We start from the raw sequence: 55,296 nt of genomic DNA, 5'->3' as shown, positions 1-55,296 counted from the left end.
GACGCTGGACGATATTGCTCGCGAGCTAAACCCGATGGTTAGGGGGTGGATCGCTTATTATGGGCAATACACGCGCTCAGCGCTTTATCCTTTGGCCCGCTACATCAACCAGACGTTAGCTATTTGGCTGAAGCGAAAGTACAAGCGCTTCCATCACCGTTTAGGACGCGCGCGTCTCTTCCTGGAGAAGATCGCGCGTGAGAAGCGCAGGCTCTTTGTGCATTGGCAACTCGGCGATGGCGGCAAGCTTGCCTGATGGGAGCCGGGTGAGGCGAGAGTCTCGCGCCCGGTTCTGCGAGAGGCCGGAGGTGAAATCCCTCCGGCCTACTCACCCGACGGTGCCGGTGCTGGCCAAGCTTAAGACGGTTACCGGTCGGATCTGGACTTATGTTCGCGATGACCGGCCGTTTGGCGGCACGGATCCGCCGGCGGCCCTGTTCTACTACTCACGCAACCGGGCTGGAGAACATCCGCAAAGCCATCTTGCCGGCTATGTGGGCCTCATGCAGGCCGATGCCTTCGATGGATATAACCAGCTCTACAAGGCCCAAAGGAAGCCAGCTCCGATCCTTGAAGCGGCCTGTTGGAGCCACGGTCGCAGAAAGTTCTTCGACCTGGCGAAATCTGGAGAGGCGCCGATTGCCAGCGAGGCCGTGCGACGCATCGATATCCTGTTCGAGATCGAGCGCACCATCAACGGCAAAACGCCGGAACAGCGGCTTGCGGCACGTCGTGATAAGTCGAGGCCGATCGTCGCCGATCTCGAAATCTGGATGCGCCAGCAGCGAACCTTGCTCTCATCAGGCAACGGTACTGCAAAGGCGATCAACTACCTGCTCAACCGCTGGGCGGCGTTCACCCGCTTCCTGGACGATGGCCGCATCTGCCTCTCGAACAACGCTGCCGAACGAGCGCTACGCGGTGTGGCTATCGGAAGACGAAATTGGACCTTCGCCGGTTCAGATGCTGGCGGCAATCGTGCCGCCGCTGTCTATACCCTGATCGAAACCTGCAAGATGAACGACGTTGATCCGCAAGCCTGGCTCGCTGACGTGTTGGCCAGGCTTCCAGATCACCCCGTCAACAGAGTCGCCGACCTGCTCCCGTGGAATTGGAAGGCGACCCAACAGCCAAAGCGGCCGCTGCCTGAGGCGCCGCGGCAGACCGGCGCGACTAGCCGGGGTGCTGGCCGGATGCGTACGAACGGCTGGCAGCTCTCCACAAACCAAAAACATAGAGATCAGCTAACGTCTCGAACCCGTGTGTTCGGAACAGCGCTTACGTTGATCCGGTCAAATCGCTCTTCTCAAAACAAGCCGACTTCAAATTTGAACTAGGCCAAGTGCTCCCGCCAGGGTGACACGCTTCTTTGGCTTGTGGCGTTTGCGCCATAATACCGCGCTTCTAGCGGTGCCGTTAGTGCTTCGCTTCGATATTGACCTTCAAGAATGAAAATAGATCTTTTCTAGCAGCCAGAAGATCCAGGGCTTACGCGGAGGAATTCTAATCGACTGGAACGGGTCAACAGCTGCCGGTTCCACGGCGCGATATATGCGGCCATTTGTGTTTGGATTACTGTTGTCGCTTGTCGAGAAATAGAGAAAAACCCAATCATCCTTCCGGTAGGAAAACCGACCGTGCCCTATGTCTCCAATTTCGATGTCCGCGCAGTGGGCCGGCCCGAGGGGACGGCCATCCTCGGTCAGTTCAAGTCGCGATTGATGGGGTGCTTCAGCGGTATCGGCTATTGCTCGCGAAACGGATGGCTGGTAGCGCCAAGCGTAGCCGCCATAGTACTCGAACGGGCCATACATTATTGTTGGATCGGTGGGCGGTAGAGTGTCCAGATAGAGCCCGATCGGGATGTATATGACCAGCACCGCGGCGAGCGCGTGCCATTTGTTGATTTTCAGTATCCGCGTCGTCACGTCCTGAAGAGGGGGCACGGGATTTCCAGAGTGGTCCGTAGACGAAAGGCTTTGAATCGTCGGATCAAGTGCCCTGAAAATGGTCTGCCCCGAAGTTCTTCAGGCGTGTTCATGATCCGTGTCGTCATCTGAGTGCTATGCAAGCTGCGCGATAAGCCAAGTCAGATACGTTGCGCCGACCGGCGGGAAGAGCATGGCAGAGCTTTTCAGTAGAACGCCGGTGCATGTTACCCCACTGCACATTTCCCAATTAGAGAATAAAAATTGTCCTGCCGCAAATAATCCAACTCCGAAGGAAAGTGTCGCTCGCTCGTCCGTTCCTATGGTCGCGTCTGAAATGACGTCAATAGTGTCTCGGACACTATGCTCCAGGAACCACCAAGCCGGCCAAAAAAGTACGCACAAGGTCTGGCGTGCACCTAAGCGTCCTTCGTGCTTGCGGTAGAAGTGCCCCGCCGTGGCCAGTATGCCCAGCGCGTAAATAAGGAAAAATGGCGCGAGCAGCTTGAATGAAGGCATTGTTTTCCACCCCTTGAACAACAATAACTTTGGTCTATCAACACCTGCGCCGGTGGTCCCGTATCCGGCCCGGATTGCTCGTAGCACGATGCAACTTAGCGAAGCATCTCCGTGAAATTACGAGAACGGAAAAAATGGCAATTTACTCGCCCCGGTCCCGTTGAGTGGATAGCAGGCGCGGCAGTGGCGCCATCCGGGGGCGCGGCGCTGCAGCTTCCCCGTCTTCCCAAGTCTTCTCCGATCGCTTGTGCCGGGCCGCGGCAATAGACCCTATCAGCACCAGCGCGAGGCCCGCGGCGATCATGAGAGCCGGAACCATCTTCTCCCAATCAAAAAGCGGGGCACTCACTTGATAGCTATTTGGCATCATTTACGGCTTGCGCCCTCGCCTGAAGGCCGAGCAATTGAGCTTGGATCATGCTAATGCGATTGTTGACCTCTGCAATCAATTTGTAGGTTCGGTCCAACTCAATGCTCTGCTGGGCTAGCCGCTGTTGCTCAATTCGACGCAGCTCGAGTGTGGCATCTATCGCTGTCGAGCCCAATTGCCTTCGCTGCACCTCAGACAAGCCAATCGAGATGATATTAATAACGACGGCAGCAGTAACGATAGCTCGCGTAGAAATTGTCATGAACAGTTTCCTTGCCCGAGGCAGAAGATGCGCAATGACGGCAATCGAAGGCAGCAAGGCGATCAGATAGACCACAGCAGCAAAAGCGAACGGTGTGAGCCGGTCGCCACCAGCGCTGTATGACATACCGTGTAATTTTAGCGAACGACACCTCAATCAGGATCTCGCTGTGGGGGAGCCTTATCGAGTGCCCGCCGGGTACCTCCGTAGAGTTGAAACGACTCCGACAAACCCTGCTCGCGGCCCTCGCGAAAGGCAAATCGATATGTCGCCCGGACGCACAGTGCGAGGATCAAAATCGAAATTGCCGCGAGAATGAGCCAAGTCATCATGCAGGCCAGCCAATGGTAAGGCGTCGACTAACGTCGACGGCAGCTCGAACATAATAGCGGTGAAAGAGTTTTTTGAATATAAGGACTCCTATCCCTTGGCGGAGGCGGTCACTACCGTATTTTTACGGTGAATCGGTGAGCGGGAGTAAGCGTATGAGTGGGCGTGCGACTACTCGAAAAGAGTTTTATTATTGGGCATCGCTGTTGTTCAGTTTCTCTCCCCTCTGGATTCTTGTGGGACTTCTTACCTTTTTCAAATGGTGATTTCTATCTAGTCCGCAGACCCGCTGGTATGCGACCGGTGGTCTCGCTGTTGGGGAGCTCAAGTATTCGTCCGCGGTCAACCTTGGAATCCAAGTCTTCGGGTCGGATCTCGGCGGCACGACTCCGTTCGGCGCGTTCAGCTTTCCAATCGGTACGGCGGTGAGTAGCATCGATACCCGAGTCGGTTCGATCGGGCGTCGAGTGCAAGTTCACCCGGAATTGGTCGGCGAAGCTCGAATACGCATTTCGGAAGTAAGACTTACTTCGTCGGAACCGCTGACCAGGCGGACGTCAGCTTTCCACAATCATATTCTGCGTGTCGGCTTCAACTATGCGTTCACTCCAACACCGGTTGTTGCAAATACTGAGCTGCGCAGCGCGAACTCCCTTCGATGCCCGACAATCTTGCCGGGCATTGTTGTTTCTGACCTGGCTCACACCACCTTGGCGTCCCTGAGCTTGGCAATCTCGTCGGAGCTGAAGCCGAACTCTTTCAGCACCTCGTCGGTCTGTTCGCCGAATTCCGGCGGCCGCACCACCATCTTGCTCGGCGTGCGCGACAGCGTCACGGGCTGGCCGACTAGGCGGATGGGGCGGTTTTCATCGTTCGGCACGTCTTGCGCAATGCCGAGATGCTTGACCTGCGCGTCCTCGAACATCTGGTCGATGGCATAGATCGGCCCGCAGGGCACGCCGGCCTCGTTGAGCGCGCGGACCCAGGTCTCGGTCGACTTCGTCAGGGTGCACCTCTCGATCTCGGCGTTGAGCGCGTCGCGGTTTTTTGAGCGGGCAGAGGCCGTCGCGTAGTCGGGATGGCCAAAGAGCTCCGGCGCACCGATCGCCTGCGCGCAACGCTCCCAGATCCGCCCGCCCGTGGTGGCGATGTTGATGTAGCCGTCCAAGGTCTTGAACACGCCGGTCGGGATGCTGGTCGGGTGGTTGTTGCCGGCCTGCTTGGCCACCTCTCTCTCCATCAGCCAGCGTGCGGCCTGGAAGTCGAGCATGAAGATCTGTGCCTGGAGCAGCGAGGTCTGCACCCACTGGCCCTTGCCGGAGACCTCGCGCTCGAGGAGCGCGGTGAGAATGCCCATGGCGCAGAACAGGCCCGCCGTGAGGTCGGCGACGGGAATGCCGACCCGCATCGGTCCGCCGCCGGGCGCGCCGGTCACCGACATCAGGCCGCCCATGCCCTGCGCGATCTGATCGAAGCCCGGCCGCTTGTGATAGGGGCCGTCCTGGCCGAAGCCGGAGATGCTGCCATAGACGATGCGCGGGTTGATCGCGGCGAGGCTCTCATAGTCGATGCCGAGCTTCTTCTTCACGTCGGGGCGGAAATTCTCGACCACGACGTCGGCCTTGGCGGCGAGGCGCTTGAAAACGGCGAGCCCGCGCTCGTCTTTCAGGTTCAGCGTCATGGCCCGCTTGTTGCGGTGCAGATTCTGAAAGTCGGAACCTCGCCGGGGGCCGCCCGGCTGCTCGCCACCGGCATCCTCGGTCAGCGCGTCGATCTTGATGACATTGGCGCCCCAATCCGCGAGCTGCCGCACGCAGGTCGGCCCGGAGCGGACCCGGGTCAGATCGAGCACGGTTAAGCGCGACAGGGCTTCCGAGGCATGCGGAAAGGGCATTGTGAAAGGGCTCCGGGACAGATTGCGGGCCTACCATAGCGCCGAAAGACCCTGCGGCAAGCCTGGGCCAGCGCGGATGCCGCCTGTCGAAATGCAATGGCTGGCGCGGTTTGCTGCGCTGCGTGAAGGGATCAGCGCGACAGGCGCTTCAGTTCCGAGCGCGCCTTCTCGGCCAGCGGGTCATCGCCGTAGCGCGCAATGAAAAGCTCAAAGGCCTCCCGCGTTCCTTTCCGGCGGGCGGCTTCGTATTCCTCGGCCACCGCGGCAGCAGGATCGCGGGCCATTGGCATGGTGGGTGATCGTCCCGCCTTGCCGCTGTCATCCGCATTGGCCTTCTCCACCATGACGGGCAGTCCTCCGAAGGGCGTGTGATTGAATCCGGCGAGCGCCGCAAGGGCGCCAAACAGGCCGGCCGCGAGTGAAGATCGTTTCATGAAACCCTTCAAATTACCGGCGCCGCGGGAACCGAGGTTCTTGCTTGCGCCTCGTATGAGTACGGGGTTTGATAGCTAACAGCGCAATTATGGCAGAGGTCCGGGCGCTCTCGCCGCATTTAAACCAAACGTTCAACTCTCTAGCTAGAATCATCTGTTAACGCCTCGCATCGGATGGGCTTGCTGCTTCGGAGTTTCCCTTTGGCTACCGCTGTCACGGTCACCAAGACCAACGACGCCGACATAGACGGCCTGCTGTCGGGCTACAAATGGTCGGGCCCGATAACCTATAGTTTCCCGGATTCGCCCAGCGACTACGCCAATCCGTACGCTGGCGGCAGCAGCGAGCCGACCACGTCGGGCTTTGCCTCGGCGCCGACCCAAATGCAGGCTGCGATCAACTACGCCATTGGATTGATCAACGGCTACGCCAACGCCAACATCCAATACGCGGGCACGAACGGCGCCGACATCATGATCGCGCAATCGCCGTCGGCTAACCCGACTTCCTACGCCTACTACCCCGGCAATTATGCGTCCGGCGGCGACATCTGGTTCGGGACCCAATACAATTACTCGCTCGCCAAGCTTGGCAACTACTATTTCACGACCGCGCTCCACGAACTCGGCCACGCCGTTGGTCTCAAGCACAGCCAGGAGACCGGCGGAGTTGCCAACGTGGCCGTGCCGAGCGCACATGACGACAGCGAATACACTGTCATGAGCTATCGCAGCTATGTCGGGGCGTCCGCGACGAGCGGCTACACCAATGAGGCCTATGGATATCCGCAGACCTTTATGGCCAACGATATCCTCGCGCTCCAGACGATGTACGGCGCGAACTTCACGACCCAGAGCAGCAACACTGTCTACACCTGGAATCCGACCACGGGGCAGGAGTTCATCAACGGTGTCGGGCAGCTCGCGCCCGGCGGGGGCGTCGGCGGCTCGGCCAACCGGATCTACGAGACTGTGTGGGACGGCGGCGGCGTCGACACCTACGATCTGTCGAACTACACGACGAACCTGAGCATCAACCTCAACCCCGGTGCGTCGTCGGTATTCTCCTCCGTTCAACTGGCCTATCTCGGCGATGGCCATTACGCATCGGGCAACGTCTACAACGCCTATCTCTATAACGGCGACGCGCGTTCCTACATCGACAATGCCAACGGCGGGTCCGGCAACGACATGATCTTGGGCAACGCAATTGGCAACGTCCTGAACGGCGGCTCGGGCAACGATACGATCACCGGCGGCGGCGGCAACGACACCATCTTCGGCGGCTCCGGCACCGACACCGCTGTGTATTTGGGCAACAGGGCGAACTACACAGTTAGCTACAACGCAAGTTCGCAGACCTTCACGATAAGCGACCAGCGCGCCGGTTCACCGGAGGGCATTGATAACGTCACTGGCGTTGAGTATTTCCAGTTTGCCGATCGCACGATCGCGGCCTCCTCGGTGCTCCCGCCGATCGTCATCGAAGCCGCTGGTTCGACCAAACTGGACCAGATCGGCAGCTACTATTTTCTCAATGCCGTCAGCGGCGGTACGGGCCCATCAGTCAAATATGCCGGGACGCCTTTTGATGCATCCACTCAGGTCGGAGCCTGGACGCCGATCGGGGCGGAGCAGACGGCAAACGGATATCAGATTGCGTGGAAGGTGATCGGTTCGGATCAGTACTTGGTCTGGAACGCCGACAGCAACGGCAACTATGTCTCCTCTGCGACCGCGGTTGTCTCAGGAAGCAGTGCAATCCTTGAAGCATTTGAGAGCAGCTTCCATCAGGACCTCAACGCCGACGGCGTGAGCGGCATACCTGCGGCGAGCGTAACCGTGGTCGAAGCCGCTGGTTCGACCAAACTGGACCAGATCGGCAGCTACTATTTTCTCGATGCCGTCAGCGGCGGTACGGGCCCATCAGTCAAATATGCCGGGACGCCTTTTGATGCAGCCACTCAGGTCGGAGCCTGGACGCCGATCGGGGCGGAGCAGACGGCAAACGGATACCAGATTGCGTGGAAGGTGATCGGTTCGGATCAGTACTTGGTCTGGAACGCCGACAGCAACGGCAACTATGTCTCCTCTGCGACCGCGGTTGTCTCAGGAAGCAGTACAATCCTTGAAGCATTTGAGAGCAGCTTCCATCAGGACCTCAACGCCGACGGCGTGAGCGGCATACCTGCGGCGAGCGTAACCGTGGTCGAAGCCGCCGGCTCGACCAAACTGGACCAGATCGGCAGCAACTATTTTCTCGATGCCGTCAGCGGCGGTACGGGCCCATCAGTCAAATATGCCGGGGCGCCTTTTGATGCATCCACTCAGGTCGGAGCCTGGACGCCGACCGGGGCGGAGCAGACGGCAAACGGATATGAAATTGCTTGGAAAGTTTCGGGCGCCGATCGGCATACCGTTTGGAACACGGACAGCAGCGGCAACGCCATCTCGGATACTATTGGTGTTGCTGTAACCGTCCAGACATCGGTGCCTCCATGTCCTGCATCGCAAGGGGCCTGGATCGCAGCTAGCAATGATAGTTTCGTATTTCACCGGGACATCGATGGGGGCGGTGTAGTGAATGCCGGAAGCGCGGAAATTGTCGCACCTGATGGATTTTCTTTGGTTACTACCTGTAAACAGCTGATGGAGCTCTTGCACGAAACGCCGAGCGATCAATCCCACGCCATGTCTGAGTTAGGGAGCGATTTTCATGATGCCGTCATGGGGCGGGATACAACCAACGTACGTATGGCCGACCTGAACACGGGCTACTTCGTTGTCCATTAGGCTGTGTGGACAGTTGCCTTAGCCAGAGCGGAGCGGTAGCGATCGTTAAGATGGCGAAGTAATTTCGAGCGGTTTTTCGTAGCGCGTTGCGACGCGCCTGAACCGCTGCAGTTTTGAGAAGCAGCGTTCGATCACGTGACGCTCGGCATGGAGAGGCTTGTTGAACGGATGTTTGATTGCCCATGAGGGGGTGTTCGCGAGATGACTTGTGTGCCTTTTTGCGCCGATGGTGGATAGCAACGCATCCGAATCGTAGGTCGCATCGCCGTCAGCACATTGGCTGAGAGCCCCTCGATGAGCGGTTGGGCTTGAGGCGCTTCGCCAGCTTGACCTGCCGTTAGGCCGATGGCTGTTCTGCTGCGCGCGCTCGCCGTCAGCGCGCGGCTACGACAATTGGCGTACAGGCGCGTCCTGGGATGCGACCGGGCTCGAACCCGGTCACTTCTCGTTCTATCTCTGCATCATCCGGCAGCCTCTACGGCCTCACGACGGTCCTTGCGCGGCGGTCGAGAGACCTTCGTCACGCGCGCAGGCCCGCCGCGTGATGACGGTGCTCGAGTTGGCGCACGCAGTGAGCCCGGAACGTGCCTGGGTCAGATCGAGCATGGCGAAGCCCGACAGGGCTCCGGATGTGGCGGAAAGGGCATTTAGATACCTCTTATTTGAACGGGCGGCTTTGGGTCTCTGCTTATCTGCTTTAGAATTTAGACAGGCCTTTCCAATTGTTGCTTGAACGACAAGCCAGGCCGGAAACAACCAGCCATGGTTCCGTGAAGATCGGCTCCTGTATTTTGCGGTCCTGGCCTGGCCCCACACCTCCCCGCCGTCTGCGAACCCTCGACAATCACCGCGCCGGCTGCTAGCCCGTCGTCATGCCGAATGGGTTTTGCCCTTACGGAAGAGGCACTTGAGGCGTATCGGAGCGATGGACCGAAAGCGGGCATGGCGGTGAAAAAGGGTCCATCCGATCTGCTCGGTAACTCGGCATGGAACGCGACCGCCTTCGCGGTCGCGGTGCTGCTCAATCTCGCGATCCTGCCGTTCGTGATTTTCCGGCTCGGTCTCGCCGCGTTCGGCGTTGCGGGTCTGGTGACGGCCTGTGTCGCGCCGGCGCTGATGTTCAGCAATGCGCTCGGCCTTTCGACGGCGCGCGAGCTCGCGCAAAGGTTGGAACCGTCCGACCGCGACCTGGCACGGCGATTTTTCGCGACCGCTCTCGCGCTTGCCATCGTCCTTGGCGGCCTGATCGCGGCGTTGCTTGCCTTTGCCGGCGCGCCACTCGCACGACTGGGATTCCACCTCGGCGGCCCGGCCGCCGACGACCTCGGGCTCGCCTTCGCATTGGCCGGCGCCGGTTGGCTGTTCCAGTGCCTGTTCGCCGTCTTCCTCTCGCTGTTCACGGCGCGTCAGGACTATCGGCGGATCGCGTCGATCAGCATCACGGGCACGGTGGTGACGACGATGTCGATGCTGCTGCTGATCCCCTACGCGCCGCGTGCCTCCACCTTCCTTGGCTGTCAGGCCTTGGGCTTTGCAACAAATCTCGTGATGGCTTTTGCCTGGTCGCGCCACGCCATCAGTGACTGGCTGGCACGGCCAGCGCTCGATCGCGGTGCGCTGCGTGCACTGGTCAAGCTTGGCGGTTGGCAGTTCGCAGCACAAAGCGGCGCGCTGTTCGCCGGGCAGGCGGACCGCTATCTGCTCGGAGCGCTGTTGCAGCCGCAATTCGTCGGCTTCTACAGCGTTGCGCAGCGGCTGGAGGAGGCGGTCTATATCGGTGTGCTGAAGATCGGCGAGATCTTGTTCCCGTTCTTCAGCACCCTGCAGAGGGAAGATGATGATCGCAAGGTCGACCTCCTGCTGCGCTCGTCCTGGATTCTCAATGTGCTTGCCGCGAGCGCGCTGGGCGGCCTGATCCCGGTCGCAGGCGCATTGCTGCATCGATGGACCGGCGCCGAGGTCGCCGCCGAGGCCCAGCTGGTGCTGGTGGTACTCGCGATCAGCGGAATATTGGGGTCCAGCGCCAATGTGTTTGCGTTCTATCTGCTGTCGCAGGGGCGCTCCAGTTCCAACGCGCTGATCTCGCTCGTCACGGGCATCTTCACGCTGGTGACCAGCGCCGTCGCGCTGCCATATTTCGGCTGGGAGGCGGCCGGTTGGAGCTCCTGTGTCGGGATGGTCGCCCAGATGGTGATCACCGTGCTGTTGCTGCGGCGAACCTTCCGCCTTTCAGGTATGTGGTCACGGATGTTGCATTTCGTATTGATTCCGCTCGGCACGGGAGTAGCCATCGCGCTGGCGCTGCGTTCGCAGCTCGGCCACGCGTCATTCGACTACGCGCCGTCATGGTGGTATGTGGTGTCGCTCTACGGAGTGTCGGCGGGGGCGATCTTTGTCGCCGCCGTTGCCGCCTCGCAGCTCGGTCCCTATCGCGCCGTGTGCTGGCGGGATCTTCGCGTCATCAGCAGTCGCTTCCTGCCCTTCAAGGCCATCTAGACATGTGCGGCATCGCAGGCATCGTCAATCTGCGCGGCGCTTCCGTGGAGCCGGCCGACATCTCGCGGCTCACCAATTTGATCGCGCATCGCGGTCCGTTCGGCGAGGGCACCTGGTTCAATGCCAAGCGAAACGTCGCCTTCGGCCATCGCCGGCTCGCCATCATTGATCCCGGTGAGGGCGGCTATCAGCCGATGGTGTCAGCCGATGGCCGCCATGTGATCGTCTACAATGGCGAGATCTACAACTTCCTCGAATTGCGCCGCGAGCTCGAGGCGAAGGGCGCGGTTTTCCGCAGCCAGTCCGATACCGAAGTGGTCCTTGCCGCCTGGCAGGCTTGGGGCGAGGACATGCTGCTGCGCTTCAACGGTATGTGGGCGCTGGCGATCTACGACACGGCCACGGATGATCTGTTCCTGGCGCGCGATCGCTTCGGCATCAAACCGATGTTGTATGCGCTGTCGTCCGGGCGCTTCGTGTTCGCGTCCGAGCAGCGCGCGCTGGCGCGGAGTGGGTTGGTCGAAACGTCGCTCGATGTCGATGTGGCGCGGCGGCTGTTGCTTGACCCGTTCGGGATCGAAGGCAGCGAACGGACGCTGTTCGCGCAACTGCGCCGCCTGCAGGGCGGCCACTGCATGTGGTTACGCCAGGGGCGTGTGCAGGTGCGCCGCTGGTGGCGGACCGTGGACCATCTGCCGGCGATTCCGGATACCGAGACGGCGCGCGTCGAGCGCTTTCGCGACCTGTTTCAGGATTCCGTCGCGCTGCGGATGCGCAGCGATGTTCCGATCGGGACCTGTCTGTCCGGCGGCTTCGATTCGTCCGCGGTGATCTGCGCCATGGCGACCCATGAGAAGGCCGGCATGGGACCGCGGGACTCGACGGCCTGGCGACACGCCTTTGTCGCGACCTTTCCCGGCGCCAGCAACGACGAGCGGCCGATGGCGGAGGAAGCGGCCGCGTGGGCCGAGGTGGCACCGAGCTTTCTCGAGATCGGGCGCTCCGACGCGCTCACCGACCTTGACCGCATCCTCGACGATAATGACGACGTCTATATCGGGCTGCCGAGCGCGCCGTGGTTGATCTATCGCGAGCTCCGGCGCCAGAACGTCACCGTGTCACTCGACGGCCACGGCGCGGACGAATTGATGGGCGCCTACCTGCAGGAGGGGCAGTCGGCCGCATTCCGGATCCGGAACGCAGCAGCCGCGCTCACCTCACGATCGCAGCTGGCGCAGCGCGGCATCGACTTCCTGCGCGCGCAGATGATCAAGCGCGAGGGGCACTACTTCCTGCGCGGAGGCGCTGCGGCCGCGCCTGCGCCGCTGCCGCTGGTCGCCGAGGATGACGAATTGCCTGATACATGGGGCGCGTTGAACCGGCGCCTCTACCGCATGTTCCATTCGACCACGCTGCCTACCATTCTGCGCAATTTCGACCGGCTCTCGATGGCGCACGGGATCGAGGTCCGCATGCCGTTCATGGACTGGCGGCTGGTCACTTACACGATGGCGTTGCCGGAAACGAGCAAGTCGGCTGATGGCCTGACCAAGGTGGTGGCGCGGCAGGCGATGGCGAACCTGATGCCCGAAAGCATCCGCACCGCGCGCCGCAAGGTAGGCTTCAACTCGCCGATGCCGGAATGGCTGAACGGGCCATTGGCGGGCTGGACGGCAGAGCTGCTCGAGCGGAATGTTCCGGCATTCGCCGAGTTTGTCGACGAAACGCCCCTTCGAAAGACGGTCGGCCGCTTGACGGCGTCGCAGAGCTGGGATTGGAAGAGCGTCGGCCGGATCTGGCCTTACTTGAACATGAAATGGATGTTGGCAAGGTCCGCGTAACCAATGCGTCTGTTCCAGAATAGCGGTCTCTATCCGTCCTATTTGCCGAGGCTGAACCAGCTCGCGGCAAAAGCGTCAGGTTTCGACGCGCGCCGCGACGTGTTCCTGCATGATCGATTTGGCGCCGCGCATTTTCTAAAGCCCGTGCTCGACGGCGCAGCTGAAGCCTTCTTCACGAATGGCGACGACGAGGTGCTGCAGCGCCAGTGGGCGCGTGAGCAGGGCATGAAGGAATCGCCGACGCTCGAGGCCATTCTGCTCGCGCAGATCGAGCATCATAGAACCGAGGTGTTCTACAATCTCGATCCGGTGCGCTATCCGAGTGCGTTCGTCGCCAAGCTTCCCGGCTGCGTGAAGAAGATGCTGTGCTGGCGCGCCGCGCCTTCCGGAAATGCCGATCTGACCGCCTATGGCGCGGTGCTTGGAAACTTCCCCTCGATCCTCGAGGCGTGGCGCAGCAAGGGGTGCCGGGCGGAGCTCTTCTTTCCCGCGATCGACCCTGTCATGGAGCAGTACGGCCACGGCGAACGGCCGATCGACGTGGCGTTTGTCGGTGGATATTCGCGGCATCATAGCGCGCGGGGCAGGACGCTCGAACAGGTCGCCGCCCTGGCGGCTGATCGCAAGATCGTGTTCTGCCTCGATGCGTCGCGGCTGACGCGGCTTGCCGAAAGCGCGGTCGGTCGATTGCTGCCGCTGCGCAAGCACCGCCGCCCCGACGCCATCGCGCGAATCGCGAGGTTGCCGCTGTTCGGCAGGGACCTCTACGAGCTGTTCGGATCGGCGAAGATCGTGCTCAACGGCGCAATCGACATGGCTGGCAGCGACCGCGGCAATATGCGCTGCTTCGAGGCGATGGGTTGCGGGTCGCTGCTCGTGTCGGATGCCGGCAACTATCCGGAGGCGATGCAGGACGGCGTCACGATGCGCACCTACGACGTTCCCGAGCGGGCCGCCGAGGCGATCTCACGCAGCCTGCAGGATTGGCCTCAATGGGCCGGGATCGCCGCCTCCGGCCGGAGCCGTGTGCAGGAGACCTACAGCAAGGCCTCGCAGTGGGCACAGTTTATCGATCTCGTCGCGCGGATTGAGCCATGATAGACGTTGCACAGATCCGAGCGGAGGGCGATGGGGCCGCGATGATGTCTGCAAGCAACTTGATCCATCAACTCAAATGGGGGCCGACGAATGTACCGTGCCGCACTGTAGCGCCGAAAAAAGGAGGCGACGATGCGAGTCTGTTCGCCCGGTACAGCGGCGGGCGCGACCGGTTCAACGAGCAAGCATCTATGCTAACGCCATCGCCCAGAATTGAGTTGAGCTGATGAATCTCGACTATTGCCTGCAACGACTTGTGGGACGGGCAACCTGCCGTCTTGGAGCTGGTGCAAAATTGATGCGGACAGCACGCATCCGCAACATTCGTTGCGACAGCGATCGAATCGTCGTCGGAGATAACAGTATTATCCGCGGGGAGTTGATGACCTTCGCGCATGGTGGAGAGATCAGGATCGGCGAGTGGTGCTACGTCGGCGAAGGAACCCGGATCTGGTCTGCGACCTCGATCGAGATCGGCAACCGCGTCCTGATCTCGCATTCGGCGAATGTTTTCGACAATCTCACGCACCCGCTGCGGGCGGCCGAGCGGCACAAACAGGTCCAGCAGATTTTCACCCGTGGGCATCCGAACGATATCTCGCTTGATGAGAGTCCGGTCAAAATCTGCGATGATGCGTGGATCGGCGCGGGTGCGATGGTCTTGCGCGGTGTGACGGTGGGCCAGGGCGCTATCGTCGCGGCCGGCGCGGTTGTGACCAGGGATGTCGCGGCGTTTTCGATCGTTGCGGGCAATCCGGCCGTATTGGTGAGGGAGCTTGGGCCCGATGAACGGTGAGCGCAAGTTTACCACCTGGGAGGACGCGGTGGTCTGGCTGCGCAATCAGCCGGACCAGCGCCAGCTTGTGCTCGATGCATTCTACGACGATCCGCTGGCCGACGCTGCCGAACGCTATTTCCGGAGCTCCGAGTGGCAGGCGGTCGCTTCGCTGCTGGCCGGCCGGTCCGGCGCCGCGCTCGATGTTGGCGCCGGCCGCGGCATTGCGAGCTACGCGCTCGCCCGAACCGGCTTTGCCGTGACGGCGCTCGAGCCGGATCCCAGTGCGATCGTGGGAGCGGCGGCGATCCGCGATCTGGCAGGGCAGACGCAACTGCCGATCCGGGTGGTCGAAGAGTTCTCCGAGCGGCTGCCGTTCGCCGATGCGGCGTTCGATCTCGTCTTCGCCCGCGCCGTGCTGCACCACACGCGCGATCTCGAGGGAGCATGCCGGGAGATGTTTCGCGTGCTGCGGCCCGGCGGCATGCTGATCGCCGCGCGCGAGCATGTCATCAGCAAGGAGGCGGACCTTCCCCAGTTCCTCGCGCAGCATCCGCTGCATCATCTTTACGGGGGCGAGCATGCCTTCCTGCTCGATCGCTATATCGGCGCGCTGACCGCCGCAGGGTTTTCCGCGATCGACACGCTGGCGCCGCTGCAAAGCCCGATCAACCTGTTTCCCTATACGGTGGAGACCCTGAAATCGGCGATCGTGACCAGGTTGACGCAAAAGGTTCCGGTGGCGCCGCTGTGGCGAACCGCGTTTGCGTCACGCCTTGTGTTCGGCTCGCTGCTGTCGATGGCCGAACGTTTCGACAATCGACCGGGCCGGCTCTACTCCTTTGTCTGTCACAAGGCGTGAGCGATGATCGTCTGGGTCACAGGCGCGAATGGGTTCATCGGCCGCCATCTCGTGCATGAGCTGGCGGGAGCGGGCCATGCGGTGCTCGGCGTCGGGCATGGCGCACTCGATGCAGCGGAAGTTCGCCGGCTTGGTTTGCAGAGCTGGATCAACGGCGAGATCGACGCGGCCAATCTCAACGCGCTTGCCACCGCCCACGGGCTGCCGGCGCAGATCTTTCATCTGGCTGGCGGATCGTCGGTCGGCATCTCGATCGAGCGGCCGTTCGAGGACTTTTCGCGGACCGTGGCGAGCACCGCGCGGCTGCTCGAATGGCTGCGCGGATCCGCGCCGACCTGCGCCGTGATCGCGGCGTCAAGTGCGGCCGTCTATGGAGCCGACCATGTCGGCCCGATCGCTGAAAGCGCGATCGCAACTCCGATGTCGCCCTATGGGCAGCACAAGTTGATGATGGAGCAATTGTGCCGGAGCTACGCGCAGTCGTTTGGCATCCGCTGCGCGATCGTGCGGTTGTTCTCGGTTTATGGACCCAATCTGCGCAAGCAGCTGCTCTGGGACATCTGCTCGCGGCTGGCGGCCAAGGAGCAGGTGCTCACGCTTGGCGGGACCGGCAACGAAATCCGCGACTGGACCGACGTTCGCGATGTCGCAAGGCTGCTCGCAAGCGTCGCAGCGCCGTCGTCGCCGGCGGCCTTCCGGGTCATCAATGGCGGGTCGGGCCGCGGGACCAGCGTTGCCGATATCGCAGCCGGTCTCATCCGGGAGTGGGGCGGCAATACCGTTGTGCGGCACTCGGGCGTAAGCCGGCCCGGCGATCCCCTGAGCCTGTTGGCCGATGATGCCGTGCTGCGCCAGATCGGGTTCGATTGGCGCATTCCGCTCGATCGGGGCCTTGCCGATTACGTGGCCTGGTTCAAGGGGCAGGCTTCGTGACGCCCCGCCCATTGCGGTTCGCGTTCAGTCACATTTCGCGACGGCTTTGGGCCGGCGGCTACAATTATCAGCGCAATCTGTTTGCGGCGCTTGCCAGGTTTCTGCCCGGCGAATTCGTTCCGATCGTCTTTGCCGGGAACAGGGCCGAGCAGAATGAGCTCGCGGAGCTTGCCGGAATACCGGGTGTCGAGGTCGTTCGATCGGAAGCGTTCGATGGACAGCCAGGGTTGGCCGCGGCACTCGGGCTTGGTCTGGATCGCGGAGCCGCGGCGGCGTTTCGCGGCGCCGGGATTGACGTCGTCGTCGAATCGGCACGTTTCTTTGGTTGGCGACTCGCGCATCCGGCAGTGGCGTGGATTCCGGATCTGCAGCACCGCTCGCTGCCGCAACTGTTTCCAACGACGGCACGCTGGCGCCGCGAGCTTGGCTTTCGCATGCAAATCGCCTCGGGCCGAACCATCATGCTGAGCAGCGAGAGCGCGCTGCGTGATTTCAAGGCCTACTATCCAGGCGCAAGAAACAAGGTCTGCGTCGTTCGCTTCGCGACCCAGCCACCGGCCGCGTTCCTGAACACCGACCCGTCGGACGTAATCGCGGAATATAATCTGCCGGCGAACTATTTCTACCTACCCAATCAGTTCTATCGCCACAAGAACCACCAGCTCGTCGTCGACGCCTTGACGATCCTGAAGGGGCGGGCGATCGACGTGGTGATCTGTGCATCCGGCAGCAAGGAAGACCGGCGCGAGCCGGGTTACTATGATCTGGTAAACTCCGAGATCCAAAAGCGCGGCCTTGAAGCGCAGTTCCGCCACCTTGGCGTTATCCCGCTGCCGCATGTCTACGCGCTGCTGCGCGCTTCAACAGCCCTGATCAACCCATCGCGCTTCGAGGGCTGGAGCACGACCGTCGAGGAGGCGAAGTCGTTTGGCGTTCCAGTGATCCTGTCGGATATCGACGTGCACCGCGAGCAGACCTCAGGTGCCGCCCGCTATTTCGGCGTCGATGACCCGGTCGCGCTGGCGGATCATCTGATGCAGATTTCGGAGATGGATAGCCCTCCGACGGTACGAAACATTGTCCCGCATCAGGACGACAATGTCCGTGCGTTCGCGCGAAGCTTTTCGGACGCTATCCGGCAAACCGCCGTGAGTTGAAGGCCAGCTTCCTGGGGGCGGCAAGACGTGACCCCACGCTACCTCATAAGCGACCACCATGATCGCCGAGCCGGCCATCGACGCTGCTGAGCTGCGCAATTCAGGAAGATAGCTTGCCCTTCATCGATTGATACTTGAGTTGCGCTCGGCAGCAATCCTTGCTGCCTGCTAGCCCTCCGCGATTTTCCAGGCGCGCCGGCAGAGTCACCAAGCGCTCCGTCACCTGGTTAGCCAATGTGGTTCTTGGGTTTCAGATTGCACCAGTGTTTCTGTAGGTTTCTGGCGGGCCAAATCTGCACGGTGAATAGCTCAATTGAGCTATTCACGCTCTCACCGTTTGAAAATAATGTGTTCAAGCACAAGAAGCGTCTTGCGTCTCATGCGGGTGCAGTACGGAGCTTAAGAGCGCCCTCAACAAAGAGCATCGCCGCCGATGAACTGGCTGAGGACCCTGCCGAGGCTCAGAAGGCCGACCCTGCTGCGGACGGTCGTCGCAATCTTGCTGGTGGCCGTCTCTGCTTCGCAGCTTCTGCCTAGGCAATCGCGAGGCAGGCAAGTTGGTGTACCCGGATACGACTATGTGAGCGGGCGCTCACTTAGCGAGATTCCGGACGCCGAACTCGTCCGACGTCCTTCTGAGACCGACGATGTCGCCTACGCGAACCGGATCGCGCTCGCGGTGCACTACACCAGCTACAACTGCGAACCGGGCGACTTCTCGTTGACGCCGATTGAGCGTGCTCTTTCTGCAACTCTTGCTCAGTTAGCACTAATCGACGCGAGCCTAATTTGGAGCGAGGGCCTTCTTCAGAAACGTACGCTGATATGCGGCTTCTGTGGCCAGCGCGCAGTGATCACTTCCGAGATTCTTCGCAAAAATGGCATTCAAGCGTGGGCGTTCGGTGTCGGTGGCCATGTGCTCGTAAAGTTTGCTGCCGGTGGGCACGACTACCTGGTTGATCCAGACTATGGGATTTCGGCTTACAGGTACGACGTGCGGCGCGGCGTCTTGCGAGCGGAGATTGCCGGGAAATACACAAAAGCAGGTTGGGCAAACGCCAACGAGATCTACCGCTACGTATCGAGTCGATCCGACAATGAGGACTATTTGAATCCCGAGTACGTTTTGCACATTGAGAACATGCAGGACGTCGTTTTCCACTATGCCAATGCAATCGCAATAGGATTGATCTTGCTGGCTCCGTGCGCTGCTTTTGGTGTCCGGTCAAAGATCGCTCGATCCGCTTCTTGGTCACCTCGTGTTCTGACCGCTCGTGAATATCTGCTTCCAGATGCAAAACGCGCAAGTTGGAGGGGCGAGAGGTTCAGTGATCGAACCTCGATGGGAATAGCCGGCTCAACAAACTTGGACGATGAGGAATTCGGAGCGAGACGAAGGGGTCCTTCGCGTCTGGATCAATGACTCGGTAGGCTCGCCCGTTTGTATTCGGGTCGCTGTTGTCGCTCGTCGAGAAAATCAAGGACGATTGCCAATGAGAGTATCGTCCGTTTCCTTTCTCGGCGATATCGACGTGCGTCGTATGAGCTGGTCCGAGAGCGTGACGGTCTTCTGTCACTTCAAGCCGCGACCGACTGGGTGCCTCATTGCTGTCCGAGACGGCGCCTGGAATAAGCGTCAGATATTGCCAAGCGTTGCCGCCAAAATGTTTGAATGGCGGGCGGATGATGCCCGGGTCCGGCTCACGCCAAGGCGGAAGCGTATCGAGGTAGAGCCCGAGCGGAATGTATAAGATCGCTCCAAAAATGGTCGCGAGAACGAGCCTCCGCTGAAATCGCTTCGACATGTCGTGTCCAGTTTGCAGATCAGGATGCGGCGTAGATCAGGGCGAAATGCAGTGTTGGCTCGCACCAAATGCGATCGCTAACCAACATCGACCGCTTGATGGTCATGCGAGGTGCTCTTCAAGCTTCCTCTCGACGGCGACAGATCCACTCTGCGATGCAAAGACTGAGCGCGGCGTCAGATACCATAGCAGAAAAAGTACGGCGGCGCCGTGAGAGAGGAGGGTTGTCGTGAATGGCACGTTCAAGAGGATCTGAGGAAGGATCGCACCAGATACAAGGATGAAGCGAGGAGGAAGGCCCGAGGAAAATCGATTGACGAGAGCGATTACTAGTCCGCACGCCAAAACCGGGATCGGCGCCAGGAGAACGCCGACCGAAGCGATCCCTTCGGTCGCGAAAAGGGAGGCATTGAAATTACCGAGCCGGTAGGCCTGCTGCATCACTTCTCCCAACTGAACCGTATAGGGACAAGAGACGAGGGTTTTGACAAATGTAATCTGGCAGAAGGATGTGAGAGGGTGGTTGAAGAAGAAGTCGTTGTAGATATCCATCGCATTTGAAGGCGTAGCAATCATTCGAAGATTGACGATATCGAGATAGCGCGTGTCGCTGATGCCGAGGATGGCATACGAGACGACGCCGATAATCAGCGGTACGAATAGCGAGAGCACAACTGCAATTCGGCAATCGAGCAGGCGCGTCAGTACAGCCATGGCCAGAAGCCACATTGGTGTGAAGAACGCGATCTTATTGAGCGTGATTGGGTAGACAAGCAGCAATAGGACAAGCGTCAGTCCAGCTCGCCAGTAATTCCGCCGCTCCACAAAGCAAGCAAAGGTGAAGGGCAACAGGGCGTTCGAAACAACGCCAATGCAGTAGACGAGCGGGGAGGGCATGTTGATCTTGTCGCGGAAGTCGTACATCTGCCCGAGCGAGACCATTTTGAAGCTATAGCTTGCGGCTATCAGGATCGTGGCCACACCGACTGCCAAGATAATTGTCAATGCGCGGTAGAAGGTTGTTTCGCTAATCGTGAACACTTGTCGGATCGGAGATGTCACGAGGAGTGACGGCGCCATGAATGCTATCATGGACGCGACGGCAGAGGCTCCACTGAGCCAGTGATTGTACTCGAAGCGGGAGAAACAATTTAGCCAGAGGTATCCAAGGATCATGGTGTAAAAATAAAAGCTGAGAAAATAACCAAAGCTGAATGGAACGAGGAGGAAAAGGTAGGAGAGAGCGGCAAACGCGGCGATCGTTGCGATCGCCCCGTAGAGCAGTTCGGCATCATAAAAAATATGGAAGTTGCCGTAGCTGCGGCTGAGATAGCCGAGCGAGATGCAGCAGGCGACGATATGGAAGCTGATCAATACGCCCAAGCTCACGCGCGTTGAAATCTTGCCCGCTACCGCGATCTCGTTCGTATTCATGCTGCCAGTCCCGTTGCAGGTCATGCGCGGCCGGTGAGTGTGGCTGGCGGCCTGCGGATTCGAAGATTCGAGAACTTAACCTGCTTGGTGCCAAGAGTAAGCCTCTGTTATCTCAAACGAAGCAATAATTGCCAACAATTGCCGTGATGACGTTCGTCATCTTTCGCAGATGCGGAGCCTCGCGAACATGGCGCAGCGTATCTTGAGTTCGGCCGGCGCCGCTGCGCGGCTGGGCCGGATCAACGAACCGCGCCGCAATTCCGCGGCGACGCTGTGCTTGCTTCGTTCGCTTGGGCTCTCCCGGTCATCACAGCTATGGCTGGTCCCGGGACCCAGGGCACTCAAGATTTCGAGTGAGCCGAGTTGCTTCCATGAGCGGAACTCTCTGGTCGTGCTTGACGATTGCATTGTCCTGTAAACACCGGGAAGCAGGTTGACAAGTCGCCAATTGTCGAACGAGCAGCAAAGCAATTCAGCCAGCCTCCGCTTGCGCGGGCGTTTCTGTGGGCGAGTCCCATGGAGGAGTTCATGAGATTTCCTTGGCAACTGCCGCATTCACAGGCCGGCCGCCGGCGCAGGAGCCCGGAGAATAGTGGTGATATCAAGCACGGCACGACACGTTGGCCGCAGCCTGTGAGGGACATCGCTTTGACGCCGGCTGCGTCAGTTCGCTTGTTCAGTGGGCCGCAATCGGCGAGGTCGCGGTTATCGATCGGTTCGGGCGTTCGAAGCAGTCAGTGGCGTCTCACTGCGCGCCAATATGTCACCGTAGAGCTGAGTGATCGTGTAACCGATGATCCTTGCAGAGAATCGCTCCGACACGCGTCGTCTCGCCGCAGCACCGAACCTCGCCCGCAACTCAGGCGCTTCAGCAAGCCGCAGAATTGCGCTCGCCAGGGCTATTGGGTCCTCGAGTGGTACCAAGAGGCCGGTTTGATCAGCAAGCACAATCTCGCGGCAGCCAGGCGTGTCCGTCGCAATCAGGGGCCTGCCGCAGGCGGCTGCTTCCATCAACGCTCCCGGAAGCCCTTCACGATACGAAGGCAATGCCGCGATGTGTGAAGCGCGCCACAGCGAGGTGATGTCGTCGATGTGCCCGAGCCACGTGATGCCCGGTCGTGCGATCCAGGCTTCGATCTCGTCGTGTGACACGGACGATGGATTCGCCGGGTCAGGATTACCTGCGATGATAAGGTTGATATCGTGTCCTTGATCGCGCAGTAGACCGTGGGCGCGAACCAAAGTGCGGATGCCTTTGTCGACCAGCAGCCTCCCCGCGAATCCGATCGTGATCGGGCCTGCCGGCTCAGGTAGCGGTTGCAATGATTCATCATCAACGCCAGATCCCGGAATCAACGTCATGCGGTCGGGCTTGGCACCGAGCGCCATCAGCGCCTCGCGGTCGTCGGGATTTTGCACGATTGTGTAGCTGCGATTTCGATTGAGCAGCCAAGGCAGCAGTTGGGTCAGGACGCGCTTCAGCAGACGTGACTGCGAACTCGATGACGTGAAGATATAGCCGAGCCCGGTGATCGCATTGACGACGGGGAATCTCCGGTCGAGCGCAGCCAGCGAACCAAAGACGCAGCATTGCACCCCGGAATGGTGCACGATGCTTGGCTTGATCGCGCGCTCCACCTCCCGGATAGCTTTCAGCGCCGCAGCAGCCGTGAGCATCGCCCGTTGACCACGTTGGAAGGGGATCTGGTGAAGTACAAAGTCCTCCGCCTTGATGGAGGCGGCGCCGCTGCTCACATTGGTCGCCACATGAACCTCAAGGCCGGCGTCACGCGCTGCCCGCGCCATTGGCAGGCGATTGAGCAAGAACGCCCAGTCCTCGTTAGCGATGTAGAGGATGCGACCCTTCAGCTTGATTTCTAGGGGATTCATTGATCAGTCGAAGCAGGATTGTCGGAAGCCCGGATTTCATGGGTAATCGGGAGCATGAAAAATCTGTGTCGTCTCGAAGGGAGCGGCAGGACCGCAAGTAGGCCATCAGCATCGTCGCCAACGTCACGAAGGGCCGCAGTCATACCACGGGATGACGCACGTCCACCAGCAGTGCGGCGGCCTGCCGCATGGTTCGGGTGCGACATCATCAGATTTGGTGGGTACGAAGTTCGAGCGATGCGCTGCTTGTGCCGCCTGGGTCTATCACAGCGCCGGCTGCTGCTGCGCGGACGATTCGACGCGGTTGCTCTTGATTTGCGCCAGCTCCAACCGCCCAGTACAGGCGCTTATCGGATGTGGTGACCGCTCATTCCGAGGCGTCGTTGTTCGTCGACATTGCGGTCAGCGCACTCTGGAATGTTATTCATCGAACGCAACTACTGGCGGGAGGGGTATGGTCAGTCCATTTGGCGGCGTTCGAACGCGGCCGGTGGCAGCGCCGAGCGAATACTCGGTACGCCGTAGTGAGTGGGCATTTGCATCCAGGCTAAGAAAAGGCGCCTGTCCGAGCATGCCAATTTGCTTGCTCAATTAGCTATCCATAAAATTCTTCAACAAATTCAATTGGATTGAATTGTTCACGTCGTGAACGTTCGACTTGACGTTCACGGCATGAACGGACTATCTGTCGCCGACGGAGGGGGAGTCTCAATGGACCACACGTTGCCGGATTCTAGCGGGGAGGACGAACGGATCGTCCTTAATTTGCTGAATTCCGTCGATGATGGCGCGCAATCGCAGCGCCGCATCGCGGAGGAGCTTGGTATCGCGCTTGGCCTCGTTAACGCCTACCTCAAGCGATGCATCAAGAAGGGCCTTGTCAAAGTCAGCCAGGCGCCGGCGCGTCGCTACGCCTATTACCTGACGCCAAAGGGCTTCGCTGAGAAATCGCGCCTGACCGTGGAATATCTGTCGTCCTCTTTCTCGTTTTTTCGTCAGGCCAAGGCCGATTGTGCGCAGGTCCTTCAATTGGCGAAGGCGCGGCATTTCCAGAATCTGGTGCTTTGCGGGAGGTCGGACTTGGCCGAGATTGCCATGCTGTCGGCTGTCGATTGCGGTGTCTCGATCGTCGCAATTGTTGATGAAAATGCAGGCGACACGCGTTTCGTCGGGGTCCAGGTTGTTGCTGGCTACGATCGTGTTGCCATTCCATTTGATGCTGTGATGATCACCGATGTGGCCAATCCCAGTCGGGCTTTCGATGAAGCGGTACGCCTCTACGGACCAGGCCGTGTACTGGCTCCAAGCTTGCTGGGCTTGAATCACCAGGAGCATCAGGAGGCAGCGCAATGATTGCGTCAAATACACGTTCCTTGCTGCTCTGCTTTTTTCAGTGATCTGAACAGTGTCTACGGCCAGGGGGAGAGGGGCGCAGTAATGTGCGGCATTGCGGGTTTCATGCGACTTCGGCCGGGCGGCCGCGGGCCTCTATCGCAGCGGGTCCTCGACGAAATGACCGATAGCCTCGCATATCGTGGGCCGGATTCGCGCGGCACTTGGCTCGACAGCGAACGAGGTGTGGGCTTCGGTCACCGACGTCTGGCGATCCGTGATTTGACCCCCACGGGCGCTCAACCGATGACGTCGGGATGTGGGCGGTTCGTCATTGTCTACAATGGTGAGGTTTACTCCCATAACGAGATTGCGGCCGATCTTGAGCGGACCAATCGTCGGCTCAAAGGTCACTCGGATACTGAAGTTATCCTCGAGGCCTGCGCGGAATGGGGCATCGAAAACGTGGTGCCGCGCCTGATCGGCATGTTCGCCATCGCGCTCTATGACAAGCAGACTGGCGACCTGACTCTTGTGCGCGACCGCCTTGGAATCAAGCCGCTTTACTGGAGCGTAATTGACGGGGTGCTGACCTTCGGCTCGGAATTGAAAGCGCTGCGCGCTGTTCCGGGCTGGGCGCCAGCCGTGGATCGCAACGCGATGGCTTCGTTCATGCGCCACAACTATATCCCGGCGCCTTTTACGATCTATAAGGATACCTACAAGCTTGAACCGGGCACCATGCTCAAGACCAAGCTTGGCGGCGAAGTTTCGACTGAGCGTTTCTGGAATCTCAGAGGCCTCGTTGAGACGTCGGTAGGCGGCAAATCGAAAATCGACGAGGGCGAGGCGATCAATCGCCTTGATGCTCTGCTGTCCGATGCGGTGAGGCGCCGGCTGGTTGCCGACGTGCCGATTGGTTCGCTGTTGTCGGGAGGGATAGACTCCTCGCTCGTGACTGCGCTGATGGCAGAGACCGCAGATCGAAAGATCAATACATTCTCGATCGGTTTTGCGGAGAAGGGATTTGACGAGGCGCCCTTTGCGCGCGAGGTCGCGCGCCATCTCGGAACTGACCACACCGAATTGTATGCTGATGCCTCGCATGCCTTGGATATGGTTGAGCATCTCCCGCAATGGTACGACGAACCGTTCGCCGACTCCTCTCAACTGCCGACCGCCTTGGTGTGCGAGCTGACCCGTCAGCATGTTAAGGTCGTGCTTTCGGGAGATGGTGGCGATGAATTATTCGCGGGCTACTCCCGCTATGCCTACGCGCTGGATATGCGAAAGGTCGCCAGCCCCGCCCCAGGGGCTTTGCGCAATGTGCTGGCTCGAGGTCTCCGTGCTGTTCCGAGGCGTGCCTTGGATCAGATCGGCGAGGTGCTGCCGGGCCGCTGGCGGATAAACGGTCTTGGTTCGAAGGTTGAACGGTACGCCCCGGCCATTCTCGAGGGTGATCCCGACACGCTCTATCGCGGGATGCTGAGCCATTGGCACACACCGGACGATCTGGTGATCGGAGCTTCCGAGACCAAGGGGGTGCTTTGGGATACGCATCTCCCGACCGGCGTTCCGAATTTTCTCGACCGGATGATGCTTATCGACACTCTCACCTATCTGCCTGACGACATTCTGACGAAGGTCGATCGCGCCAGCATGATCGTCGGCCTCGAAGCGCGGGTTCCGCTACTGGATCACCGGGTCGTGGAATTCTCCTGGACCCTTCCAAGGCATATGAAGTATCGCGATGGCGTTGCCAAATGGGCGTTGCGCGAGGTGCTCTATCGCCGTGTCCCGCGTGCACTGCTTGACCGTCCAAAGATGGGATTTGGCGTGCCGCTGGCGGAGTGGCTGAGGGGACCGCTGAGGGACTGGGCGGAAGAATTGTTGGCTGAGAAAAGATTGAAGGACCAGGAATTGTTTACTCCCGCACCGATCCGAGAGCGATGGCAAGCGCATCTGGCTGGCGCGAACTGGGCCTATCCACTGTGGAATGTCTTGATGGCGCAAGCGTGGCTGTCGGCTAATCCGGAGGTCTCGCTGTGATCGCGGCGCAGTCACTTCTTGGCTCGGTGTACGGACACCGCGAGCTCGTTGCTGAGCTCGTGAAGCGTGAGTTGCGTGATCGTCACACCGGACAGCTGCTGGGCGCGCTGTGGGCTTATGGCCATCCGCTGCTGCTCATGCTGATGTACTCGCTCCTGTTCGCCTACGTATTCCCGACCCGCGTCGGTAGCAGCGGCGGCCATCCCGATTTTGCCGTCAATGTCTTGATCGGAATAGTCTCGTGGCTGGCGTTTCAGGATTTGCTGGCGCGCTCCACCACGATATTGACCGCTCATGCGAGCCTCGTGAAGCAGATTATTTTTCCGGTCGTGGTATTGCCGATCAAGACTGCGATCGCTTCGGCGCTTCCATACTCAATCGCGCTTCTGTTCACGATCGGCTACGCTGCGGTCAGCGGAACCCTGACCTTCATGGTTCTGACCGTCCCGTTCCTGATTGCGATCCAACTCATTGCGATGACCGGCGTTGCTCTCATGCTATCGGCCCTCGGCATCTTCTTTCGCGATTTGCGCGACATCGTGACGATCTTCTGTGCGGTCAACCTGTTCGCACAGCCCATCTTGTTCAACCCGTATGTGACGCCGAGCTGGATGAATTGGGTTTTTCATTTCAATCCGTTCAGCTACCAGGTTTGGTGCTGGCAGGACGCGCTCTATTTTGGAGCCTTTCAACATCCGGCGGCTTGGATTGTTTTTCCCCTTGGGGCGGTCTCCTGCCTGGCAATCGGCTACGCAGTATTCTCTCGCCTGCAGCACGGCTTTGGTGACGCGCTATGACCGGATCCGAAATCGCCATCCGTGCGCGCGGGCTGCGAAAGGCGTACCGCGTCTATGAGCATGCAATCGATCCGCTGGTGGAAGTTATTCGCCGCGTTCCGCGCCACACCGAGCGCGTGGCCCTTCAGGCCGTCGATCTCGATCTCAAGCGTGGAGAGATCGTCGGAATTCTTGGGCGCAACGGGGCCGGAAAATCGACGCTGCTCAAGATCATCGCCGGAACACTCGAGCGCTCGTCGGGTGATTTGGACGTCAACGGCCGGATCACCGCCATCCTCGAACTGGGAACCGGCTTTCACCCGGACTACACCGGCCGAGAGAACATTTTCATGGGTGGGCTGTGCCTCGGCATGCCCAAGGCGGAAATCGAACGCAAGCTCGATTCGATCATCGAATTTAGCGAGTTGCGGGACGTGATCGACCAGCCTTTCAAGACCTATTCGACCGGGATGCAGGCGCGTCTCACGTTCGCCACGGCGATCAGCGTCGAGCCTGATATCCTGATCGTTGACGAAGCTCTATCGGTTGGCGACGCGCGGTTTCAAATGAAGTGCTTCGGCTGGATCCAGCGGCTGAAGCAGAAGAACGCGACGATCTTGCTCGTGTCCCATGATACCAACACGATTACGACTTTCTGCGATCGCGCCCTGATTCTGGAAGGCGGACGAGTCTTCGCGGAAGGCGAGGCCGGGCCGATATCGGTGGTCTATCACAATCTGCTGTTTGGCAAATCGGAAGCGAGCACGGCGACCGCGGCCGAAGAGGCGTCGTCGCCGGGGCTGGAGAACGCGATCAGTCAACGAACCGTCGAGAATACCGACGATTCCGAGCTGCCGGCGGAGGAAATCGCGCCGAAGGTTCGATATGGATCGGGTGAGGGGCGTTTGCTCGATTGGGGGGTGTTCGATGAGCACGGACGGCGCGCAACGCTCCTTCAGAGTGGAAGTAACTATCGCTTTTCGATGCGGTTTCGGTGCGATGCGGACATTCCGGCACTGTCCTGTGGTTTTGCAATCAAGGACCGCAGGGGAACTGTCGTATGGGGGGCAACCAACCTGACCAGCCATGGCGTGGCGTGGCAAGCCCGTGCCGGTGATGTTCTGACGATAGCGTGCGATTGCACGATGTGGTTGGCGGCGGGCGACTTCTTTCTAACGCTCGGCGCCGCGCATCTCCACGATGGTGCAAAAATCGATTTCGTCGAGGATGCCATTCAATTCCGGGTTGTTGGCACAAAAGGGGCTTTCACGACAGCCTTGGTCAATCTGGAGAGTGAAATCGTGATCTCCTCTGAACAAGAGGATGTCGCCCGGGTAAGCGGAGCTGTCGGAGGATGTTGAAGCGAATAATGGCGCCGTTGCTGGGACCGCGCGCGAAGACCGAGAGCGAGGCCCCCGTGCAACCCGCTCCGGCCCCAGTCTACAGTTCTGATGCTACGCGGCTGGCGGCGGAGATCGAGAGCCTTGCGCCGGACAAGGCTGTTCAGCTTCTTACGCTCTTGAAGCGTGGGCTGGAGTTTCAATCCTCCGAATTCGAACGCTATCTTTCGGCGGAGGCGCTGACGACAGCCATCTATCCGAAGTTCAAATTCTCCGAATTTGCTCGAATATTCCTCGAGGATGAAGCATTCCTTGCCTACTACATGAGGTTCATGGATGTAGGGAACTGGCATTCGCTTGATCGCAAATATGCGATGAACGAGTTGCTGAAGCTCGTGCTTCATCTCGAAGGCGATGCCGCCGAATGCGGCGCGTACAGGGGCGCTACGGCCTACTTGCTGTGCCAGGCCTTCAGGAAGATACCGATGTCGATTCATCTCTTCGACAGCTTCGAGGGGTTGTCCGAGCCGGCTTCCGTCGATGGCACGTACTGGCGAAAGGGCTCTCTGACCGCGGCCGAAGATGAGTTGACGCAGAGCTTGCGAGAGTTCGACAACTATCGGATTTACAAGGGCTGGATTCCCACGCGATTTGCCGAAGCGGCCGACTGCAGGTTTCGCTTTGTGCACGTCGATGTCGATCTCTACCAGCCCACGCTTGACTCGCTTCAGTTCTTCTATCCTCGCATGGTTGCGGGTGGCATTATCCTGCTTGATGACCACGGGTTCAAATCATGCCCAGGTGCGAAACAAGCAGCTGACGAATTCTTCGAATCGAAGGCCGAGAATCTCGCGCTTTTGCCAACGGGGCAGGCCTTCACGATCAAGCAGTAGGATGGGGCTTAGCTGCTTCGTACAATGGTGAGAAAGCTCTGACATGGCTGCGGAACGCTTGAAGTGGACCCCCGAACTGGTCAACCGGTTCTGGGACAATGTGGGGCAAACCCGGCTGACCGAACTCAGTTTCGCGAAGCTTGGCGGCCGTAGTGTCATTACGGCTATCGATCACATACTTCCAAAGCACGGACGCATTCTCGATTTCGGTGCCGGCGATGGCCACCTTCTTCGCTTCATGGCCCAGCGGGGCCTGACTGTGGCGGGATACGAGCCGTCGAAAGGACGCGCGGCAAATCTGCAGCGTGCGCTGGAGAATTTCGATGGATTCCTGGGCGTCGTGGGCGACGACTCGACGGAGACCTTTGATGTCGTAATCATGTCCGAGGTCATCGAGCATGTTCTGGACGAGGTCATGGACGTCACGCTTGATCGTCTGGCGCGCTTTGTGCGGCCCGGGGGCGTGTTGGTCATCACGACGCCCAACAACGAAGACCTCGATTTGGACATGGCATACTGCCCGGTCAGCAATTTGCTGTTCCATCGCTGGCAGCACGTTCGCTCACTCGATCAATCGTCACTGAAAGCACTTCTCTCCCGGTTCGGCTTCGACGAGGTGGTGACGCATCAGGTGGGGTTCGACGACAACATCTTTGTCCCGAACGATGCCTTCTGGAGCGGAAAGCCGCTCGTTGATCCTTTGCCGGATTGGCTTCAGAACATGCGCCAGAACAAGCCAACTCAGGCTGGGGCGGGGAATCGACTTCTGTACATTGGGCAGAAGGGGCGAGCGACCGACTATCAGGAGCAATTAACGGCCTTTCAGGCCCTTGCTGCGCAGGCGAGGTCGAGCGCGTCGGCAAAGGCGTCGCCGCATCGCAGTGGAATCCTGATGATCATTGGTTCGTTGGGCCCGGGTGGCGCCGAACGGCAAATGGTCGCCTTGGTCGAACAGATCGTATCGAGAGGGATTGATTCAGTTACTGTGGCGCTCGTCCATCCGCCGGCGACGGAACGGGAGAATTTCTTCAGAGCCAGGTTGCAGAAGGCGGGCGTCAAAATCATCGACGGCTTCTCTGCCGCCAAATCTCCGACCGGATCCGGGAAGACGGCGGATCCCGATCCATTTGAAGTGTTGTCGCCGGAGCTCGCTGACGTAAGGGCCTACTACGACGTTCTCTCGGATGTAAATCCCGAGACGGTGTATCTCTGGATGGACGAAGTGTGCATCAAAGGAGGCATCGCAGCGACCGTACTGCAGATCCCCCGAACATTGCTCTGCTTTCGCAATATGCCATCCTACAATTTCCCTTACTATCACGGGTACCATCGTGATTGTTATCGGTTCTTGGCAGAGCAACCGAACCTGCAGATGCTAAATAACAGCCATGCTGGTGCGCGCGCGTATGCCGCGTGGCTGGAGCTCCCAGAGGGAGCGATCAAGGTCGTGCACAACGGAATTGACCTCGACAATGATGCTGCACCCAAGGTCCTGAGAAAACAATACCGAGCGGCGTTGGGCATCGATGAGAAGATGCTGATTGTTGGCGGTGTCTTCAGGATGATGACGGAGAAACGTCCGTTCCTCTGGCTCGATGTCGCCGCGATAATACGTGAGAAAATGCCGAATGTGCGCTTCCTGCTGGTGGGCAATGGCGCGCGGTTCGATGATGTTCGCGCTCGCGCCGAGCAGCTTGGGTTGACCGGCGCATTGATATTTGCCGATCTGGAACTGCGCCCGGCCGCGGCAATCGCAGCAATGGACCTATTCTTTCTGGCGTCTCGTATCGAGGGTCTTCCAAACGTCATTCTCGAAGCTCAGGCCCTTGGGGTTCCCGTCGCTACGACCTCCGCTGGAGGCGCTCCCGAGGCTGTGCTGGATGGCAAGACGGGGCAGATATTCAAGCCCGATGCGACAGCGCGGGTTATGGCTGATACTATCGTTGACTTGCTAGGCAACTTGCGCTGGAGAGAAAAAGCTGCGCAACTGGCCCCGCGACAGGTCAAGACTTCTTTTAATATAGAGCTTATGGCCGACGGGATGCTGGCCGCCCGCGATGAAATTGCGGTCCGTTCGGCAGTTGATAGCGAGGTTGTTGAGGCGGGTCCGTCGGCTGATCCTGTTGTGGAGAAGGCAGATCGACCGCAACGACCTTGGGCGCTGCGGTGGTTTGCAGCCAAGCTCCCGTCCTGGATCTATCGATCGTGAGCGGGCGACCGGGCCGAAGCTAGTGCCGAACCCATCGTGCGTATTAAGCAGGATCGAGCAAACCCATGACCGCAAGATTTGAACGGGGGCCGGCTAGGCCATTTGTCTAGGGGGCGAAGAACGTGGGCAAGGAGGAACAAGCGACATCGAAGGGCAATGCTGCATGGCGGCCGCCGGCGCGGACCGTTTCTTCCATGTTTGCAATAGGGCCAAAATTCGTGGCGAGGGCATTCGCCGTGGCGGTCCGTCGCAATCTGCCGCACCGCACGATTGCATTTATTCGGCAGTACCGGCCGCGTCGACCTCCAATCGTCACGTTCAAAGATGCGTATTTGTTCGCCTGGTCGAAGATGGCTCGCTGTCGTCCCTTGTTGGCGCGCGATCCGGCAGAACTCAGCATGGTGGAGCGGGTCGAGCGTGGAATTCTCAAGCTCGTCCTGGCGATGCCTGATGGACGACATCGTCGCGCGCTCAGGCAGTTCGGTATCCAGCTGGAGAGGCAAGGTGTCTCGGCCGCGAGGAGATCGATTGCGCAGCAGCACGGTGTGACGATGATGATCGGCACGCTTGGCCCAGGCGGTGCAGAGCGCCAATTGGTGGTCACGGCGCGGGGGCTTCGCGAAGGCCGGAAGCCAAGCATCCGCGTGGCATGCGTCAATCTATCCTCCCCAGTCAGCAGGTTTTTTCTGCCGGAGCTGGAGTCCAGGGATATTGCAGCCAGCGTCATCGGCACTGAGGTGGACAGCAACCTCGAACCGGCGCGGCGCGCCGTCGTCGATGCCTTGCCGCCGGAACTGCGGGACGACGTGGCCCTCTATGCCAAGACATTGGCGGCGCAGAACCCCGAGATTGCCCATCTGTGGCTCGACGAAGTCAACATCAAAGGGGGTATCGCGGCGGTGCTGACCGGCGTGCCAAAGATCATCATCTCGCAACGTAGTTTGCCGCCGATCAATTTCGTTTTTCATCAGCCATACATGCGTGAAAGCTACCGCTGGCTCGCGCGTCAGCCGGGTGTCAAGATGATCAACAACAGTGCGGCCGGCGCGAGGGCTTACGAGGCGTGGCTTGGATTGGCCAAGGACTCGATTGGCGTTGTCCGCAATGGTTATGCCTTTGATGAGTCCGAGCTGGCGGGGTACAAGGCGGATTGCGCTAAGCTCCGACAGCGCGTCGGGATTGAACCCGGCGCGCAGGTTGTGGGGACCGTGATGCGTTTCACCGAGGAAAAGTGCCCCATGCTGTGGCTGGAGATCGCAGCGCTCATCCGCCGGGAACTGCCTGATGTGCGTTTTCTGATCGTTGGGGATGGACCTTTGCGCGCGGTCATGGAGGCTCGCGCGGCTGCTGACGATTTGGCAGGAGCCGTGTTTTTCGCGGGCCATCTGAAGGAGTCGATGGCCGCTATTGCCAGCATGGACCTGATGCTTCTGACCTCCCGTGCGGAGGGGCTTCCGAACGTTTTGGTCGAAGCGCAGTTCTTGGGGGTGCCCGCTGTGACGACGCCCGCCGGCGGCGCGCCAGAGGCTGTCAATCACGGCAAGTCAGGGTGGGTTCTCCAAGGCTGGGACGCGGCATCGAGTGCTTGCCAAATCGTGCGCCTTTTGCGAGACGGCCACTGGCGAGAAGCCGCGGCGAAAGATGGTCCTGAGTTCGCGTTCAAGCGCTTCGGGGTTCAGCGTGCGATCGATGAAACGCTCGCGGTGTATGGTTAAACGGATTCCAGAGGACAATTTGATGGACCAGGTAGAAGAGAAGCGCTTCGAGTTCGGAAAGAATTGGCATGACTTCATTCAGAAGAATTTTGACGCGGAGAAGGTTCAGACTTCGAAGCGTCATATCCTTCAGTTCATGGGGCGATCCGATCTCAATGGCCTGACGGTTATCGATATTGGCTGTGGCAGCGGGCTGCATTCGATTGCCATGCTCGATGCAGGCGCCGCCCGAGTGGACGGCTTCGACTATGATCCGGATTCGGTCCGGGCCAGCAAATTTGTCCAGTCGCAAGCGGGCAACCCTGCCAATTGGACCGCGGAGCAGGGGTCGGTTCTCGACGATGCCTACGTCGCCAAATTGCCGCTCTACGATCTGGTCTATTCGTGGGGTGTGCTGCATCACACGGGCGAGGTCTGGCATGCGATTAAAAATGCAGCCAGCCGAGTGAAGCCGGGAGGACTGTTCTACATCGCACTCTACTCGGCCGACGTGCAGAAAGATCCGACTCCGGAGTTCTGGCTTGATGTGAAGCGCCGATACGTTGCTTCCGGTTGGCTGCGGCGCAGGCTCATGGACGGTTGGTACGTCTGGCGTTTCGAGATGTACCGAGATCCGCGCAATTTGCCCGCGTTCCTGCGGCGGGTGCGGGAATACAAGAAAATGCGCGGCATGAACAAGTTTACCGACATCCGCGATTGGCTCGGCGGCTGGCCCATGGAGTTCGTCTACGACAAGGACGCGATCGATTTTGTCGAGAAGATGGGCTTCAAGCTCGAGAAGATCGCAACCGGCGAAGCAAATTCCGAATTCCTGTTTGTTCGGAATGCGTAGAGGAACGATGTTACGTGCTCTGCCGCATGGGATCGCGACAAGGCGTTCGCGGTCGCGGCGAGGATGTCATTGATTTTCAGACAATGAGCCCACTCCCGATCATATACGTGATCGGCTCCCTCGATGTCGGGGGAGCCGAGCGGCATCTGGCACAGATCATCCCGAGACTTGATCGCGGCCGATGGAAGCCGGTCGTTTGTTGCTTGACCGAGAGAGGCAAGCTCGCAGACGGTCTGGAGGCGGCCGGCTTCGAGGTGATAGCCCGTCCGGTCGCGCGGCGTTCCGGCGGCGCGTCTCGGATACGAAGCTTCGTGCGTCTCGCTGAGACGGTACTCTGGCTTTGCCGGGTCATGCGCCGATTTCGTCCGGCAATCGCTCATTTCTTTTTGCCTGGGGCATACATCCTGGGGGCTCCGGCGTCGATTCTGGCTCGCGTTCCCGTTCGGATCATGAGCCGACGAAGCCTCAATTACTATCAGCGTAACATTCGCTTTAGTCCTGCGATCGAAGGCTGGCTGCATCCCCATATGACGGCCATTCTCGGCAATTCAAACAGCGTGGTGCGCCAACTGCATGATGACGAAAACGTCCAGGCAGATCGGCTCGGCCTGATCTACAACGGCATCGATTTCGCAAAGTATCAAAAGTCTTCGATGGTGCGGCAGGGCGTGCGTGCCTCCCTCGAAATCGATCAAGACGCGCTTGTTTTCATTATGGTGGCAAACCTCATCCCTTACAAAGGACATCAGGATTTGCTCGTGGCTTTCTCGATGGCTTGCCCCCATTTGCCCGCCGGCTGGAGGCTCTTAGTGGTGGGGCGCGACGACGGAATCGGCGGGGCGCTGCGTGAACAAGCGACGAATCTCAAAATAGCTGACAACGTGCTCTTTCTCGATTCAAGAAGCGACGTGCCTGACCTCCTGTGTGGCGCCGACATCGGTGTTCTGTCCTCGCACGAGGAGGGGTTCTCGAATGCGGTGCTCGAGAGCATGGCGGCCGGACTTCCAGTGATCGCAACTGACGTGGGAGGGAACCCGGAGGCGAACATCAACGGAGAAACCGGGGTCATTGTGCCGCCGCGTGACCCCAAGGCGATGAGCGAGGCGATACTCCGTCTCTCGGTGGACGGGGCATTGCGAGTCCGGATGGGTATGAACGCGGCAGATCGGGCCGAAAAGACCTTCAGCCTGGATGCTTGTGTGTCGCGCTATGAGGATCTTTATCGCGGCTTGCTGGAGGGCAAGATTCCGAATGATATCCCGAGCATCCGGATTTCGAAGTAATCTATCCCCACCGTTCACGCCAGGCTTCGAACATCAAGACGTCCCAGAGCGCGTATTGCCAGTTGCGCTTGCGCGACAGATGCTCGGTCCAGTGCCGGCGAATGAGCGCGACGTCGAAGAGATCCGTCTCCCGCAACCGCTTCTCGGAAAGCAGATTTTCTGCCCACTGCCGCAACGGCCCGCGCAGCCATTCGTCGAGTGGAACAGAAAAGCCCATCTTTGGACGTTCGACGAGATTTCTCGGGACGTGACGGTACAGAACCTGACGTAACAGCCATTTGCTGACGCCGCGCCGGATCTTGACGGAGTGCGGGAGCCGCCAGGCCATTTCGACAACGCGGTGATCGAGCAGCGGCACTCTCGCTTCAAGAGCGACCGCCATGCTCGCACGATCGACCTTCGTCAGGATATCGTCGGGAAGATAGGTCACCGAGTCGAGGAATTGCATTCGATCGAGCAAGTTCGGAAAGTCGGTCCGTACGGAATTATCCCACAAGACCCCACGGGCTTCCCCCACGCCGGGCGCGATGCTATCCGGGTCCCAATGGCTAATCAGCTTTCTGTACAGCTCATCGGCATCGTTCAACCCGAGCACGTTCGCGAATTTATGAATCTTGTCGCCCGGCAGTCGTGGATAGCTGTGCTCCGGAAGGTAGTCGAAAATCGCGTTCCATCGCTCCGAGCTTACCGAAGTCAGGCCCGCTGCGAGTGCCTTTCGCGCGGGAGTCGGCACCAGCGAAAGCATCCTCCAGGAACGCCGGGTCAGCTGATATCGATTGTAGCCCGAGAAGAGTTCGTCGCCGCCATCGCCCGAAAGTGCGACAGTGACGTGCTTGCGTGTCATCGCCGAAACCAGGTAGGTCGGAATCTGTGACGAGTCAGCGAACGGCTCGTCGAAGATTTCGGAAAGCTTCGGTACGACCTCGAGCGCTTGCTGCGAGGTTGCGATGAGTTCGGTGTGCTCGGTTCCGAGATGTCTGGCGATTGCGGCGGCGTGGGGAGCCTCGTTGAAAGCCTTCTGCTCAAAGCCGATCGAAAACGTTTTGACCGGTCCGACATTTGCGGCCTTCATCAACGCGACGACGGTCGATGAATCGACGCCGCCGGAGAGGAAGGCCCCGAGCGGCACATCCGCCATCGTTCGCTTGCGGACGGCGTCCACAAGAAGCGTCTCAAGCTGTTCGACCAGCGAGGCCTCGTTTCCAGTGAGCGGATTGCTCAGCCCGTCGAGAGCCACCTGCCGGGCATCCCAGAATTTCTCGGTTTGCGGTTCGCGACCGACCTCCAGCGTCAGAATGCTTCCCGGCTCGAGTTTGTGGACATCCCGATAGATCGTGTGGGGAGCGGGGATGTAATTATGGCGCATGAACGAGGCGACCGCCGCAGGTTCGATCCGAGGCGTCCATCCCGGATGCTGGCGGAGCGCCTTGAGCTCCGAGCCGAACATGAACAGTCCGCCGATCTTGGCCCAATAGATCGGCTTGATACCGAGACGATCGCGAATGAGTTTCAGGGTTCGCCGTTGCCTGTCCCAGATCGCGATCGCAAACATTCCAATCAGTCGGTCGGCCGTCACGCGGATTCCGTATCGGGCAAACGATTCGAGCAGGACCTCGGTGTCCGAGTGTCCGCGAAAGCGATGACCGGTCGCTTCGATCTCGGCCCGGATCGGAAGGTGGCTGTAGACCTCGCCATTGTAGACGATCACGAAGCGGCCGTCGGCCGAGTGCATCGGCTGGTGCCCGGCGGGCGAAAGATCCACGATCGACAGGCGGCGGTGAACGAGCGCGATGCCAGCTTCGGCATCGACCCACACGCCGTGATCGTCGGGCCCGCGATGTTCCAGGCTGACGTCCATGGCGTCAGCGATGGATTTCAGCTGGTCAATCGATGTCCGACGGCTGGGGTCCGCGAGAAATCCGGCGATTCCGCACATCGTGGCCTACAGGAAGTCTTGCAAATCGGTCGGTGGGCAGGGACCGAGCCCGGGCGATTGCTGTTGCCGCACCATGAGTTCACATCGCATCTGGACCACGGGAATAGGGCGGCAATCGAAGGTTGATGAGCCGGTTCGAGCCCAAACCAATAGCCACGAAGGTGGGAGCCGATCGAACGAAACTGGCGACACCAGGACGGGGGGCGACAGAATTCAATGGCCGACGCATGCGGGTGTGTCGCAGGTGCCTCAAAGGGATGCCAATGGGCCGGAGAGGTTAGTGTACCTTGCTATTCTGTTTGAGTCGCGCTGGCAATAGCATGCTTTTTGCGGCAAAATCCTTGGAATTTTAAGGACTTTCGCTCTTGCGACGCAAGCGGTCGGGCGGCTAAACAACCGGCGTCGATGGTGAGCCTGGGCCGGAACTTTTTTGATGTCACATTCCCGAAAGATTGCAGTTATCGGATTGGGTTATGTCGGGCTTCCCGTTGCGGTTGCCTTCGCGCGCAAGGGGATTCCCGTCGTTGGTTTTGACGTCGACACGAGCCGTGTCGCCGAGCTCAGCGAAGGGTTTGACCGGACGCGTGAAGTCGACGCCGACGATCTTCGCCATGGTTCCCTGACCTTCAGCGTGGATCCGGCGGCGATCCGTGGCTCGGATTTTTTCATCGTCACCGTGCCGACGCCAATCGACGATGCGAACCGGCCGGATCTGGGGGCGATGATTGCCGCGTCGCGCACGGTCGGAAGTGTACTCAAGAAGGGCGACATCATCGTCTACGAATCGACGGTTTATCCTGGCGCGATCGAAGAGGAATGTATCCCCATCCTGGCGAAGGTATCGGATTTGAAACCGGGGGTGGACTTCGCGGTCGGGTACTCTCCCGAACGGATCAATCCCGGCGACAAGCTGCACCGCTTCGAGACCATCATGAAGGTCGTCTCGGCTCAGGATCCAAAAACGCTCGATATCGTCGCCGATGTTTATGGGTCCGTCGTGACCGCTGGTATCCATCGCGCACCTTCCATCAAGGTGGCCGAGGCTGCCAAGGTCATCGAGAACACGCAGCGCGATCTCAACATCGCGTTCATGAACGAGCTGTCGCTGATCTTTCAGGTGCTGAATATCGACACCGGCGACGTTTTGGCCGCCGCGGGCACCAAATGGAATTTTCTGCCGTTTCAGCCTGGCCTCGTCGGTGGCCACTGCATCGGCGTCGACCCCTACTATCTGACTTTCCGTGCCGAGCGAGCGGGCTACCATCCGGAGGTTATCCTGGCCGGTCGCCGGATCAATGATGGCATGGGTCAGCGCATTGCCCGCGAATGTGTTCGAATGCTGCTTCGCGGGAAGGGAAGGGGAGGCAGAAGCACTGTCACGGTGCTTGGCCTGACCTTCAAGGAGAACGTTCCGGACACGCGCAACTCCCGCGTGGTCGACATCATCCGCGAGCTCGAGACATTTGGTATTCATGTGCAGGTGCATGACCCTCTCGCGAACGCGGAGGATGCAAGGCACGAATACGGGCTGACGCTGACTGATCTGGATGCCTTGGGTCCGGCTGATGCGGTGATCCTGGCTGTGGCACATGATAGTTATCTCGCGGGTGGCTGGCCGCTCTTTCAGCGCCTATTGGATGGCGGCACGGGCCTCATTCTGGATGTCAAAGCGAAGCTCGACCGTAGCGTAGCTCCCGCCGGCATCGAGCTCTGGCGGCTATAGAACAATGGCTGAGAAAGCGATGTCGCACGATACACCACTGGTCACTGGAGCTGCCGGGTTCATTGGCTTTCATGTTGCCCAGCGCCTCTTGGCGGCGGGCCGCAAGGTCGTTGGCCTGGACATCGTCAACGACTATTACGATCCTCAACTGAAGGAAGCGCGTCTCGAGATCCTGAAGCGCGACCCGAACTTCACTTTTGTGAAGCTCGATTTGACTGATCGCGCGGGTATCAAGTCGCTCTTTGCCGCGTATCGTTTTCCTGTCGTTGTCCACCTCGCCGCCCAGGCCGGCGTGCGCTACTCGCTGGAGCATCCACATGCCTATGTGGATGCAAACCTGGAGGGCTTCATCAATATTCTTGAAGGATGTCGCCACAACGGGTGCGGACACTTGCTGTTTGCATCATCGTCATCGGTCTACGGCAGCAATACAAAACTGCCCTTCTCGGTGCATGACAATGTCGACCATCCGATCAGCCTGTACGCCGCGTCAAAGAAGGCCAATGAGTTGATGGCGCACTCGTACAGCCATCTGTACGGCATCCCTGCTACCGGCCTGCGTTTCTTCACGGTCTATGGTCCGTGGGGCCGCCCGGACATGGCCATGTTCATTTTCGCGAAAGCGATTTTGAGTGAAACGCCGATCAAATTGTTCAACAACGGTGATATGCGCCGTGACTTCACGTTTGTTGACGATATCGCCGAAGCGATCATCCGCCTCTTGGAGCGGCCACCTCAGGGGCAATCAATCCCCCCCACAGCCGCGCCCGATCCTTCGAGCAGCAGGGCGCCCTGGAAGATCTACAATATTGGCAACAATAACCCCGAGGAGCTCTTGCACGTCGTCTCTCTGCTGGAGAAGGAGCTCGGCCGGAAAGCAATCAGGGAACTGCTTCCGATGCAGCCCGGCGATGTGCCGGCGACCTATGCAGACATTGAAGATCTGGCGCGGGACATCGGATTTCGGCCTGCGACCAGCATCGAGGATGGGATCGCGCGATTTATCAAGTGGTACCGCGAGTACCACAAGGTTTGATAGGGAGCCGACATTCGGGGGTCGGTGCGGATCGGGCTTGCTCCCCACTGCCCGGCGACGAACATGGCGGAATCGGCGTGCCGTCCGCCACCTAATCGGCGCATGGCCTTGCTTTATCCCGGGTTTTCTGGGTAATGGAACGCTACCGTGCGGCTCGCAAGGCCGCTTGTTCCCTCGGCTCTTCGGCTGGTTGCACTGGCCAGCCACGAGACAAGACAGGGCCTGTTGCATGATCAGATTTGGCCTCCTCGGGTGCGGGCGTATCGCCAAGCGTCACTCGGATCTCCTAGGTGGCAATCACATCGAAGGAGCGAGCCTGGTCGCGGTCTGCGATCCGATCCGCGGGCGCGCCGATGCGGTTGCCGGGAAGTTCGGCGTTGCGGCCCATTACGACATGGACGAATTCCTGGCGCGGAAGGACATCGATGCCATCGCCGTGCTGACGCCGAGCGGTCAGCACCCCGCGCATGTGATCGCCTGCGCGAGGGCCGGCAAGCACGTCGTGGTCGAGAAGCCGATGGCGCTGCGTCTGCAGGACGCCGACGACATGATCCGGGCCTGCGACGAGGCCGGCGTCAAGATGTTCATTGTCAAGCAGAACCGCTTCAACGTGCCTGTGGTCAAGGCGCGCGAGGCGCTCGACGCCGGCCGCTTCGGCAAGCTCATCCTGGGGACGGTCCGGGTGCGCTGGTGCCGCGACCAGGCCTATTACGACCAGGACGATTGGCGCGGCACCTGGGCCTATGACGGCGGCGTGCTGACCAATCAGGCGAGCCACCATGTCGACATGCTGGAGTGGTTCTTCGGCGACGTGGTGAGCGTGCATGCGCGCGCGGCAACGGCGCTGGCCAATATCGAAACCGAGGATACGGCCGTCGCAACGCTGAAGTTCCGCAACGGCGCGCTCGGGATCATCGAGGCGACCACCGCAGCGCGCCCGACCGATCTCGAGGGCTCGCTCTCGATCCTGGGTGAGAAGGGCACGGTCGAGATTTCGGGCTTCGCGGTCAACCAGATCCGGCACTGGCGCTTTGTCGACGAGCTGCCGTCGGACAAGGACGTCGTGGAGAAGTTCTCGGTCAACCCGCCCAACGTCTACGGCTTCGGCCATCAGGCCTATTATCACCATGTGGTCGATTGCCTGGAGAACCAGCGCGCCGCGCTGGTCGACGGGCTCGAGGGCCGCAAGAGCCTGGAGCTGATCTCGGCCCTCTACGAGTCGATCGAGACCGGCGAGGAAGTCGCGCTGCGCTTCACGCCACGGTTGAGCCGGCTGGGCGTCGTTTCGTGAACCGGCCGGAGGTACATCAGGCCAGCGTGCGCGATGTCGCGTTCGGCGAACGCGTCAAGATCGTCGAGCCCTGCAACCTCTATGGCTGCAAGCTCGGCGACGACTGCTTCGTCGGGCCCTTCACCGAAATCCAGAAGGGCGTGATCGTCGGGGCGCGCACCCGCGTGCAGTCGCATGCCTTCGTCTGCGAGCTCGTCACCATCGGCGAGGATTGTTTCGTCGGACACGGTGTGATGTTCGTCAACGACACGTTCTCCACCGGCGGCCCGGCGCGTGGACGCAAGGAGCTGTGGCGCGAGACGGTGATCGGCAACCGGGTGTCGATCGGCTCCAACGCGACGATCATGCCGGTCAGGATCGTCGACGACGTCGTCATCGGCGCCGGATCGGTGGTGACCAAGGACATCACGACATCAGGCACCTATGCCGGCAATCCGGCGCGCCGGCTGCTGACGAGCCAATAGGGCAATAGGGGAATATCGATGGCGGTGCCGTATGCCGACCTGCAACTGCAATACCAGTCCATCAAGGGCGAGATCGACGCTGCGATCGCCGGCGTGATCCGCGACAACGCCTTCATTCGCGGCAGCTATGTCGACGCCTTCGAGCGCGAATTTGCGGCGGCGGCCGAGGTCGCTCATTGCGTGTCCTGCGCCAATGGCACCGACGCGCTTTACCTCGCCATGCGGGCGCTGAAGGTGGAGCCGGGTGACGAGGTGATCACGACGGCGCATTCCTGGATCTCGACCGCGGCGATGGTCACCCATTCCGGTGCCACCATCGTATTCTGCGACACCGACGAGGCGACGTTCACGATCGATCCGGCGGCCATCGAGGCCGCGATCACGCCGCGCACGGTCGGCATCATTCCGGTGCATCTGTACGGCCAGCCCGCGGATATGGACGCGATCATGGCGATCGCGCAGAAGCACAAGCTGTGGGTGATCGAGGATTGCGCCCAGGCCCATCTGGCGCGCTACAAGGGCCGCATGGTCGGTACGTTCGGCGCGGCCGCGACCTATTCATTCTATCCCGGCAAGAATCTCGGCGCGATGGGCGATGCCGGCGCGGTCGTCACCAGCGACGCGGCGCTCGCCGAGCAGATGGCCATGCTGGCGCGCCATGGTGGACTGGTGAAGCACCAGCACCACATCGAAGGCATCAACAGCCGGCTCGACGGCATGCAGGCGGCGATCCTCTCCGCCAAGCTGCCGCATCTTGCCGCCTGGACCGAGGCCCGGCAGGCCGCGGCCGAGGTCTATGATGCCGGCCTCAACCAGATCGAGGATGTCGTGGTGCCCGAGGTCGCGCCGGCACGTAGCCACGTCTATCACCTCTACACGATCAGGCATCCGCGCCGTGACGCGCTCGCCGCCCATCTCAACGCCAACGGCGTGCAGACCGCCATCAACTATCCCACCGCGCTGCCGTTCCTGCCGGCCTATGCGCGGTTCGATCACCGGCCCGAGCAGTTCCCCAACGCGCATCGCGATCAGGGCCGGATTCTCTCGCTGCCGATGTTCGCCGAGATCACCCGCCAGCAGCAGGACGAGGTGATCGACCTGATCCGGAAGTTCTGATCGCGAGCGCTGCTTCGCGCCTGACGCTGTGGTCTTCAGCTCCCGAGCAGCAGAGGCCTCAGAAACAGCTCCAGATTGGAGCCTGAGAACAGGTAGCCCTTCAGCCCGGCCGCATGTGCCGCCTCGAGATCCGTCGGCTGATCGCCGACCAGAAAGCTGCGTTCGACGTCGACCGGAAAGCGTTCCAGCAGGTCATTGATCATGCCCGGCGACGGTTTGCGCCGGTGGCTGACCTGCCGATATCGTTCAACCGTCCCTTCAGGATGGAACGGGCAGTATTCGAAGGCGTCGATATGCGCGCCGATCCTGCCAAGCTCATCGGCCATCCAGTCGTGAAGCTGCCGGACGTGCGTCTCCTCGTAGAGACCCCTCGCGACGCCTGACTGGTTGGTCACGACAAACGCAAAATAGCCCATGTCGTTGACGGCCTTGACCGCCTCGCGCGCGCCGTCGATCCAGACCAGCCTGTGGCTTTCGAACAGGTAACCGATGTCCTGGTTCAGGACGCCGTCCCGATCGAAGAACACGGCCGGCTTTCGCGGTTGATCTCCGGAAGCGCTGCTCATGAGGTGATGATCCGTTCGTCTCCACGAGGCATGAGCTAGCTCAATATTTCACAACGCCGCGCGCGACAAATCTGGACCGATCACGCCCCGTGTGGTCTCGACGGTTATCGCTCGTCCGCAATCACCTTGCCGTCGTTCGGCAGCGAGCCGGTGCCGACGAGTTCGACGGTGCCGCCGAGTTTTGTTACCGCACGCAGCGTCGCTGCAACTTCGCTCAACAGGGCATCCGGCGCCCAGGCACATTCGGCTCTCAGCGTCATCGCGTCGGCCTCGCCGGCGCGCGTGACGACGAGGCGCAGCCGTCCAAGCTCGGGATGGCGCTTGCCGATCTCCGCGATCTGCTCGGGGCGCACGAACATCCCCTTCACCTTGGTCGTCTGGTCGGCACGGCCCATCCAGCCCTTGATTCGCATGTTGGTGCGCCCGCACCGGCTTGCGCCGGGCAGGGCGGCGGTCAGGTCGCCGAGCGCGAGGCGAATCCAGGGATGGTGCGGATCGAGCGAGGTCACCACGATCTCGCCGACGTCACCCGGCGCAACGGGATCGCCGGTGCCGGGCTTGACGATCTCCAGGATCAGGTCCTCGTTGACCGTCATTCCCTCGCGCGCCGCCGTCTCGAACGCGATCAGGCCGAGATCGGCGGTGCCGAAGGCCTGGTAAGCCTCGACGCCACGCGACTTCATCTCCTCCTGCAGCGATTTCGGAAATGCCGCGCCCGAGACCAGCGCGCGCTTGATCGAGGATACGTCGCGGCCGGCGGTGGCGGCAGCGTCGAGCAGGATCTTCAGGAAGTCCGGGGTGCCGCTATAGCCGACCGGGCGATACGCCTCGATCAGCTCGAATTGCTGTTCGGTATTGCCGGGGCCCGCCGGGATGACCGCACAGCCGAGCGCCCGCGCCGAGGCGTCGAAGATGAAGCCGCCGGGGGTGAGGTGATAGCTGAAGGTGTTCAGCACCACATCCCCCTCGCGAAAGCCCGCCGCGAACAGCGCCCGGGCGCCGCGCCAGGGGTCCGCCTGACGGCCCTCGGGCTCGAAGATCGGACCGGGCGAGGTGAATAGCCGGGCGAACGAGCCGGGCGTGTCGGCCACGAAGCCGCCGAACGGCGGGGCGGCCTTGTGCAGGGCCGGCAGTTCTGACTTGCGCAGCACCGGCAGCCCCGCCAGCGCCTCCCGGCTGGTGATGGAGGCGGGATCGGTGCCCCTCAGCAAATTGGCATAGGCAGGCGCCGCCATCGCCTTGCGCAGCACCTCGGGCAGCCGGGCGAACAACGCGGCCTCGCGCTCGGCCGGATCGCGCGTTTCAAGGGCGTCGTAATGGTCGGTCATGGCAGGTCCTTGAGAGGATGTGCGCGGGTTGCGTGCCGGTCCGCCCGTGCTATCAGACGGTGACCGCTGACATTGGGACGGTTCCAGGAAGCACGATGGCTGAGGTAGAGAGCGTTGCGGCGGATCGGGCCGCCGACGTCGTCGCGAGGCTGAAGCGCCGAATCGTCGACCAGGCCCTGCCGCTGTGGTCGACCGCAGGCTGGGACAGCACCGCCGGCGGCTTTGTCGACCGGCTGCACCAGGACGGGACAGCCGACCGCGCCGCCCCGCGCCGGATCATGGTGCAGGCGCGCCAGATCTATTGCTACGCCAAGGCGGCCCAGCTCGGCTGGTATCCGGAAGGACGCGCGATCGCGCTGAAGGGGCTGGACTACCTGCTGGCCAAGGCCAAGGCGCCGGACGGCCGGCCCGGCTTCGTCTACAGCCTGACCGCGGAGGGCGGCGTGCACGATGCGCTGCGCGACACCTACGGCCACGCCTTCGTGCTGCTTGCGCTCGCGACCGTCTACGGCCTCGACCAGGACGCCCAGATCCGCGCCGAGATCGACGCGCTGCTGTCGTTCCTCGATACCCAGCTGCGCTCGCCCCATGGCGGCTTCCACGAAGGCCTGCCGCCCTCGATGCCGCGCCGGCAGAACCCGCAGATGCATCTGTTCGAGGCGATGATCGCCTGCTTCGACGCGACCCACGATTTGTCGTTCCAGAACCGCGCCGGCGATTTCTTCGCGCTGTTCCTCGCCAGCCTCTACGACAAGCAGACGCGAACCCTCGGCGAATATTTCGAGGAGGACTGGTCGAAGATCCCGCCGGTCAGCGTCGAGCCCGGGCACCTCGCGGAATGGGTCTGGTTGCTGAAGGGATTTGAGCGCATCACCGGCTGCCCGACCGGGCGTCCGCGCGGCGAGCTGCTGGCATCGGCGCTGCGCTATCGCGACGCGGCCACCGGCTGCCTGGTCGACGAGGGCGACGCCGAGGGCAACATCCGCCGCCACACACGGCGGCTGTGGCCGCAGAGCGAGCTGGCGAAGGCGTGGATCGCGCAGGCCGAGTCGGGCGAAGCCGGCGCGGCGGACGAGGCGCGTGCGGCGCTGCTGCTGCTCGAGCGGCACTATCTCGGCCATGCCGTGGCCGGCGGCTGGTACGATCAGTTCGACCGCGACGGCAATTCGCTGGTCGCCACGATCCCGGCGTCGTCGTTCTATCATGTGCTTTGCGCGGTCACTGAAGCCGAGCAGGTGCTCGGATAGAACCGCCTTCCTGGTCTGACGCGTTTTCTGCACACGCAACTCCGCCTGAAAACGCTCGATATCCTCACAGCCAGCGCTTGCGCCGCTTGAAGCTCTTCAGGTTCTTGAAGCTCTTGCGCTGGTCGCCGGCGCCGCCGAGGTAGAATTCCTTGACGTCCTCATTGTCGCGCAGCTCGTCGGCGGAGCCGTCGAGCACGACCTTGCCCTGTTCCATGATGTAGCCATGGCTCGCGACCGAGAGCGCGGCGCGCGCATTCTGCTCGACCAGGAGGATCGTGACGCCGAGGTCGCGGTTGATCTCCTTGATGATCGCGAACACTTCCTTGACGAGCAGCGGTGACAACCCCATCGACGGCTCGTCCATCAGGATCATCTTCGGGCGGGCCATCAGTGCGCGGCCGATCGCGAGCATCTGCTGCTCGCCGCCGGAGAGATAGCCGGCGAGGCCGGTGCGTTCCTTCAGGCGCGGGAAATATTTGAACACCAAGTCGATGTCATCGGAGACCTCGCCGTCGCGCCGGGTGAAGGCACCGAGCCGCAGGTTCTCCAGCGACGTCATGTCGGCGACGATGCGGCGGCCTTCCATGACCTGGAAGATGCCGCGGCGGACGATCTTGTCCGGATCGATGCCGTTGATGCGCTGGCCCTCGAACAGGATCTCGCCGCGGGTGACCTCGCCGTCCTCCGTCTTGAGCAGGCCGGAGATCGCCTTCAGCGTGGTCGACTTGCCGGCGCCGTTGGCGCCGAGCAGCGCCACGATCGCGCCCTTCGGCACCTCGAGGCTGAGGCCGCGCAGCACCAGGATGACGTCGTCATAGACGACCTCGATGTTGTTGATGCTGAGCAGCGGCGGCGGCGGGACTGCCGTCGGTCCCGGGCGGGTGGCTTCGAGGGTTTCGTTCATGGCCTGTGTTACCCTTCGATGTCATTGCCGGGCATAGCCGTCCGAAGGACGGCGTCGCTTCCGCTCGCCTATGACCCGGCAATCCATCGCTCGGAATACGTCTTCGCTTGATGGATGCGCGGGTCGAGCCCGCGCATGACGATTTGTGGACGTGATCGGCTCCTGCCTCACCACCCAAACCATTCCGGCTTGCGCGGCAGCTCGACGGTCTTCACCTTCTCGAGCTTGATCGTGCCCTTGCCCATCAGGTCGTTGATGTCGCCATCGGTCGCGCCCGAGATCTTCGAGCGATACAGGTCGACCTTCGTGGTCGGGCGGTGATCCTTTTCGGTCCAGGTCGATGGATTGCAGACGCCGTCCATGCCGGCCGGCACCCAATCCTTCTTCTGGTAGAAGCCCTTGGCGACGTTCTCGCCGGTGGCGCCGCCGTTCTTGGCGGCCCAGTCGAGCGCTTCCTTCAGATAGAGCGCGCTGCAGACCGCGGCGATGTAGTGCACCGGCCGATAGACCTTGCCGGACGGGTCGGACATCTTGGAGATTTCCATCACCGTCTTCATGCCGGGCGCGTTGCCGCCCCAGCTCACCGCCGTGCGGAGCGGGAAGATCACGCCGTCGGCTGCATCGCCGGCGGTCTTGGCCGCATTCTCGTCCATGCCCCAGACATTGCCGAGGAACTGGACATCGACGCCGGCGGTCTTGCAGGCCTTCAGCACCGAGATGTTCGAGGCCGCCGTGTTGCCGAGATAGGCATAATTTGCGCCCGAGCTTTTCAGGCTGAGACACTGCGCCGAGTAGTCGCCGGGCGACAGCGCGAACACCAGCGGCGGCAGCACCTCGAAGCCGAGCTCGGTCGCCAGCGCCTCACCGGCCGCCTTCGGCGCGTTCGGATACGGATGGTTGGCGCCCATGTGGACGAATTTCGGCTTGCCGGGCTTGCCCTTGGCCTTCCAGTCTTCGGCGGCCCAGGTCAGCATCGCGCGCATCGAGTCCGAATAGCTCGGACCGTAGAAGAAATTGTACGGTGCGGGCTTGGCCTTGCCGCTGGTGCCTTCCGGATCGGTCAGCGCGGCGGCGTAGGAGCCGGAGATGTCTGGGATCTTGTCCTGCGCCAGGAAACCGGTGAGGGCCTCGGTATCCGCCGTGCCCCAGCCCATGATCGCCGCGACCTTGCCGTCGGGCGCCGACCATTTCTTGTACAGCGCGATGGCGCGCGGCACCTGGTATCCGTAGTCGTTGCTGTCGACATTGAGCTGCTTGCCGCCGATGCCGCCGTTCTTGTTGACCCAGGCGAAGGTGTCCGCGACGCCCTGGCCATAGGGGGTGCCGACGTCGGACGTGCCGCCCGAGAGGTCCTGCAGATGGCCGATGGCGATCTGCGCCTGCGCGGTGGTGGCCGCGCTGCCGATCAGCAGCGCAAGGGAGACCGAGCTCAAAAGGGATCTAATCGTCATTTTTTCTTTCCTCCTGCTTATTCGTTGAACCGAATTTTGAGTTGCGTTCCGTGCTTTGCGTCAATGCGAGAACGGGTAGAGCTTCCAGTAAGCCTTGATCTGCCGCCAGCGATGCGCGAGGCCGTCCGGCTCGAACATCAAGAAGCCGATGATGATCAGGCCGATCGCGATCTCGCGCAGGAAGGTGATGTTGTTGTTGAGCTGCAGCGCCTTGTCGATGACGCCGCCCTTCAGCCAGGCGCTCAGCCATTCCATCGATTCCGGCAGCAGCACCACGAAGGCCGTGCCCATCAGCGTGCCCATCACCGAGCCCGTGCCGCCGATGATGACCATGGCGAGGAACAGCACCGAGCGCTCGATGCCAAAGCCTTCCTGAGAGACGACGAGCTGATAGTGCGCGTAGAGCGCGCCGGCGATGCCGGCAAAGAAGGCGGCAAGCCCGAACGACAGCGTGCGGTACTTGGTCAGGTTGATGCCCATGATCTCGGCCGAGAGATAGTGATCGCGGATCGCGACCAGCGCGCGGCCGTCGCGGGTGCGCATCAGATTGGTGACAAGCAAATAGCTGATCACCATGTAGGCGAGCACGACGTAGAAATACTGCCGGTCACCACGCAGGGTGTAGCCGAAGATCGAGAACGGGTTGGCGCTGGCCGGCACCGAGCCGCCCGAGAACCATTCGGCGCGCGAGAAAAAGTCGAGCAGGATGTACTGTGCGGCGAGCGTCGCGATCACGAGATAGAGCCCCTTCAGCCGCGCCGCCGGCACGCCGAAGATCAGGCCGACCAGCGCCGTGACGACGCCGGCGAGGGGGATGGCGAAGAACACCGGGATCGGCGCGTTGTTGGAGATGTAGGCCGAGGTGAAGGCGCCGAACAGGAAGAAGGCGGCGTGGCCGATCGATATCTGGCCGGTGAAGCCGACCAGGACGTTGAGGCCGAGGGCCGCGATCGCGAAGATGCCGATCTGGATCGCGATCGAGAGCAGGTAGTTGGACAGCAGCATCGGCGCGAAGCAGGCGAGCACGATGCCGAGGATCGCGAAATTGCGGCTGGTCGCGGTCGGGAAGATAGTGGTGTCGGCCGCGTAGCTGGTGCGGAAATCGCCCGAGGGGATGAGTGTGCTTGTCGCCATTGATCAGACCCGCTCAATATCCTTGGTGCCGAACAGGCCGTACGGCTTGATCATCAGGATGATGATCAGGACGTAGAACGGCGCGATCTCATAGAGATTGCCCCAGTGCAAATACTGGCTGTCGACATACTGGGCGACGTTTTCCAATAGCCCGATGATGATGCCGCCGAGCACGGCGCCGCCGACCGAGTCGAGCCCGCCCAGGATCGCAGCCGGAAACACCTTGATGCCGTAGGCGGAGAGGCCGGACGACACGCCGTTGACCACGGCGACCACGACGCCGGCGACCGCCGAGACGGTGGCCGAGATCGCCCACGCCATCGCGAACACGTTCTTGACGGAAATGCCGAGCGACTGCGCGACCTGCTGGTTGAAGGCGGTGGCGCGCATCGCAAGGCCATATTTGGAGGCGCGGAAGAACCAGGCCATGCCGACCATCATGGCGAGCGAGACCACGAGGCTCATGACATAGACGGTCTGGATCTGCAGCCCGAACAGGCTGACCGACTGGCTCTGGAATACGCGCGGGAACGGCTGCGGGTTGACGCCGAAGATCCACTTCAGAGCGGCCTGGAACACCGTCGACAGGCCGATCGTCACCATGATCACGGAGATGATCGGCTCGCCGATCATCGGACGCAGGATCACGACCTGGATCGCAATGCCGAAGATGAACATGAAGACCAGCGTGATCGGCATGCCAACCCAGAACGGCACCTGATACTTCGTCAGCAGCGCCCAGCACACCCAGGCGCCGACCAGCAGCAATTCGCCCTGCGCGAAGTTCACGACCTGCGTCGCCTTGTAGATCAGCACGAACGACATCGCGACCACGCCGTAAAGCGTGCCGACCACGAGACCGTTGACGATCAGCTGGATCAGGAACTGGGTGTTCATGGGGTGCGGTCGCTCCGAACTGCGGCGCCAGCACCCTCTCCCCTTGTGGGAGAGGGTGGCTTCGCAAAGCGAAGCCGGGTGAGGGGTTGACTCCGCATCGGGATCGTGGAGAGGGTACCCCTCATCCAAGCGAGTTCGTGTCGACTAGCGGTGTCGCCCTCTCCCACAAGGGGAGAGGGCACATTCATGAGCACCGCGCCCTGGTCGCGCAATACAGTCATTCCGCGGCCTCCGCGAGCACGGCGCGGCCGAGGTCGACGACCTCGAGCGTGGTGCGGACGCGCTGCGTCGAGCCGTCCTGGAAGCGAATCACGGTGTCGACGGGGATCCTGGCCTTGCCGCGGTAGATCGCATCGATGATGTCGGCGTATTTCTCGTTGATGACGCCGCGGCGGACCTTGCGGGTTCGGGTCAGTTCGCCGTCATCGGCATCGAGCTCCTTGTAGAGCAGCAGGAAGCGCGAGATGCGTTGCGCCGGCGGCAGGGTGGCATTGACCGTCTCGACCTCTTTCTTGAGCAGCGCATAGACCTCGGGCCGCGAGGACAGGTCGGTGTAGGTCGTGAACGAGATCCGGTTCTTCTCCGCCCATTTCGAGATGATCGAGTAGCGGATGCAGATCATCGCGGCGAGCGCGTCGCGGCCGGCGCCGAGCACGACCGCTTCGGCGACATAGGGCGAGAACTTCAGCTTGTTCTCGATATATTGCGGCGAGAAGCGCTCGCCGCGCGAGGTCTCGGCGAGATCCTTGATGCGGTCGATCACGACAAGCTGCCGGTTGTCGTTGTAGTAGCCGGCATCGCCCGAATGCATCCAGCCGTCCTTGATATCGGCGACCGAGGCTTCGGGATTCTTGTAATAGCCGTGGAACATGTTGGGATGCCGCACCACGATCTCGCCGACGCCGTTGACGTCGGCATTGTCGATGCGGATCTCGATGTCGTCAGCCATCGGCACGCCGGTGGTGTCGGGATCGACCTTGCCTTCGGGATGCAGCGTGTAGGCGCCGAGCAGCTCGGTCTGGCCGTACAGCGTGCGCAGCGGCACGCCCATCGCCTGGAAAAACTTGAAGGTATCCGGCCCGAGCGCCGCGCCGCCGGTCGCCGCCGAGCGCAGCCGCGTGAAGCCGAGCCGGTCGCGCAGCGCGCGGAACAGCACCTGGTCTGCGAAAACAGAACGCTTGCCCTCGGCAAGCGCCGCCAGCCCGGTCTTCATGCCGAGGTCATAGAGCCGCTGCTTGAACGGCGAGGCGTCCATCACCCCGGCGCGGACGTCGGCCGCGATCGATTCCCAGACCCGCGGCGCGAACAGCACGAAGGTCGGCGCGATCTCGCGGAAGTCGTGCATCATGGTGTCGGGCTCTTCGACGAAGTTGACCTTCATCCGGGAGAGCAGCCCTTTGCCCAGCGCGTAGATCTGTTCCATGATCCAGGGCAGCGGCAGCACCGAAACATATTCGTCGTCCGGCCCCTTCGGATCGAAGGCGAGATAGGTCGCGCAGTGCCGCAGCACGCGCCCGGCCGAGAGCATCGCAAGCTTCGGATTGGCCGTCGTGCCCGAGGTGGTGCAGAGGATCGCGACGTCCTCACCCTTCGTGGCGTCGACCAGCCGTTCGTACAGGCCGGGCTCGCGCGCGGCGCGATCGCGGCCCAGCGCAACGAGCTTGCTCGCCTCCATCAATCGCGGATCGTCGTATTTGCGCATGCCGCGCGGGTCGGAATAGACGATGTGCTTGAGGTGGGGCACGCGATCGGCAAGGCCGAGCAGTTTGTCGACCTGTTCCTCGTCCTCGGCGAAGACCAGCTTGGCCTCGCCATAGGTCAGGAGATAGGCGGCCTCCTCGTCCAGCACGTCGCGGTAGAGGCCGAGGCTCATCGCGCCAATCGCGTGGGCCGCGATCTCGGCGGCGACCCAATCCGGCCGGTTGTCGCCGATAATGCCGATCACGTCGCCGCGGCCAAGTCCGAGCTCGACCATGCCGAGCGCGAAGTCATGAGTACGGGTCTGGTAGTCGTTCCAGGTGAATTCGCGCCACAGCCCGAAATCCTTCTCGCGCAGCGCGATCTCTTGGCCGTGTTCCTTCGCGTTCAGGCGCAGCATCTTGGGAAAGGTGTCGGCCTGCGCGGCGCGACCGGCATAGTCCATCATGCCGCACTCTCCCGCACCGCCGGCTTGTCGTCGGGGTCGACCAGCACTTCGTCTTCCTCGCCGAGATAGGCGCGCTTGACATGGGGATCGGCGAGCACGGTGGCCGGATCGCCCTCGGCGATCTTGCGGCCGAAATCGAGCACCATGACGCGGTGGGAGATGTCCATCACGACGCCCATGTCGTGCTCGATCATCATCACCGTCATGCCGAACTCTTCGTTGAGATCGACGATGTAGCGCGCCATGTCCTCCTTCTCTTCGAAGTTCATGCCGGCCATCGGCTCGTCGAGCAGGATCAGTTGCGGCTCGAGCGCCATCGCGCGGGCGAGCTCGACGCGCTTGCGCAGGCCGTAGGGCAGGGTGCCTGCGGTCGCCTTGCGTACCGACTGCAGATCGAGAAAGTCGATGATCTCCTCGACCTTGCGGCGGTGCTCCAGCTCCTCGCGGCGCGCGCCGGTCAGCCAGTACAGCGATCCCGTGATGAAGTTGTTCTTCAGGAGGTGATGGCGGCCGACCATGATGTTGTCGAGCACGCTCATGTGGTGGAACAGTGCGAGATTCTGGAAGGTCCGGCCGATGCCGAGCCGGGGCCGCGCGTTCGGGTTGAGGCCGGTAATGTCCTGGCCGCGATAGAACAGCTGGCCTTCGGTCGGCCGGTAGCGGCCGGAGATGCAGTTGACGATCGAGGTCTTGCCGGCGCCGTTCGGGCCGATGATGGAGAACAGCTCGCCCTCGTTGACGCCGAAGCTCACTTCGGTCAGCGCGCGGACGCCGCCAAAGCGCAATGAGACTCCGCGCACCTCGAGACTATTAGCCACCCTGTTCCCTCCAGATACGGGCGCTTTGGCGCGCTCTTTATCTTCGCTTCGATCTTACTCTTCGATCTTACATGGGCCGCCGAAGGGAGACCATCCGACTAATGATGCCGGCGTTCGGGAGATCGCTCGCCCCGATCGCCTGCGTCATGCGCGGTAACGCCGCACCCGCCTGCAAGCCCGTCTCTCGCGTCGTCCGCCTTCAGCGATCCATCGAGGAGCTGCGCGACGTTACGCGAGGTGGCTCTGAATACGAGAAAGCGATAGGTTGAATTGTCATGTGCCCGACATTTGGTCAGGAATTTTCGCTGGCATTCCAGGCCCCGGGTCCCTGGCTTCGCGCACGGCGTTGCTGCGGTGCAATATGGTTGCAGTATCTTGGGGTGGGATGCCGTCGCTAGAATGATTGCTGCTGATTACCTGAGGCGCATCGCGGCCTGGTCGCGCGAACTGAGCGAGCAAGAAATCGAAATCGCACGCGCCGGCATTTCCGAGAAATCCTACCGCGCCAACGAATTCATCTTCATGCGCGGCGACAATTTCCAGTACTGGACCGGCATCGTCACCGGGCTGGCGCGCATGGGCATCGTCTCGCGCGGCGGCAAGGCGGCGAGTTTCGCGGGCCTCACCGCAGGCGCGTGGTTCGGCGAGGGGACCGTGCTCAAGAATGAGCCCCGGCGCTACGATGTGGTCGCGCTGCGCGACACGCGCCTTGCGATGATGGATCGCCGGACCTTCGTCTGGCTGTTCGAGAACAGCGTCGGCTTCAACCGATTCCTGGTCGGCTCGCTCAATGAGCGGCTCGGCCAGTTCATCGCGCTGCTCGAATATGGCCGCACGCTGGACGCCACGGCGCGACTGGCGCGCTCGATCGCCTCGCTGTTCAATCCGATTCTCTATCCCGACCTGACGCTGCACCTCGAGATCACCCAGGAGGAGATCGGGGCGCTGTCGGGAATCTCCCGGCAGAATGCCAACCAGTGCCTGAAGCGGCTCGAGCGGGAAGGACTGTTGCGGCTCGAATATGGCGGGGTGACCATCCTGAACCTCGACCGGCTGCGCCACTATGGCGAGTGACGGGTTCCGGGCGCATTGAGCCGTTTTCGCAGTCCTAAAGTCCTGATTTCAAACGATTAAGCTATTAGACTTGGGGCAGGCTGGATGCTACAGACCGGCCTCGTCGGGATCGCGCGGTTTTCGCGCTCTCTGGAGATGACATGGCGGTTAAGGATTCGGCGGCTCAGGACTCAAAGCGGCGCGTTGCGCTGATCACCGGCGTGACCGGGCAGGACGGCGCGTATCTCGCCGAATATCTGCTCGGTCTCGGCTACACCGTGCACGGGATCAAGCGCCGGTCGTCCTCGTTCAACACCGCGCGCGTCGACCATCTCTACCAGGACCCGCATGCCGGCAACGTGCCGTTCCTGATGCACTACGGCGACATGACGGATTCGACCAATCTGATCCGCCTGGTGCAGCAGATCCGGCCGACCGAGATCTACAATCTCGCCGCCCAGAGCCACGTCCAGGTCAGTTTCGAGAGCCCGGAATACACCGCCAACGCCGACGCGATCGGCGTGCTGCGGCTCTTGGAGGCGATCCGCATCCTCGGCATGGAAAAGGAAACGCGGTTCTACCAGGCCTCGACCTCGGAGCTTTACGGGCTCGTGCAAGAGGTGCCGCAGAAGGAGACCACGCCATTCTATCCGCGTTCGCCCTATGGCGTGGCCAAGCTCTACGGCTACTGGATCACGGTGAACTACCGTGAGGCCTATGGCATGTTCGCGAGCAACGGCATCCTGTTCAACCATGAGAGCCCGATCCGCGGCGAGACCTTCGTGACGCGCAAGATCACACGCGCCGTCGCCCGCATCGAGGTCGGCCTCGAGAACAAGCTCTATCTCGGCAATCTCGACGCCAAGCGCGACTGGGGCCACGCCCGCGACTATGTCGAGGGCATGCACAGGATCCTGCAGGTGGACGAGCCCGGCG

The 55,296-nt window shown here is 61.1% G+C and carries 43 protein-coding genes and 2 pseudogenes; 29 read left to right on the top strand and 16 right to left on the bottom strand.

The features are described from left to right. Positions 1 to 256: group II intron maturase-specific domain-containing protein (locus I6F38_RS33355; RefSeq protein WP_276573527.1), on the top strand; the 256-nt coding region annotated here is incomplete at its 5' end. 79 nt (positions 257 to 335) lie between these two features. Beyond that, positions 336 to 1,118 (top strand): annotated as a pseudogene (locus I6F38_RS33350) (IS66 family transposase); the annotation flags it as partial. A gap of 324 nt (positions 1,119 to 1,442) precedes the next feature. On the opposite strand, the gene I6F38_RS33345 reads toward I6F38_RS33350, so the two are convergent. The 5 genes from I6F38_RS33345 to I6F38_RS33325 form a co-directional block, all read right to left on the bottom strand. After that, positions 1,443 to 1,946 carry a hypothetical protein gene (locus tag I6F38_RS33345; protein ID WP_172647608.1) on the bottom strand — a complete coding sequence of 168 codons (504 nt, stop codon included), beginning with the start codon at positions 1,944 to 1,946 and terminating at the stop codon, positions 1,443 to 1,445. 117 nt (positions 1,947 to 2,063) lie between these two features. Further along, positions 2,064 to 2,447, bottom strand: a complete 384-nt coding sequence (locus I6F38_RS33340) for a hypothetical protein (RefSeq protein ID WP_172647609.1) — start codon at positions 2,445 to 2,447, stop codon at positions 2,064 to 2,066. A gap of 356 nt (positions 2,448 to 2,803) precedes the next feature. Then, the gene (locus I6F38_RS33335; protein WP_028337722.1) at positions 2,804 to 3,205 is read right to left on the bottom strand and encodes a hypothetical protein; all 402 of its coding nucleotides are present in this window, start codon (positions 3,203 to 3,205) and stop codon (positions 2,804 to 2,806) included. Between the two features lie 904 nt (positions 3,206 to 4,109). Beyond that, positions 4,110 to 5,303 carry a CoA transferase gene (locus I6F38_RS33330; RefSeq protein ID WP_225163389.1) on the bottom strand — a complete coding sequence of 398 codons (1,194 nt, stop codon included), beginning with the start codon at positions 5,301 to 5,303 and terminating at the stop codon, positions 4,110 to 4,112. 131 nt (positions 5,304 to 5,434) lie between these two features. After that, positions 5,435 to 5,737: a hypothetical protein gene (locus I6F38_RS33325; protein ID WP_172649138.1), complete on the bottom strand. Its 303-nt coding sequence runs from the start codon at positions 5,735 to 5,737 to the stop codon at positions 5,435 to 5,437. 201 nt (positions 5,738 to 5,938) lie between these two features. Between I6F38_RS33325 and I6F38_RS33320 the strand changes: the two genes are divergently transcribed. The 10 genes and pseudogenes from I6F38_RS33320 (at position 5,939) to I6F38_RS33275 (ending at position 19,115) form a co-directional block, all read left to right on the top strand. Next, positions 5,939 to 8,530 (top strand): M10 family metallopeptidase C-terminal domain-containing protein, encoded by a 2,592-nt coding sequence (locus I6F38_RS33320; protein WP_225163388.1) that lies wholly within the window; start codon positions 5,939 to 5,941, stop codon positions 8,528 to 8,530. A gap of 382 nt (positions 8,531 to 8,912) precedes the next feature. After that, positions 8,913 to 8,996 (top strand): annotated as a pseudogene (locus I6F38_RS33315) (tripartite tricarboxylate transporter TctB family protein); the annotation flags it as partial. A gap of 476 nt (positions 8,997 to 9,472) precedes the next feature. After that, positions 9,473 to 11,026 (top strand): oligosaccharide flippase family protein, encoded by a 1,554-nt coding sequence (locus tag I6F38_RS33310; RefSeq protein ID WP_225163387.1) that lies wholly within the window; start codon positions 9,473 to 9,475, stop codon positions 11,024 to 11,026. A 2-nt stretch (positions 11,027 to 11,028) separates the two neighbouring features. Beyond that, the gene (gene asnB, locus I6F38_RS33305; protein ID WP_225163386.1) at positions 11,029 to 12,867 is read left to right on the top strand and encodes an asparagine synthase (glutamine-hydrolyzing); all 1,839 of its coding nucleotides are present in this window, start codon (positions 11,029 to 11,031) and stop codon (positions 12,865 to 12,867) included. A gap of 3 nt (positions 12,868 to 12,870) precedes the next feature. Next, positions 12,871 to 13,965, top strand: coding sequence for a glycosyltransferase (locus I6F38_RS33300; RefSeq protein ID WP_172647613.1), 1,095 nt, complete (start codon positions 12,871 to 12,873; stop codon positions 13,963 to 13,965). Positions 13,966 to 14,191: 226 nt separating this feature from the next. After that, complete coding sequence (locus tag I6F38_RS33295; protein ID WP_172647614.1) at positions 14,192 to 14,761, top strand: acyltransferase; 570 nt, start codon at positions 14,192 to 14,194, stop codon at positions 14,759 to 14,761. Beyond that, on the top strand, positions 14,751 to 15,602 hold the full coding sequence (locus I6F38_RS33290) for a class I SAM-dependent methyltransferase (RefSeq protein ID WP_172647615.1): 852 nt from the start codon (positions 14,751 to 14,753) through the stop codon (positions 15,600 to 15,602). The genes I6F38_RS33295 and I6F38_RS33290 overlap by 11 nt, the downstream gene beginning before the upstream one ends. Positions 15,603 to 15,605: 3 nt before the next feature. Next, entirely contained in the window at positions 15,606 to 16,535 is a 930-nt protein-coding gene (locus tag I6F38_RS33285) for an NAD(P)-dependent oxidoreductase (protein ID WP_172647616.1), read from the top strand. After that, positions 16,469 to 17,692 carry a glycosyltransferase family 1 protein gene (locus I6F38_RS33280; protein WP_225163385.1) on the top strand — a complete coding sequence of 408 codons (1,224 nt, stop codon included), beginning with the start codon at positions 16,469 to 16,471 and terminating at the stop codon, positions 17,690 to 17,692. The genes I6F38_RS33285 and I6F38_RS33280 overlap by 67 nt, the downstream gene beginning before the upstream one ends. A gap of 433 nt (positions 17,693 to 18,125) precedes the next feature. Beyond that, positions 18,126 to 19,115 (top strand): hypothetical protein, encoded by a 990-nt coding sequence (locus I6F38_RS33275; protein ID WP_194483240.1) that lies wholly within the window; start codon positions 18,126 to 18,128, stop codon positions 19,113 to 19,115. A gap of 484 nt (positions 19,116 to 19,599) precedes the next feature. On the opposite strand, the gene I6F38_RS33270 is transcribed toward I6F38_RS33275, so the two are convergent. Then, positions 19,600 to 20,931 (bottom strand): hypothetical protein, encoded by a 1,332-nt coding sequence (locus tag I6F38_RS33270; protein ID WP_063787333.1) that lies wholly within the window; start codon positions 20,929 to 20,931, stop codon positions 19,600 to 19,602. A 705-nt stretch (positions 20,932 to 21,636) separates the two neighbouring features. Then, on the bottom strand, positions 21,637 to 22,821 hold the full coding sequence (locus I6F38_RS33265; protein WP_172647618.1) for a glycosyltransferase family 4 protein: 1,185 nt from the start codon (positions 22,819 to 22,821) through the stop codon (positions 21,637 to 21,639). Between the two features lie 711 nt (positions 22,822 to 23,532). Here I6F38_RS33265 and I6F38_RS33260 point away from each other — a divergent pair. From I6F38_RS33260 to I6F38_RS33220, 9 genes are all read left to right on the top strand, one after another. After that, entirely contained in the window at positions 23,533 to 24,174 is a 642-nt protein-coding gene (locus tag I6F38_RS33260) for a winged helix-turn-helix transcriptional regulator (protein WP_172647619.1), read from the top strand. 84 nt (positions 24,175 to 24,258) lie between these two features. Next, on the top strand, positions 24,259 to 26,202 hold the full coding sequence (gene asnB / locus I6F38_RS33255; protein ID WP_172647620.1) for an asparagine synthase (glutamine-hydrolyzing): 1,944 nt from the start codon (positions 24,259 to 24,261) through the stop codon (positions 26,200 to 26,202). Then, the gene (locus I6F38_RS33250) at positions 26,199 to 26,999 is read left to right on the top strand and encodes an ABC transporter permease (protein ID WP_028338356.1); all 801 of its coding nucleotides are present in this window, start codon (positions 26,199 to 26,201) and stop codon (positions 26,997 to 26,999) included. The genes asnB (I6F38_RS33255) and I6F38_RS33250 overlap by 4 nt, the downstream gene beginning before the upstream one ends. Then, a complete protein-coding gene (locus I6F38_RS33245; protein ID WP_225163384.1) occupies positions 26,996 to 28,339 on the top strand; it encodes an ABC transporter ATP-binding protein in 1,344 nt (447 codons plus the stop codon). The genes I6F38_RS33250 and I6F38_RS33245 overlap by 4 nt, the downstream gene beginning before the upstream one ends. Positions 28,340 to 28,347: 8 nt before the next feature. Next, positions 28,348 to 29,211 carry a TylF/MycF/NovP-related O-methyltransferase gene (locus tag I6F38_RS33240; RefSeq protein WP_172647622.1) on the top strand — a complete coding sequence of 288 codons (864 nt, stop codon included), beginning with the start codon at positions 28,348 to 28,350 and terminating at the stop codon, positions 29,209 to 29,211. A 43-nt stretch (positions 29,212 to 29,254) separates the two neighbouring features. Further along, a complete protein-coding gene (locus tag I6F38_RS33235) occupies positions 29,255 to 31,420 on the top strand; it encodes a methyltransferase domain-containing protein (protein ID WP_172647623.1) in 2,166 nt (721 codons plus the stop codon). Between the two features lie 122 nt (positions 31,421 to 31,542). Then, on the top strand, positions 31,543 to 33,135 hold the full coding sequence (locus I6F38_RS44290; RefSeq protein WP_172647624.1) for a glycosyltransferase: 1,593 nt from the start codon (positions 31,543 to 31,545) through the stop codon (positions 33,133 to 33,135). A gap of 22 nt (positions 33,136 to 33,157) precedes the next feature. Beyond that, positions 33,158 to 33,967 carry a class I SAM-dependent methyltransferase gene (locus I6F38_RS33225; RefSeq protein WP_172647625.1) on the top strand — a complete coding sequence of 270 codons (810 nt, stop codon included), beginning with the start codon at positions 33,158 to 33,160 and terminating at the stop codon, positions 33,965 to 33,967. A gap of 107 nt (positions 33,968 to 34,074) precedes the next feature. Beyond that, positions 34,075 to 35,250, top strand: coding sequence for a glycosyltransferase (locus tag I6F38_RS33220; RefSeq protein WP_172647626.1), 1,176 nt, complete (start codon positions 34,075 to 34,077; stop codon positions 35,248 to 35,250). A gap of 1 nt (position 35,251) precedes the next feature. Here the strand turns inward: I6F38_RS33220 and asnB (I6F38_RS33215) are convergent, their stop codons facing one another. Beyond that, positions 35,252 to 37,186, bottom strand: coding sequence for an asparagine synthase (glutamine-hydrolyzing) (gene asnB, locus I6F38_RS33215; RefSeq protein WP_172647627.1), 1,935 nt, complete (start codon positions 37,184 to 37,186; stop codon positions 35,252 to 35,254). Positions 37,187 to 37,619: 433 nt separating this feature from the next. Here asnB (I6F38_RS33215) and I6F38_RS33210 point away from each other — a divergent pair, with 433 nt between their 5' ends. The 5 genes from I6F38_RS33210 to I6F38_RS33190 all read left to right on the top strand — a co-directional run bounded on the left by I6F38_RS33210 (position 37,620) and on the right by I6F38_RS33190 (position 42,816). After that, on the top strand, positions 37,620 to 38,909 hold the full coding sequence (locus tag I6F38_RS33210) for a nucleotide sugar dehydrogenase (RefSeq protein WP_172647628.1): 1,290 nt from the start codon (positions 37,620 to 37,622) through the stop codon (positions 38,907 to 38,909). 19 nt (positions 38,910 to 38,928) lie between these two features. Further along, positions 38,929 to 39,945 (top strand): NAD-dependent epimerase, encoded by a 1,017-nt coding sequence (locus I6F38_RS33205; protein WP_172649140.1) that lies wholly within the window; start codon positions 38,929 to 38,931, stop codon positions 39,943 to 39,945. 229 nt (positions 39,946 to 40,174) lie between these two features. After that, positions 40,175 to 41,236: a Gfo/Idh/MocA family oxidoreductase gene (locus I6F38_RS33200; RefSeq protein ID WP_172647629.1), complete on the top strand. Its 1,062-nt coding sequence runs from the start codon at positions 40,175 to 40,177 to the stop codon at positions 41,234 to 41,236. Beyond that, on the top strand, positions 41,233 to 41,700 hold the full coding sequence (locus I6F38_RS33195; protein ID WP_172647630.1) for an acyltransferase: 468 nt from the start codon (positions 41,233 to 41,235) through the stop codon (positions 41,698 to 41,700). The genes I6F38_RS33200 and I6F38_RS33195 overlap by 4 nt, the downstream gene beginning before the upstream one ends. Positions 41,701 to 41,718: 18 nt before the next feature. Then, positions 41,719 to 42,816, top strand: coding sequence for a DegT/DnrJ/EryC1/StrS family aminotransferase (locus I6F38_RS33190; protein ID WP_172647631.1), 1,098 nt, complete (start codon positions 41,719 to 41,721; stop codon positions 42,814 to 42,816). 35 nt (positions 42,817 to 42,851) lie between these two features. Here the strand turns inward: I6F38_RS33190 and I6F38_RS33185 are convergent, their stop codons facing one another. Continuing rightward, positions 42,852 to 43,382, bottom strand: a complete 531-nt coding sequence (locus I6F38_RS33185; RefSeq protein ID WP_172647632.1) for an HAD family hydrolase — start codon at positions 43,380 to 43,382, stop codon at positions 42,852 to 42,854. 104 nt (positions 43,383 to 43,486) lie between these two features. Beyond that, positions 43,487 to 44,710, bottom strand: coding sequence for an AMP-binding protein (locus tag I6F38_RS33180; RefSeq protein ID WP_225163383.1), 1,224 nt, complete (start codon positions 44,708 to 44,710; stop codon positions 43,487 to 43,489). 95 nt (positions 44,711 to 44,805) lie between these two features. Here I6F38_RS33180 and I6F38_RS33175 point away from each other — a divergent pair, with 95 nt between their 5' ends. After that, positions 44,806 to 45,957, top strand: coding sequence for an AGE family epimerase/isomerase (locus I6F38_RS33175; protein ID WP_172647634.1), 1,152 nt, complete (start codon positions 44,806 to 44,808; stop codon positions 45,955 to 45,957). A gap of 64 nt (positions 45,958 to 46,021) precedes the next feature. Here the strand turns inward: I6F38_RS33175 and I6F38_RS33170 are convergent, their stop codons facing one another. From I6F38_RS33170 to I6F38_RS33145, 6 genes are all read right to left on the bottom strand, one after another. Next, entirely contained in the window at positions 46,022 to 46,861 is an 840-nt protein-coding gene (locus I6F38_RS33170; protein ID WP_172647635.1) for an ABC transporter ATP-binding protein, read from the bottom strand. Positions 46,862 to 47,028: 167 nt separating this feature from the next. Beyond that, a complete protein-coding gene (locus I6F38_RS33165; protein ID WP_172647636.1) occupies positions 47,029 to 48,312 on the bottom strand; it encodes an ABC transporter substrate-binding protein in 1,284 nt (427 codons plus the stop codon). A 60-nt stretch (positions 48,313 to 48,372) separates the two neighbouring features. After that, complete coding sequence (locus I6F38_RS33160; protein WP_225163382.1) at positions 48,373 to 49,446, bottom strand: branched-chain amino acid ABC transporter permease; 1,074 nt, start codon at positions 49,444 to 49,446, stop codon at positions 48,373 to 48,375. 3 nt (positions 49,447 to 49,449) lie between these two features. Then, positions 49,450 to 50,343: a branched-chain amino acid ABC transporter permease gene (locus tag I6F38_RS33155; protein ID WP_028343071.1), complete on the bottom strand. Its 894-nt coding sequence runs from the start codon at positions 50,341 to 50,343 to the stop codon at positions 49,450 to 49,452. A gap of 217 nt (positions 50,344 to 50,560) precedes the next feature. Then, the gene (locus I6F38_RS33150) at positions 50,561 to 52,489 is read right to left on the bottom strand and encodes a long-chain fatty acid--CoA ligase (RefSeq protein WP_172647637.1); all 1,929 of its coding nucleotides are present in this window, start codon (positions 52,487 to 52,489) and stop codon (positions 50,561 to 50,563) included. Next, positions 52,486 to 53,307 (bottom strand): ABC transporter ATP-binding protein, encoded by an 822-nt coding sequence (locus I6F38_RS33145; RefSeq protein WP_016847995.1) that lies wholly within the window; start codon positions 53,305 to 53,307, stop codon positions 52,486 to 52,488. Before I6F38_RS33145 ends, I6F38_RS33150 begins: the two co-directional genes overlap by 4 nt. A 399-nt stretch (positions 53,308 to 53,706) precedes the next feature. Here I6F38_RS33145 and I6F38_RS33140 point away from each other — a divergent pair, with 399 nt between their 5' ends. Then, positions 53,707 to 54,381, top strand: coding sequence for a Crp/Fnr family transcriptional regulator (locus I6F38_RS33140; protein WP_028343069.1), 675 nt, complete (start codon positions 53,707 to 53,709; stop codon positions 54,379 to 54,381). 140 nt (positions 54,382 to 54,521) lie between these two features. Next, positions 54,522 to 55,296, top strand: a 775-nt coding sequence (gene gmd, locus I6F38_RS33135) for a GDP-mannose 4,6-dehydratase (RefSeq protein WP_225163381.1), incomplete at its 3' end; no start/stop codon positions are given.

Origin of the sequence: Bradyrhizobium sp. BRP56, assembly GCF_020194035.1 — a bacterium.
In the GTDB taxonomy this organism is placed as follows: domain Bacteria; phylum Pseudomonadota; class Alphaproteobacteria; order Rhizobiales; family Xanthobacteraceae; genus Bradyrhizobium; species Bradyrhizobium australafricanum.
The sequence above is the reverse complement of the archived record's forward strand: the minus strand, read 5'-3'. Positions and strand labels throughout refer to the sequence as shown.

Bases quoted from the DNA above. Each gene is read 5' to 3' on its own strand.
- I6F38_RS33340 (WP_172647609.1), bottom strand. From the start codon at position 2,447: ATGCCTTCATTCAAGCTGCTCGCGCCATTTTTCCTTATTTACGCGCTG.
- I6F38_RS33335 (WP_028337722.1), bottom strand. From the start codon at position 3,205: ATGTCATACAGCGCTGGTGGCGACCGGCTCACACCGTTCGCTTTTGCT.
- I6F38_RS33330 (WP_225163389.1), bottom strand. From the start codon at position 5,303: ATGCCCTTTCCGCATGCCTCGGAAGCCCTGTCGCGCTTAACCGTGCTC.
- I6F38_RS33325 (WP_172649138.1), bottom strand. From the start codon at position 5,737: ATGAAACGATCTTCACTCGCGGCCGGCCTGTTTGGCGCCCTTGCGGCG.
- I6F38_RS33310 (WP_225163387.1), top strand. From the start codon at position 9,473: ATGGCGGTGAAAAAGGGTCCATCCGATCTGCTCGGTAACTCGGCATGG.
- asnB (WP_225163386.1), top strand. From the start codon at position 11,029: ATGTGCGGCATCGCAGGCATCGTCAATCTGCGCGGCGCTTCCGTGGAG.
- I6F38_RS33300 (WP_172647613.1), top strand. From the start codon at position 12,871: ATGCGTCTGTTCCAGAATAGCGGTCTCTATCCGTCCTATTTGCCGAGG.
- I6F38_RS33295 (WP_172647614.1), top strand. From the start codon at position 14,192: ATGAATCTCGACTATTGCCTGCAACGACTTGTGGGACGGGCAACCTGC.
- I6F38_RS33290 (WP_172647615.1), top strand. From the start codon at position 14,751: ATGAACGGTGAGCGCAAGTTTACCACCTGGGAGGACGCGGTGGTCTGG.
- I6F38_RS33285 (WP_172647616.1), top strand. From the start codon at position 15,606: ATGATCGTCTGGGTCACAGGCGCGAATGGGTTCATCGGCCGCCATCTC.
- I6F38_RS33275 (WP_194483240.1), top strand. From the start codon at position 18,126: ATGAACTGGCTGAGGACCCTGCCGAGGCTCAGAAGGCCGACCCTGCTG.
- I6F38_RS33270 (WP_063787333.1), bottom strand. From the start codon at position 20,931: ATGAATACGAACGAGATCGCGGTAGCGGGCAAGATTTCAACGCGCGTG.
- I6F38_RS33265 (WP_172647618.1), bottom strand. From the start codon at position 22,821: ATGAATCCCCTAGAAATCAAGCTGAAGGGTCGCATCCTCTACATCGCT.
- I6F38_RS33260 (WP_172647619.1), top strand. From the start codon at position 23,533: ATGGACCACACGTTGCCGGATTCTAGCGGGGAGGACGAACGGATCGTC.
- asnB (WP_172647620.1), top strand. From the start codon at position 24,259: ATGTGCGGCATTGCGGGTTTCATGCGACTTCGGCCGGGCGGCCGCGGG.
- I6F38_RS33245 (WP_225163384.1), top strand. From the start codon at position 26,996: ATGACCGGATCCGAAATCGCCATCCGTGCGCGCGGGCTGCGAAAGGCG.
- I6F38_RS33240 (WP_172647622.1), top strand. From the start codon at position 28,348: ATGGCGCCGTTGCTGGGACCGCGCGCGAAGACCGAGAGCGAGGCCCCC.
- I6F38_RS33235 (WP_172647623.1), top strand. From the start codon at position 29,255: ATGGCTGCGGAACGCTTGAAGTGGACCCCCGAACTGGTCAACCGGTTC.
- I6F38_RS33225 (WP_172647625.1), top strand. From the start codon at position 33,158: ATGGACCAGGTAGAAGAGAAGCGCTTCGAGTTCGGAAAGAATTGGCAT.
- asnB (WP_172647627.1), bottom strand. From the start codon at position 37,186: ATGTGCGGAATCGCCGGATTTCTCGCGGACCCCAGCCGTCGGACATCG.
- I6F38_RS33210 (WP_172647628.1), top strand. From the start codon at position 37,620: ATGTCACATTCCCGAAAGATTGCAGTTATCGGATTGGGTTATGTCGGG.
- I6F38_RS33205 (WP_172649140.1), top strand. From the start codon at position 38,929: ATGTCGCACGATACACCACTGGTCACTGGAGCTGCCGGGTTCATTGGC.
- I6F38_RS33200 (WP_172647629.1), top strand. From the start codon at position 40,175: ATGATCAGATTTGGCCTCCTCGGGTGCGGGCGTATCGCCAAGCGTCAC.
- I6F38_RS33190 (WP_172647631.1), top strand. From the start codon at position 41,719: ATGGCGGTGCCGTATGCCGACCTGCAACTGCAATACCAGTCCATCAAG.
- I6F38_RS33185 (WP_172647632.1), bottom strand. From the start codon at position 43,382: ATGAGCAGCGCTTCCGGAGATCAACCGCGAAAGCCGGCCGTGTTCTTC.
- I6F38_RS33180 (WP_225163383.1), bottom strand. From the start codon at position 44,710: ATGACCGACCATTACGACGCCCTTGAAACGCGCGATCCGGCCGAGCGC.
- I6F38_RS33175 (WP_172647634.1), top strand. From the start codon at position 44,806: ATGGCTGAGGTAGAGAGCGTTGCGGCGGATCGGGCCGCCGACGTCGTC.
- I6F38_RS33170 (WP_172647635.1), bottom strand. From the start codon at position 46,861: ATGAACGAAACCCTCGAAGCCACCCGCCCGGGACCGACGGCAGTCCCG.
- I6F38_RS33165 (WP_172647636.1), bottom strand. From the start codon at position 48,312: ATGACGATTAGATCCCTTTTGAGCTCGGTCTCCCTTGCGCTGCTGATC.
- I6F38_RS33160 (WP_225163382.1), bottom strand. From the start codon at position 49,446: ATGGCGACAAGCACACTCATCCCCTCGGGCGATTTCCGCACCAGCTAC.
- I6F38_RS33155 (WP_028343071.1), bottom strand. From the start codon at position 50,343: ATGAACACCCAGTTCCTGATCCAGCTGATCGTCAACGGTCTCGTGGTC.
- I6F38_RS33150 (WP_172647637.1), bottom strand. From the start codon at position 52,489: ATGATGGACTATGCCGGTCGCGCCGCGCAGGCCGACACCTTTCCCAAG.
- I6F38_RS33140 (WP_028343069.1), top strand. From the start codon at position 53,707: ATGATTGCTGCTGATTACCTGAGGCGCATCGCGGCCTGGTCGCGCGAA.